The sequence below is a fragment of the Chitinophaga pinensis genome (genome assembly GCF_007896845.1).
In the GTDB taxonomy this organism is placed as follows: Bacteria; Bacteroidota; Bacteroidia; order Chitinophagales; family Chitinophagaceae; genus Chitinophaga; species Chitinophaga pinensis_C.
The window spans coordinates 115,344-173,014 of record NZ_VOHS01000011.1; the positions used below are offsets into that span (position 1 = coordinate 115,344).

A 57,671-nucleotide genomic window follows, 5' to 3' on the forward strand; every position below is an offset into this window, starting at 1 on the left:
CAGCAGGCTATCGTCATTTGCTCATGCATCAGCTAATAAGGGATCTTATTAATTAATACAAATAGTTCAGTGCTACGATATCATTTGCGTTGAAGGTGCGGTTACCACCATTAGAGCAGGCCAGCATCCAGGAGTTAGCGCTGTTGCCGCTTGGTGTACCCGGAATCAGGATAGCACCTACACCAGCTGAGCCCTCATTTGAAGCACTACCGCCACAGCTCAGCGCACGGTTGAAATAATCGGTATGACGGAAGCCGATACAGTGACCAATTTCATGCTGAATAACAGAACCTACATACAGCACATTCGGATTGCTGCCATATGCTGCGGAGTTGGTATTCATGAGAATGGAGTTGTACGGATTACCGGAGCTGGTAGGGAAACCGGCAGAACCGAGTGTAATAAAGCCACCACTTGGACCCTGATTAAAACCAGAGATCGTGATGTTGGCAGTGCCGCTGGTAATACGTCTGAAAGTGAGGGTCAGTCCCAGTCTGTTGTAACGTGCAATAGCGGTATCTGTACCGGCTACGAAAGCGCTACCGAGGCTGGATGCAACTCTTACAGTGATTTGACGTGGGAGGCCGGTTACCACATAATTTGTGCGATATTGCTCTTCTTTGGCAGTGGTCAGAAAAGGACTGTTTGCTTTAGTGTTCAGGTCAGCATCACTCAGCAGGATATCTCCTTCCACGAGATACTTCCCATCGAATTTGCGGACGTCAGCAGTGCTGAAACCAAGTGCACTGATCTTATCCAATGTGGCCTGTGATACACCGGATTGATTCACGGATGCAGATGGTGTGGTGTCCTTTTTACAGGAAACAATGCAGACAGCGGCTCCCGCCAGCAGGCATACGAGTGCTGTTAATGTGTGTTTACGCATACATTTTAAGATTTGGGTTCTGATAAAATGAAGATATTATTAGCTGATCAGCTGATGACAGATGTTGTGAGGACTGCGTATGTTGTGGGACGTCTCTGTATGACAGCTGGTGACAGACAGTACAGTTTCTCCCTGCTGATCGAGCAGGCAAACGCAGATAAGTTATTCCTACGGAATAATAACATTGTTCATCAGTAGATATAGCTAACCTGACAGATAATTACTTAACTCATGCTTTGGTTTTTTGTCATTGCAAGACACGCAGATACGAGCGGTTTATCGCGTCATTGCCGGATTTTCAATTAATAAATAATTCTGGTTAACTCCGGGTGTTCCGGAAGTAGATTTTCTGGTGACTTAGTGCTCGTTTGTTTAGATTTCAGTTGCTCGACGTTGAATTTACAACATTCCATGATTCTCAGAAAATAAAAGTCAGGGGTAAAAAAAGAACAGAGAATGACGCAGAGAGGTGCTTAGAGGTTTATGCAGAATGAGGTGAATAAAGTCGAAATGAGAGATAGGATGGACAAATTATCAGAGTTGCAGGCAGGGGCGGTTTCAGATGGTGTCGCGGACTGGTGCCCGTTAAGTACATGATTGAGCATTGGGAATGGGCTGTGGGTTGGGGCTTTGGTGTGCTTTAGTTGTATGCAGGGGACGGGCTGAGGTCCGCTTTACCATCTGAAAGCCTTCGCTTCATTCCTGCGTTTCTTTTGGCTTTTGGGTGGTGGTGAGTTATAGGCAGGGGGATACACGGCGGTTTCAGATGGTGTCGCGGACTGGTGCCCGTTAAGTGCATGATTGAGCATTGGGAATGGGCTGTGGGTTGGGGCTTTGGTGTGCTTTAGTTGTATGCAGAGGACGGGCTAAGGTCCGCTTTACCATCTGAAAGCCTTTGCTTTATTCCTGCGTTTCTTTTGGCTTTTGGGGTGGTGATGAGTTATAGGGTGTATAGGATGTAAGGATGCACTTTGAACGTAATTGTTAATTCATGATTTTTAATTATAAAAAGAAAGAGCGTACCTCGCGGCACGCTCTTTCTTTTTATAAAGTAATTTGAATACTTCAGATTACAGGTGAATTGCTTCGCCGTAAGCCACTTCTATAGCGTCTTTTACAGATTCGCTCATAGTTGGGTGCGGGTGAATTGAATCCAGTACTTCCTGATAAGTAGTTTCCAGTTTACGTGCAGTTACTGTCTGCGCGATGATCTCTGTAACGTTTGCACCGATCATGTGGGTACCTAACCACTCGCCGTATTTAGCATCGAAGATCACTTTTACGAAACCTTCAGTAGCGCCAGCAGCAGTTGCTTTACCAGAAGCAGAGAATGGGAATTTACCTACTTTCACTTCGTAACCAGCTTCTTTTGCTGCTTTCTCAGTGTAACCTACAGAAGCGATTTCAGGTGCACAGTAAGTACAACCTGGGATGTTCATGTAGTCGATAGGCTCAGGTTTGTGCGCGTATTTCTTCTCGTTGTAACCAATTGCTTCCACGCAAATGATACCTTCTTTAGAAGCAACGTGTGCGAGTGCCTGACCCGGAACCATGTCACCGATAGCGAAAACGCCCGGTACATTTGTCTGGTAGTATTTATCAACCAGTACTTTACCTTTATCAGTTTTGATACCCAGTGCTTCGAGGCCCAGGTTTTCGATATTAGCAGCGATACCTACAGCGCTCAGTACAACGTCAGCTTCGAGGAATATTTCACCCGTTGCAGTTTTTACTTTTGCTTTCACGCCTTCACCGTTTGCTTCAACAGCTTCAACGGATGCATTGGTCATCACTTCGATACCTTTCTTCTTGTAGATTTTCTCCAGTTCTTTAGAGATATCTTCGTCTTCAACCGGAACGATACGCGGCATGAACTCAACGATGGTCACTTTAGTGCCCAGAGTTGCGTAGAAATAAGCGAATTCAACACCGATTGCGCCGGAACCTACAACGATCATGGATTTAGGCTGTTTTGGCAGTACCATTGCTTCACGGTAGCCAATTACCATCTTACCATCTATTTTAAGGTTTGGCAGTTCACGGGAACGAGCACCGGTTGCCAGGATAATGTATTTCGCATCATGTACAGCAGCCTTACCATCCTTATCAGTTACTTCTACCTGAGTTTTGGATTTCAGCTTACCGTTACCTACCAGTACGTCAATCTTGTTTTTCTTCATCAGGAACTGAACGCCCTTACTCATCTTGTCAGCCACGCCACGACTACGTTTAATTACGGCATCAAAGTCAGCGGTACTTTCGCCTGCGTTAATTCCATAATTTTTGGCGTGCTGTATATATTCCATCACCTGTGCGGACTTCAATAATGCTTTCGTGGGAATACAGCCCCAGTTCAAACAAATACCGCCCAGGCTCTCTCTTTCAACTATTGCCGTCTTAAATCCCAGCTGAGAAGCACGGATAGCAGCCACATATCCACCAGGGCCACTACCAATTACGATTACGTCGTATGCCATATTGCTTAATTTTAATTTAAACTTGCCAAAGGTAACAATAAAATGTAAAAAGCCCGGCCAAAAATAGCCAGGCTTTTCTCGTCTTCGGTCGCGAAGACCCATCAATATTTTAGCGGAGGTCAACTACCTCTACACCCGGGTATTTTTTAGGATCGAAGCTAAAGGTAGCGTCGGTCACGCTTCCGTTTGGTGTGAAGTTGGTGATCTCATATGTATAATGATTACCGTTTTTCTCGTAAACCTTCATCTTTGCGATGTTCTGGCCTTTCTTATCGATAGAAACGATCACTTTGAATACATTCTTTGATTTGTCTGTAGGCGTCATTTCGATGTTCTGGAGCACTTTGCCTTTTTCAGTAGTTTCTCCATCGAGGCGGTACAGATAATCTTTATCGTAGAAGTTCGTGAACAGTTTAGCCGGAGACAGGGAGGTGCTATTGGGATCTACATTATTGATTGTTACCTCGTTAGCATCTTTTGTGTATGTCCAGGTCGTTTTGTTGTCACTGATCAGTTCCTGACCATCCAGATTCACTTTATATTTCGCTCCTTTCAGGTAAACAGTACCTTTTTTGGAGTCAGTTACGCTATTATTGGCGCCTTCAACTTTCAAAACAAAGTTAGCGACTACCGATTTCAACTGGGAAAATTTCTTGCTCACCCCGTCGAGTATTGCCTTTGCCTTAGGATCGTTTTTACCGAGACTACCCACTGGCGTCTTCGTCTGTGCCATGCCATTCACTACAATTCCGCCCGTCAACATGGCCAGTAATAAAATTCTCTTCATTTTTCGTAAGTTTTGTTTCTTGCTGTTAGTTTGACAAATGTTGTGCCGATAGGTTTATTTCTAAAGTTAATATAAAGCCAAAAGTACGACTATCAGCCGAGATCGTTCAGAATCTCCTCTAAGTCAGCCTCTGTCTTCACATTCACCTCCCTCGCCTTACTACCAAGATTCGGTCCGACGATACCTGCTGCTTCCAGCTGATCCATCAGGCGGCCTGCACGGTTGTAACCCAGTTTCATACGGCGTTGAAGTAATGAAGTAGACCCCTGTTGGTTCTGTACGATCACGCGGGCAGCCTCTTCGAAGAGCGGATCTCTGTCCTGCAGACTGATCTCTTTTCCCTCCATATCCTTATCATCCACATATTCAGGCAACAGGTACGCTTCCGGATAAGAGCGCTGTTCCCCGATATATTCTGCCACTCTTTCCACTTCCGGTGTATCCACAAAAGCACACTGCAGACGTACCAGTTCACCGTTGAACGACACGAGCATGTCACCCTGACCGATCAGCTGCTCGGCGCCACCGGTATCCAGAATGGTACGCGAGTCGATCTTGGAAGATACCTTAAATGCGATACGTGCCGGGAAGTTGGCTTTGATCGTACCGGTAATGATATTTACAGAAGGACGCTGTGTCGCAATGATCAGGTGGATACCTACCGCACGGGCCAGCTGTGCCAGACGGGCGATCGGCATTTCCACTTCTTTACCGGCTGTCATGATCAGATCGGCGAACTCGTCCACCACCAATACGACAAACGGCAGATAGCGGTGTCCACGCTGTGGATTCAGTCTGCGTTGAACGAATTTGTTATTGTATTCCTTGATATTACGGGTACCCGCTTCTTTCAGCAGGTCGTAACGAAGGTCCATCTCAATACAGAGAGCATTGAGGGTATGGATCACTTTTTTGGTATCTGTAATAATGGCATCCTCTTCTCCCGGCAGTTTGGCGAGGAAGTGTTTTTCAATCAGTTTATACAGGGAGAGCTCCACTTTCTTTGGATCGACCAGTACAAACTTCAGCTGGGAAGGATGCTTTTTATAGAGCAGAGATACTAATAATGTATTGATACCCACAGATTTACCCTGACCGGTAGCCCCTGCCATCAGCAAGTGTGGCATTTTGGCCAGATCGGCTATAAAGTTCTCGTTATCAATCTTTTTACCAATAGCGATCGGCAGTTCCATGGTACTTTGCTGGAACTTCTCAGAAGCGATCAGGTTTCTGAGTGATACCAGACTTTTCTTCACGTTTGGCACTTCAATACCAATAGTACCTTTACCCGGGATGGGCGCAATGATACGGATACCCAATGCTGACAAGCTGAGGGCGATATCATCTTCCAGGTTTTTGATACGGGAGATACGCACCCCGGCAGCCGGTACGATTTCGTAGAGGGTTACGGTCGGACCTACAGTCGCGCTGATCTTCTGAATAGCGATATCATAGTTTTTCAGGGTGTTGATGATCTGGTCTTTATTTCTGTCCAGTTCTCCGGCATCCTGTACGATCTTCTCGGTATTGTGGCTATCCAGCAATTCCAGAGAAGGGTATTTATAGTCACGCAGGTCAAGGGTTGGCTCGTAAGGATCCTGTTGAACAGGAGGTCTTTTCGGCGCCTCTTCTGCTTCATCTTCATTTTCTTCTACGGGAGGTTTGATTTCCCACGCAACATCTTCTGTATTTGGCTTCTTGTTACGACGTGCATTTGTCTGCTCGACGGTTTCTTCGATATACAGCAGTGGTCCCGGATCTTCCTCTTCTTCCGGTTCTTCTTCGATCTCATCTTCCACTTCTTCCGGTATGTGTGTATGTGCCGGCGGAATCAGGGTAATAGAAGCGCTGCCCCGTTCAATGAGCTGCATTTCCGGCAGTTCATCTTCTTCATCAGGCGGTGGGATAACTGCTACATTTGAATCTTTGAGTGTATTTCTGGTTCTTTCTTTCTCCTTTTCTTTTTCTTTCTGTCTGGTGTTATTAGCGGCTGCATTATTCGCCATCGGCGTCACTGCTATTACAGCAGGTTCCGGCGTAGCGGCTGGTGCAACAGCTGGTTTAGGTTTCGCTTTGAACTGTTTTTCCAGCCATTTGAAATCAAGATTGTATTTCCAGATCAGCCATGACAATCCGGCTACCAATAACAACAAGGCAGCTCCTGCCCTTCCAAGGAAGCCTATCATCCAGTGGTTTACGGTATCACCCATTGCGCCTCCCCATGGGAAGTCGGAAAAGGAAGATACGAAGGCAGCTGTTGTACTGATGAACAGTAAGCCGAAAAGGATGTATTTAAAATTTCGCCACACGCGGAATACCCTGCGTCCTACAACAAAGTTGACACCGAGGATAAAGAACAGGTAGCAAAACAGGTAGGATGCGATACCAAAACCTTTATAGAAGAACCAATGAGAGACGAAGGCCCCTAACCTTCCGAGGAGGTTTTCCACCCTTACGCTATCCATATCCATCAGCAGGATGCTGGCGGAATAGCGAAATACCTTATCCTGGTCTTCTTCCCAGGTAAAGAGATAAGATGTGAATGCGATAAAACAGTAGAGCGATAACAACAAGCAGATCACCCCCAAAACTTTATGGGTTCTCTCGTCCTTGACTAATTCTTTTACTTTTACCTCTGCTTCTTTGTCCTGCTTTAGTACGTTGGGGTCACTGCTTCGAGGTTTCTTACTCTCCGGTTTTTCTGTTTTCAGTTTATTTTTAGACATACGTTATAGCCGTCCCAAAATTACGGACGCTTAATCATATTTAAGAAATTAATTCTTGGTTAGGAATTAGCATACAGCCGCCGTTAGTACAACAACTGTACCCATCTTGTGATAAACTCCAATACGGCAGGGTTTATTGTCTCGTCGATGGTGGCATATTCTTCCGTGCTACAGGTATTACAACGCTGAAAAAGGTGATTAAGTCCGGCGAATGTCCGTATAGTAACAAATTGATTACCACCTTTTATCAGGCCGCTTTCGATGCCTTTCAAGTTGGAGGTAGCTTCATTGAAGATGTCTTCTGAGCCATTAATAGCGAGCACGGGACATTTTATTTTAGAGAGGTAAGCAGCGGGATCATATTGGAGCAGGGATAAAGCTTCTGCTTTTGTGTCCACGGCATAGGTAGTTTCTATAAAGTGTTGTCTGCCAACAGTATTAGAACTATCTCCAAAATGGTTATAGATAGCGGTCAGTTCTGCGAAGGCTTTACGTTGTCTTTCGGCGGGATCATTGGTCAGGGCGAGCACATTCAGATAGCGTTGATAGCTACTGACATATCCTTCCACATAAGCTTCTTTTTCACCGTATGCGAGGGCTGTCTGTACAAGGCGGCGGTTATATGCTTCACGACCATCCAGTCCGGGAGAGGCCATATTGATAATGAATGCGATATTAGAATCTGCGGCTGCCACGATTTGTGCAACAGCACCTCCTTCCGCATAACCGAGTAATCCGATAGCGGCGGTATCTGCGAGTTTGTTTTTACGCAACCATGCAACGGCGGCCTTTGCATCTTCTGCAAAATTGAAAATACCGGAAGAGTCGTAGTTGCCGGTGCTCTCTCCTACTCCCCGGTCATCGAGGCGAAGCGTTGCGATACCATGTTTTACCAGATAATCTGTCAGTACGGCAAATGGACGGTGATCCAGCACTTCGTTGTTACGGTTTTGTTGTCCGGCGCCGGAGATCAGAATAATCACCGGGAACGGGCCGTTTACACCCGGATGGCTGAAGGTACCGGAGAGCAGTACTTTATCTACCGGATTGACAAATTTTACTTCTTCTGCATCATAAACGGTATTGACAGCAGGATCCTGAAAACGGGTAACGGTCAGGTCTTTGACGTCATCGCGGGAGAAGTTGAGCGCGGTTTTATTGCCGACCTGTTCGAAAGCGCCTTCGAAGCGGCTTCTGATACTATTCCAGTTACCGCTGTATTTAAGACTGATCTTATTGATGGTAAAATTCAGGTATCCGCCTTTGTACCAGACGGTGTCCAGTGCAATATCATCCGCAGCGATATCGGGACTTTTGAGCACACCTTTCAACTGATAACCGACACCACGGGACAACTGAAGCTGCAAACGTTGTTTCTGACCCTGTGGAGTGGTGAAAACGCCGTACCAGTTGCCATTCATGTCCTGTGCTGTCACTGTTCCTGTAATAAAAAGGCAAATGATAATCAGATATCTGAGCATGGTTTGAGCTTTGTGTTTTTGATGATCCGGTATGCAGCAATTATCGTGCTGTCAAGTGTATAGCGGATGTTAAAATTACAGGGGCTAAGCCATTGTGGCCAGCCCCTGGATAGTGTCGTTTATTACTGAATGTTGTGTAGTTGTGTCAACAAGCTTATTTCTTCAGTAAAGCCAGTATGAGACAAACCCAACCGGCGATAAAGAAGAGGCCACCGATAGGCGTCACGATACCGATTTTGCTGAGACCTACGGTTTCCGTGGCTTTCAGCATGGTCAGGATGTACAGTGAACCGGAGAACAGGATGACGCCAATGAAGAAGCAACGGCCTGCCCATTCGAGCAAACCTGCGGCTGCCGGTGACAGGTGTATAAACAGGATACCTACTACCAGCAGGGCGAAGGTATGATAGAACTGATAAGTAACGCCTGTCTGAAATGTGCTGACTGTTTCCGGAGGTACAAGCTCTTTCAGCTTATGTGCGCCGAATGCGCCCAATGTTACGGCCAGCGCGCCTAATACCGAAGCGATGATGAGAAATCCCTTATGCATTGATAGATTGATGTTTGTTATGTGATAATAGTATTGCCTGTTTGTGGTACTTGTTACAGCGTTGGTTTCATTGCTGAAAGCAGCGCGATATTAGTATTTTCCATACAGAGGGACTATGACATTAGTCAGGATATCCGGTAAGCGCAATTTAATGGGACTACTGGAAATGACGGTTGTGGTATTTTGAAACTACATGGTATCCTGTGATGCCGGTCCCGGCTATACTGTTATGTAATTGCACCCGCTTATCCGCAGTAATCTGTTGCCTTTTCTGTGCGCAGTGCCGCAGCTTCAGGAGTGCTACGGATGTGCATAGCCAAGACTTTGCAGAGAAACTGATCAGACCTGTATACTACTTTCACTTATGCCTTGATATCAGCCAGTTTTTGTGTGAAAGAGTCGAGGTTGATTGTTTCGGATTCAGCGATGGTGATCTGTGCCTGTTCGTAGAACGGAATACGTTCTGCGAGTTTCTTTTCAACGAAAGCGAGCAGTTCATCATCGTCGAGATCCTGAATCAGGGGACGTTTGGACTTTTTGCGTTTGAGGCGTTCCACGATCAGGGATAATTTGGGATTGAGCCAGATGGTAGCGCCATTTTCGTTCATGATGTCCATATTATCCTGAAAGCAGGGAGCTCCGCCGCCACAGGAAATTACGAAGCTTTCATTGCGGGATAATTCTTTCAGCCAGTAGTTTTCCTGCTGACGAAAATAGTCTTCTCCTTTAGTCGCAAAGATATCGCTGATGGACATTGCTTCTGATTCGACGATCACATCATCCAGATCATAGAAGGGCAGTGACAGGTGTTCTGCCAGCTGTTTTCCCCAGTAAGTTTTGCCGGCGCCCATAAAGCCGAGTAAGAAGATTTTCAAAATACCAGTTTTTAAACATTAATGTCCTGAAGCTGTGTTCTCTGTTATGGCGGGAACTGTGAGATCCTCGGCGTCGTTTGTCCAGGTCAGACACAGTTCATCTTCCATGAGATATTGCAAATATAACCGTGCATTTTTATCCACTTTGTTAAAATTGCACGTAATAAAGCCTGTTGGTTGAAAAATAAAGGGGGCAAGTTGCATATTTTCTTTAAAATCAACTCCTCCCAGTCCATACCACTTATAAACGGCCTCTTTAGCGCTCCAGCAGACGGTCTTATGGGGCAAGGCGTTCACAGGATCAATAAAAGCACGCTCTTCCGGCGACAGGAACTTGTGGGAGACTGCTTCTATCTTGGGTTTTACATCTTCAATATCAATACCTACAGCGCCGTTACTGCTGACGATGGCAGCGATATTATCCCCGCAATGGGAGATGGAAAAATGCAGACTGTTGCATTCCAGGTAGGGTTTACGGCTCTGCATAATCTGTATGCTTGAGAGCGGAAAGCCCGGGAATAATTCCTGGAGCAGATAGCGGCCTGCAAAGTGCTGCAATCGCTTATGCGGATGATGTATGGCCGGAGAGATATTCACCTTCTCCCGGAAAAAAGCCTCATCCTCTTCTATTCTCCACACCCCCAGCCGGCAGCCGGGGTTTATTTGTATGGTACGTATTAATGGCATATCTTGCCAAATTAATGCAAAAAGCTGAATGCAGAATGCATTATACTAACTACTCATTAAGACAACAAAATTAATTACACCCGATCTATGATCCTGTCAGACAAAAGGATATTGGAGGAAATTGAAAAAGGCACCATCGTTATTTCGCCTTATGACCGGAAATATCTCGGCACCAACTCTTACGACGTACATCTGGGCAAATACCTGGCAACTTACAAGGACAGAATACTGGATGCCCGTGCACACAACGAGATCGAGCATTTCGAAATACCGGAAGAAGGGTATGTGCTGCAACCCGGTACGCTTTATCTTGGTGTGACCCTCGAATACACCGAAACCCACGCCCATGTACCATTTCTGGAAGGTAAATCCAGCACCGGCCGTCTTGGTATCGACATTCACGCTACTGCCGGTAAAGGTGATGTAGGCTTCTGTAATACCTGGACACTGGAGATTTCCTGTGCACAGCCGGTACGTGTGTATGCAGGCATGCCGATCGGACAGCTGATCTACTTTGTGGTAGAAGGCGATGTAGAAACCTTCTACAATAAGAAAGGTAACGCCAAATATAATGGCCGCACGATCAAGCCGGTTGAGAGTATGATGTGGAAAAATCAATTCTAAGACAATACTGTTAATATAGTATCAGAAAATAATTAAGAAAGGCCTCACGGAGCATCCGTGGGGCCTTTTATTTTTCATCTTATCATTGAATACTAAGCACTTGTAAAACCATCTGATATTACTGTAAGTGTTTTCATACTTTATACCCGACGTATACCGGGCGTATATACGACGCATCTATGCTTCATCTCTGTCGGAAATCCCTTCCCTGCTAATACTTTTTTATCTTCCCGGAAATGTAAAAGGGCCGTCCGCCTGATGCGGAACGGCCCTTTTAAAGGTAAAATTACCCGGCGCTTGCAACCGGAGTATAGTCCCCCTGATTATTTCAATGAATTGATCCAGTTGGCTATTTTCAGACCATCGGCACGAGGTACCTGTGGCATTGGCGGCATTTCTGTCGCATAGTCAGGCCAGTTCTGTGGCTTAGGATTAGCCAGCAGTTTCAGGATCTGTTCAGCAGAATATTTACGTTTTGCTACATCTGCGAAAGCAGGACCTACCTGACGTTTGCTCGCATTGTGACAAGCTACGCAGGTATATTTTGCCAGCAGTGGTTTCACTTCTTCGTAAGTAGGCGCTTTAGCAGGAGCAGCGGCAGTAGCTGTTTTTGCAGCAGCAGCGGTTCCTTTTGCAGCGTCTTTAGCGGCAGTTTTAGCTTTATCAGCTGCAGCTGCGGCAGCTACTTTCGCAGAATTGAAAGTGCTTGCCTGGCTTAAAGGCAGTTTATCGCCGTCAGGGAAGTTGTGAATAGTATAATAACCGGTTGGGTGAACCAGTGAATAAGAATTGTCTTTTTCACGTACACCTTCGAGGGTGATATTATGCACATAATCTTTACGCAGACTGTCTACGATGATTCTTGCCTTTAATCCGTCCTCAGATACTTTCACACCTTTCACCGGACATTTTGCAATATTCACCATAGGGCTACCGTATACGGAATGGTATTTATAGGTAAAGCTTTCTACGGAATAAGAAGCCAGATCTTCTGCTGATTTCTTATTTACCGGTAAGGTAAATTCGATCTCAAAACCATCCGGCATTGCCTTGATCGTTTTCATTTCGAAAGGCATTTTCTCGTTCCATACCAGCCGTTGCAGACCTTCGTTTGCTTCACCGGCAGAACCCCAACCACGGTTGGTTTCACCTACGAATAAAGTAGAACCGTCTTTAGACCATGCCATACGCAGTACACCAGACTGGAAACCGTTACGCAGATCAAAAGATACGCCCTGATACTCACCTTTTACTTTTTCCATCACAACACGCATGATCTTACTCTGACCCTGATCACCTACCAGCAGCTGGCCGGCGAAAGGACCGAAAGAACCTTCGGGGATCTGTACGATTTCAGAGTTAGAGATACCCTGAATACCGTGTGGCAGTACAACAGCCGGCAGGCGCAGTTCAGGGATATTCTTCTTCACATCCATCAGAGTTACGAATGGAGCGGTAGTGCTGTTTTCAGGTTTGGTGTAGTTACCATTTGCGTCTTTAGGACGACCTTCATCCACAAAAGAGTAGAACTTCTCGGTGGTCAGCTTCACCGGAGAGTTAGGCTGATTAGTCCAGCGTAAACCAGCAGGGTGACCGATGAAATCACCTTGTTTTACCTGCCATACACCACCGGAACCGAACCAGTCACCCTGGTTATCGGTATAGAATAATTCACCGTTGATCATACCCAGACCACAAGGAGAACGGAAACCTGTTGCATAAGGTTCCATATGACCATCAGGGAAGATATGCATCATCCAGCCTCTCCATGGAACGCGGCTTTCACCTCTCCACCATTCCTGATTACCGAAAGCTACGTTGCCGGATACGAAGAAGGAGCCATCAGGCGCCAGTTTCGGGCCAAAGCTGTACTCATGGTAGTGACCAGACAGTGGCCATGCAAATACGGTTTCGTATACATCTGCCTTACCATCCATGTTGGTATCTTCCAGTTTGGTCAGTTCACCACGTTGTGCGCAGTAGAAAGCACCATCTTTCCATACCAGACCGAGGATCTCGTGCAGACCGCTGGCGAACTTACGGAAGTAAGGCTTGCGGCTGGTCGGATTTTCCACGATATATACTTCACCACGGCGGGTAGATACACCTAAGTTACCGTTAGGTAATACAGTCAGACCACCCACTTCCAGCAGGGTACCTTCCGGAGAAGATACTTTCATGATCTTATAAAAGTCTTCTTCTTTAGGCGTTTCCTGGGCACGTACCCCGGAAGTAACACCCGTTGCCGCAGCTATCAGCAGCGAATACAGGGTGGTCTTTTTTATGATTGCCTTATAAATGTTTTTCATTGTAATAGTCGAAAGGAATTAGAAAAGGATGGAATAACTCAGTTTACTGCGAACAGGGATGATGAGTTCTTTTACGCCTGCACCGTCACGGATCACAGGTTTCTCACCACCTGCATCTTCAAGCTGCAGGTAATACGATTTACCATCTATTACATACAAATCTTTAGAAGGATTGTCGATCGCAGCACCTTCTGCCAGTTTAGCGTACAGTCCTTCAACAGGAGCAGCTACTGACAATTCGCGGTGGATACCACGTCCTTCAGCTACTACACGTACCACATCAGATACGGAAGTACCGTATACCTGATAGCGGAATGTAGGCAGGTCGTTATCATCCAGTACATATCCTTTAGGACGGAAACCGGAACCGGTTGTATCTGTCAGCCATGCAGCCTGTGGAGAAGCCAGTTTGCTCAGTGTGAAGTAAGATTTACCAAGGAACTGTACAGCACCACGCGGACGGGAGCAGCCATTACCTCTTTCATGCCACATTGGGGTAGCATCGAGGAATTCACCACGCCATACCTGCGCGATCATACCTTTATCCAGGTCGTAAGTGTAATGTACTTTTTCAGGAGAGCCTACAGATATCGCGTGAACGATACGGTAGTTATCTTTTACATCCATGAAGCTGCGCAGTAAAGTATTTACCGGTGCATCTACCAGAATTGGATCTACCCCTCTGTCTCTTTCATTTACCGGACGGGAAACGTCAGGTTTGTTGATCACGATATTGCGGAATGCAACGGCGCCATGATCGCCCTGCAGGCGTAAAGGACCAGTTGCTTTTTCATCGCCGCCACCGATAGCACCGCGGGTTGGGCCCATCAGTTCTACGTTTTCCTGAATGGTTACACCATTCAGTTCCACCAGCAGCATACGCGCATTTGCAATCTTTTTGCCTGCAGCGTCAAAACGTGGAGCAATAAAGGAGATCTTTATGTGCTGCCATGTACCCGGGGCTTTGCTGGCATTTACGCGTGGCGCATGACCATCATAACCCTGCAGACCGTTTGGACGGCTATCGTCCCAGCGCTCATAGATACCACCGTTATCGCCTGCTTTAGGCGCTTTGGTACCCCAGCTGTCCAGCAACTGGATCTCATATCTGCCCTGCAGATAAATACCAGAGTTTGAACCGGGCGCCATCATGTAGTCCAGTTCAATATCTGCATCGCCAAATTCGGCGCTGGAGAAAAGGTCTTTTCCCGGATGTTTTTTATCCGGCATGTTGAATAATACGCCTGTACCAGCTACAGGGTCCAGTACGTGTGGATTGTCCAGTTTTGCGGAGGCATCACTGGTGATACTCCAGCTCTGGCCGGGCTCGCGGAAAGCGGATAGGTCCTGCAATGGCAGTTTGCCTGTCTGCGCAGCAGCAGAATGGGCCACAGTCATACCCACACCACAGAGACACAGGATACCCATCAGAGACCGGCTTGCATGATTCTTCGATCTAAGTAACATAACGTTATAATAAATTAAGTCAAAAGAGGAATAATAGAATGTTGAGACCTTTTGACGAGGCGCTAATATAGAGATAGTTTGTCGCGAACACAAACCAAATGCTAAGAAAATGGGATGAACGGAAATATTTTATGGCTGAAATCTTTAACGGATTGTTAACTCTTTTCATATCTTCGCGCATTCGAAAGGCGCTGTTCCTCCCAGGCGCTTCCAAAATCACACAACTTTATGCACAAAATCTTTACATCAGCCCTTTGTCTGTTAACGCTTGGCGTCTCTGCACAGCAATACAACGGGACCGTTTATGACCGGGAGAGAAACCCCTTACAGGATGTCACTATTTACAATCAGCGTACCGGTACCCATACGCATACCAATGAAGTGGGCGTATTCCGTTTGAAAGACGCACAAACAGGCGACTCTTTAAAAGTGTCGCGGATGGCTTTCAAGACACAAATGATCGTTTTAAAAGATGTGAACCAGCGTATTATCCTTGCGCCATCAGACCTGCAACTGAATGAGGTAGCCATCACTACTTCACTGAAACACCTGAACATCATTTCAGACATCGATCTGAAAACCAATCCCGTAAAATCGTCACAGGAGCTGCTGCGCAAAGTACCGGGCCTCTTTATCGGGCAGCATGCCGGTGGTGGTAAAGCAGAACAGATCTTCCTGCGTGGCTTCGATATTGACCACGGCACTGACATCAATATCAGTGTAGATGGTATGCCTGTGAATATGGTCAGTCATGCACATGGTCAGGGTTATGCGGATCTGCACTTCCTGATACCTGAGACAATCGAGAACATCGACTTTGACAAAGGACCTTACCACGCGGATAAAGGCAACCTCGCAACAGCAGGTTATGTCGCTTTCAAAACAAGGGAAAGACTGGATAACAGCAGCATCACCGTAGAAGGTGGTAAGTTCAATACCTATCGCACGATGGGCATGTTCAACCTTGTCAATGACAACAAACAGTCCGCCTATGTGGCAGCTGATTACCAGATGACCGACGGCTATTTCATTTCTCCGCAAAACTTCAACCGTATTAATCTGATCGGGAAATACACTGCTTATCTTGATAACAATGATAAAGTATCTGTGGCAGTGTCTCACTTCAACAGTAAATGGGATGCCAGCGGACAGATTCCACAACGTGCGGTAGATGCGGGTATCATCACCCGTTTCGGCGCAATTGACAATACAGAAGGTGGTCATACCGGACGCACCAATGTGAATCTGCAATATCTGAAGCATCTGGATGCAAATACGTTTATTAAGAATACCGCCTTCTACAGCCGTTATAATTTTGAACTGTATTCTAATTTCACCTTCTTCCTCGAAGATCCTGTGAATGGTGATCAGATCAGACAAAAAGAAAACAGAAGTATTTTCGGATTTGAGTCTGAACTGAATAAAACCCTGTATGCCGGTGAAAACACGATCGAACTAAAAGCTGCAGTAGGCTTACGTAATGATGACGTCAATGATATTGAACTGTCGCATACTGTGAACAGAAAAACGACGCTGGAGCAATTGAAACTGGGAGATGTGAATGAGACGAATCTGTACGCTTATGTAAGCGCGGACTATAAACTGGGAAAATGGTTGATTAATCCGGCAGTGCGTGTCGATCATTTCAAGTTTGATTATGTGGATAAACTGGCGGCAACATATGCCACACAGTCACAGGGAAAGTCTATTGTGAGTCCGAAACTGAATTTCCTGTTTAATCCGAATGATAAGATCCAATACTTCCTGAAATTAGGAAAGGGATTCCATAGTAATGATACCCGTGTAGTAGTTGAACAGAAAGGTTTATCCACATTGCCGGCTGCCTATGGTGCAGATCTGGGTATGATCTGGAAACCGGTCTCTAAACTGGTGGTGAATACGGCGGTATGGTACCTGTATCTGCAACAGGAGTTTGTATATGTAGGAGATGCGGGTATCGTAGAACCAAGCGGTAAAACCAGCCGCAAGGGAATTGATGTGGGCGCACGTTATCAGCTGGGTAAATGGATCTTTATCAATGGTGACTTCACTTATACACATGGTCGCGCGACGGAAGAAGCAAAAGGCGAGGATCGCATTCCTTTAGCACCGGTTGTGACAGCTGCAGGCGGTGTTAGTCTGCATCACCCTTCAGGTATCAATGCCGGCATTAACACCCGTTATCTGGGACATCGTCCGGCGAATGAAGATAACAGCATCGTGGCGAAAGGCTATTGTATAACAGATGCGAATGTGAGTTATCAGTATAAACAGATTACGATTGGCGTGATTACGGAGAATATCTTTAACACCGCATGGAATGAGACGCAGTTTGCAACGGAAAGCAGATTGAAGGATGAAGCGGCGCCCGTGACAGAGATACATTTTACACCGGGTACACCATTTAACATCAGAGCTACGCTGAGTTATAAATTTTAGTCCGTGAAGGAATGATAATATAAAGAAGGGCGGTTCGTAAGAATCGCCTTTTCTATTAAGACGCTTCCAATATCAGTTAAAAGAAGCACGAAAGTCCTGTGGCGAGACTTTTGTCTTTGCCTTGAATAATTTACTGAAAGAAGCCAGGTGTTCAAACCCCAGTTCATATGCAATCTCGCTTACAGAAAGGTTTGTTGTGGATAACTTCTGTTTGGCGACTTCAATCAATTTATTGTGCAGGTGCTGTTGTGTATTTTGTCCGGTCAATGACTTCAACAAACTACTAAGATATCCGGGAGAGATATTCAGTTGTTCCGCAATATATCTGACAGAAGGCAGGCCATCATTAGTAATCGCAGGACTATTGAAATACTTATTCAGAAGATCTTCAAGTCTGGAGAGCATCTGATGACTGGCAATTCTTCGTGTCATGAACTGACGCTGGTAAAAACGTTCTGCATAGATCAGCAATAATTCCAGCTGAGCAATGATCACACCATGACTTAAGCGGTCCATGTTGCCATTGTATTCATTTTTGATATGTTGTACAATATCGTTAATGAGCGTCTCTTCTTTACCGGAGAGGAATAGCGCTTCATTGACGGCATAATCAAAGTAATCATACTGTCTGATTTCTTTGCCAATTGTGTATTCCAGAGAAGATCGGGATGGAAAGCCAGTATCCATCCCGTAGTTTGTGAAAGTTTTCTGTCTTCAGTTTCCAACCTGAGCACCTGTCCGGGTGATGTAAAAAACAGTACCCCATCATCAAAGTCATATGACTGTTGGCCGTAATTTACCTTATACGGAAAGTTCCGCTTCAATGATATTGAATAAAAATCATTGATCAATGAGAAACTGCTGTTGGGAACATACAACAAATCTTTCACATCGATCAGGCTGATCAGAGGGTTCTCCGGTTGAGGCAATCCTCTAAACTGGTGAAATTCGGAGATGCTCTTAAAATGATACGGCTGGATCTTAGACATGATTCATTATTTTTTAAGCGGAAAATAGGCTGCTCCTTGCAGGTCTTCCAGCAAAGTAACATGCTGCGGTTGCCAACCAAAGAATGCGCGTGTTTGCTGTGACGAGGCAGGGCAATTTAATCCAATGAAATGGGAAAACCATCCGAAGTATTCAACCGTTGCCTCCGGTGATTTCCCTTCTGTGGGTAGATTTAATCCTTTTCCGACAGCACCTGCTATATCTTTAAAAAAGAGCCCTTCTTCTGCCATTGCATGTAATCTTATGCCGGCAGGAAATTCCTTCTCTATTGCCAATCTATACAAGCGCGCAACATCCAGTACATGCGTTGCCGGCCAACGGTTGAGTCCTTCTCCTTTATAGGCAACATGACCTTTTTCTTTTGAAAGCCTGATCAGGATGGGTACAAATCCATGGTCTCCTTCTCCATGCACGGTGGTAGGCAAGCGTACAACGGCTACTTTTACTCCTTTAGCGATCAGTGCATCTGCAGCGAATTCAGACGCTATTCTTGGATTAGGACTGTTGGAAAAAGGCATATCTTCTTCTGTCAGGAGTCTGTCAACCGAAGAGAGCACACCAATAGCTGAGGTAATGATAAGTGGTTTCTTCGTTCCTATTAACACGCTTCCCATTGCTTCAATTGCCTTACTATCAAGTTCACAGTTTTCTGCAAATTTTGAATAGTCATGGTTGAAACCTGTGTGAATCACTGCATCAACTGAAGCGACAGCTTTTCTTAGACCTTCCAGGTCTGTCAGGTCTCCATGGTATACTTCAGCCTCCAAAGACAGGATAACTTTTGCTGCTGTTGCTGATCGGGCCAATCCCAGTACCTGATGGCCGGCGTTGATTAATTCTTTTACGACTGCGGATCCTACGAATCCGGAGGCGCCTGTTACAAATACACGCATAATGATTACTATTTTGATACATCAAAGTTGGGATAGATCTGCGTGGGTCATTTAACCGTTTCCACTATTAATTTAGCCGAAACAACTATTATGGATAGATACCGATGCGGTGTGTGCGGACAAGATCCGGCGTAGTGGTTGTAGCGTTGGTCAGCTTCAGGGTGATTTTCTTTGAAGGCAATTGCGGCATATGGCAGTCGATACAATTGTCTTTTAACATCACCCCTGCTGGTGCTTTCACGGTGCAGCTATCATGTGTGCCATGACAATTAAGACAACGTTGTGAGAATGTTGCCATGTTGTGTCTTTCATTAATGTGTACATTATGACAGGAGCTGCAATCAAGTTGTGCAGACATTTTAAAACATTTGCTGGCTGTCAGCAGACCATATTGATTACCGTGTACATCGAGTCCGCCGGCAGTATCTACGTCGTAATTGGGTACTGAAAAGTCATCCAGTTTTTGTCCGGCGACAAATGAAAAAGCGGGTTGCAATTGTTTCCTTAATCCGGAGTGACATAAGGCACAGGCATCAAGGCGTTGTTGTCTTGACATCTGTTTTGTGCTGATAATACTATTGGGCGTCTTCTCATCCGGGTGTTGTGTATGAAAGGCGACATGTGCGGCAGCAGGGCCATGGCATCTTTCACAGTCTATGCCATAGATGATGGATTTCTTATTGAAACTTGTGCTGCCATCTTTCTTTACCTGCGCTTCAGCGTAGGTGGCGTGGCATTCCAGACAGGCGGCGGGAACTGGTCTGTCAAAACGGATATAATTCAGCGGATAGCCCGGACTATTACACCAGTCATTGGCAGGCGCATAGTAAGAGACCGGCAGTTGATACAGGTGATTTTTATCCCAATAAAGATAAGTCTGTCCTTTTCTTCCCGAACCGATGACTACACCGAAGGCACGTTGTTCAGTGGGAATACCATTCATATAAGCCGTCTGCAGGAAAACATCTTTTTCTTGTCCAGCACCAGTACCATCCACTGATTATATACGAACTCGTTTTTGCCGGGTGCAAAGGTTCCCTTTATATGTGCGTCATCAGGTAAGGCAGAGCTGAGGTAGTGTGCCGTATGACGTGTATCATTGAAGATATCATGATGGCAGGATTTACAGGCTTCAGAACCTGCAAATGCAGGCATTTTCTGTGCCGGAACAGCTGGAAGCCATGCTGTGCAGATGATACTGCCGATGCCGATGAAAGAAAGTATCAGCAGGAATATCAGACCTTTCATTGTTACCGTATATGATAGATAACAATAAAAAGGCCGGTAAAGTTATACCGGCCCTTGTTTATTTTTAGCGTACATGGTACACTACTTCATGTGCTTCTGTGAGATCAGGAATTTCGAGTTTTCCTATCAGCTTATGCATCACAGGGGTGGGCACAATGGCCTCTCTCCCACCGTTCTGCCGGAATAGCTCTTTATAAGGTACCTCTACATATGCAACGGTGACGTGTGCGTCGTATTGCAGACAAAGTGCGATCAGCTGTTCCCGCATCTGATGTGTGGTGTTTGTGGCATTCCATACAAAAGAGCGTTTGTTACGCAGATGTACCCTTGCCTGTTCTTTGGCGGCCTGTACGACGGTGCCGTTACCGCTTTTGTCCGTTGGACTGATCTTCATTTTTACACGGATATCATCCAGCGAGACGATCTCCCAATCTGGTTGTTTAAAGTGTTTCTTTACATAAGTGTCCTTACCAGCTCCCGGAAGGCCACTCATGATCACCACTTTCACAGCCGGCGGATGGTATGGCACATAGCCCGGCGCACCATCTCCTTTACGCAGATAGTGCATACGTGCATCAGCATTTTCAAAAGGCCAGGCGGTACCCCAGCATTGGTGTTCTTTGCAATATTCTTCAAAGCAATCGATACGGTATAACATTTCCTCTTTATCAGCTGCAATACGCCCTAGCATATCAGCGCGGGCCAGCAATGCGAGATGAGCGGTATTTACCTGTAGCGATGCATGAATAATGGTATGCAAGGGATCTCTTCTTTCCAGTAGCCATAAGGGCAGACTATGCAATTTTACCAGTCTGGCAATCTGCTCCCGGATATGAAAAGGAGTTTCAATTTCACGATACAAGATCTGTCTTGCCGTGCCTTCTCCTTTACGTGCATGACCCGCCGAAGTGATATGTCCGTCGGGCTCAATAACGGTAGTGCTGCGTTTCTCTACATCGTGCAACAATGCAGCTGCCCAGAGTATTTCCTGATCCTGTGCAGACAAGGCCTTATACGCGGTCTGTTCCTGCAATGCAGCCAGTACCATCTGTGTATGTATAGCCACATTGCCTTCAGCATGGTGTACGGGATCCTGAGGAACGTCCTGCATATCACGGATCCAGTCGTAACGTTCTTCCAGATATGCCCATGATTTATTATCGGTGATGGTCCACATAGTTACCTCCTTCATAATTAAGGGCTGCTCTGTGCCAGTTGCGCGTCCAGTGCGCATCTGTTTTCACGTGCCCTTTTCTGACATATTTAAATACATTTTCTGCGAATGCGGACACAGGGAATCCTGCGGCATTACGCGTAACAATTCCTTCCATTGTAGCCGGTGCACCAGTGGCGGCATCATGTGCATCGAAGCTGCCGGTGCCTTTTACGATTGTAAGGATCTCATTTTCGAAGTCTGCTTTATGTTGCGGCGTTGTCAGTGTTTTGATCAACGGTACGGTGGGCAGGTCAAGCATGGCTGCATAAAAGCAGGTTTCTTCCCAGCTGAGCCAGTGTCCATTTTCTCTGACAGCAAATACATAGAAATGATGATCCAGTTGACTGTAAGCGATCGAGTGTACTGCATACAGGTTTTCCAAAAATATTTCCAGATGACCGAGGTCATTTTTATCAGTTGCCAGTAACGGCGCAGACTTTCTGTCCACGGAGATGTAGTAGGCGCTACATGTGAGCGTGCAAATACACCATAGCGGGACAGGCAATTATTTTCGCCGTCCAGTTTTTCCGTGTGTATCAGCTGAGGGATGGCTGTAATGTGTTGCCAGTAATCATGCTGAATACGATCGTCGCTGGTAGTACCCGGCGAGAACGGAAAATGATAGGTACGGCCATATTTCTCAGAAATAGCCATATCGGGGTGGTTTTAATAAGCAAAAGATTCACAGGCCAGTCCTGCAGGACGCAGGTGGCGGATTCAAGGTTTAATATGCCTGTGATATTACATGACGCAAGGTTTGTCTGTTTTTATTAATCAGACGCGAAGGTAAGTATTTTCCTTAAATTACGTTTATGAGAAACTCACTATTCTTCAGTTTGCTGGTTGTAAGTATACCAGCGATGATGTCATGTGGAGGTTCTTCCTCCCACCAGTCTTCTAAAGACAGTACGGCCACAGATACCCTGGCTTTATCAGCAGATTCCATTTTGAATATCGTGGAAGAACATACATTCCAGTATTTCTGGGATGGTGCCGAACCGGCCAGTGGTATGGCAAGAGAACGTTATCATGTAGATGGTAAGTATCCGGAGAATGATATGAATGTAGTGACATCGGGCGGTAGTGGCTTTGGTGTGATGGCTTTACTGGCCGGTATTGAAAGAGGATATATCAGCAGAGAGCAGGGGCTGGAGCGGCTGACAAAAATCGTTTCTTTTCTGGAAAAGGCGGATAGATTTCATGGTGCGTGGCCACACTGGTTATATGGAGAAACGGGTAAGGTGAAGCCGTTCGGGCAAAAAGACAATGGCGGAGATCTTGTAGAGACTTCTTTTATGATACAGGGTTTGCTTTGTGTGAGACAATATTTCGCCAATGGAAACGATGCCGAAAAAGCTCTGGCGGCAAAGATCGATCAGTTGTGGAAAGCGGTAGAGTGGAGCTGGTACAGGAATGGCAAGAACGTGCTGTACTGGCACTGGTCGCCTGAATATCAGTGGCAGATGAATTTCCCGGTGACAGGTTATAATGAATGTCTGATCATGTATATACTGGCCGCCTCCTCTCCTACACATGGTATTCCGGCGGAAGTATATCATGAAGGATGGGCAAAAGATGGCGCTATCAAAGACAGCATCAACGCCTATGGGCATACGTTGAAGTTGTCGCATAATTTTGCCAGAGAGTACGGCGGACCATTATTCTGGTCGCACTACTCTTATCTCGGACTGGATCCGCACGGATTAAAAGACCGGTATGCCGATTATTGGGAAAACAATCTCAATCATGTGCTGATCAACCGGGAGTGGTGTATTCAGAATCCAAAGCATTATAAGGGCTATGGTCCTGATAGCTGGGGATTGACTGCCAGTTATTCCGTGAAAGGATATGCGGCACATGCGCCCGGTGCAAACAATGACCTGGGGGTTATATCTCCGACGGCAGCATTGTCTTCAATGCCTTATACGCCGGAGTATTCCCAACAGGCCATGGTACACTGGTATAATGATATGCGGACTAAGATCTTTGGAAAATATGGCTTCTATGATGCCTTCAGTGAAACGGAGAACTGGTATCCACAGCAGTATCTGGCAATAGATCAGGGACCTGTCGTTGTGATGATAGAAAATTATCGGAGTGGTTTGCTGTGGAAGCTGTTTATGAGTTGTCCTGAAGTACAGGCTGGTTTGAAGAAACTTGATTTCCAGAGCCCTTACCTGCATTAAATCCTGATAAAACCCGATCACGCAGTTTCAGGAAAGGCTTTTCCACTATTATATTCAGGAGGAATGCGGTGGACACGCATGTCAGGATACAGATCACCAGTGACAGGTTGCTATCGGCTTGTATACCCATCTTTTCTACAGCCATCTGTGTGAGGTGGATAATACCTTTATGAGAAAGGTAAATACCATATGATAACATGGCTAATGTAGCGGTGAAAGCCAGTTTGCTTTTATACAGGAAACTGCTTTCACTGACTGCACCTGCCACCATACAACCATATCCCAGAGCGATCAGAGGGAAGCCGAAAATGGAGGCCCCAAAACTCATCGGATCTTCACAAAGGAACCATGCTCCGACGAGTAATATTAATCCGGTCAGCAGCAGTTTATTTCCCAGAGAAGTAATCTTTTGTTTTACAGCAGGCAGGAAGGCAAATAAGGCTGCTATTGCCACACCCGTGAGCAAGCCATCGAGACGGGTAAAGGTGGGATAGTACATCCACATATACCATGTTATCCATGAACCATCCTGTTCGAGCACGGGTGCTACGAATGTGTACCATGAGAACAGGCGGATAGCAAATCCTCCGACAAAGATCAATCCTATCAGCCATGGCCCTGCTTTCAGTGCTTTCCAACGCACCAGCATAATGAGCAATAAGGGTAAGATAAAATAAAACTGTTCTTCGATGCAAAGCGACCATGCGTGTGAGAATGTGCCTCTATCCTTCAGGTGCAACCCGATATTCTGCGTAAAGGTGAGGTACTTCCAGAGGGGAGCCATGGCTTCTTTTTCGCGGAATACCGGCAGGAATACATACAATGCCAGTACGGTCAGATAAGCAGGAATGATCCTGAAAAAACGTTTTAGAAAAAACTCTCTGAAGGAGATGGCTTCATTACGGTTGATCTGTGCAAACAGTTGCGAGGAAATAAGGTAACCACTGAGTACAAAGAACAGATCAACACCTGTCCATCCGAAGCCACCGATGGTATCTATCCAATCGGGGTGTCTGAAAATGCGGTAATGGTACAGAAATACGAAGGCGATTGCGAAGGCGCGCAAATGGTCTAATCCGGCAAAATGTTTACCAGAGGCGGATACTTGTGACATTAAAATGGGTGGCTGCGGATTTTGGGCGGCAGGGTTATAAAATTACACAGTTCTACACATCTTTGAAACATCCCTTTATGAATGGTTATAAAAGCGTGGAATGCGGTCAATGTTCAGTAGGAATGTTGAGGACGTTAACGGCATGTATTTTGTTTCTGTTATATCGTATCTAAACCATGCAACATGAAACGGAAAAGACTATTTACTGTCGTAGTGGGATTGTTGTTGGTTGGGGCAAGTTGTGTTCCACCCCATCATGCTCCTCCGCGCCCGCCAAAACCACCGAGACCACCAAAGCCGCCGCATGGCGCTGTTCAATTTAATATTCCGGACACCACGTTCCAGAGAGCCGTTATGGCCTGAGCCGTGGTGTCCGGCTTTTTTTATTTTTTCTTCTTCAATCCCTGTTTCTGCAATTGTCTTAAAACGGCTTCCAGTTTTACCGGATCGTTTACATAGGGAGACAGGTCATACAATTCTACTTTCCTGAAATCAACGGGATGGCTTTCGCTCTGCAGGGAGATAGAGCCTTCTTTCAGAGGGCGGCCGGCTGCCACCAGTATGCTATCTGCATACTCCACATTACCACCACCGGTTTGCGGTTTATTATACACGATTACGGTATCATTAAACACGAAATGTTTAATCACGGAATCTCCCAGTACCAATGCACCTGCTCTTACCCACTGTTCGCCATGATAAGTTTTTGATGTAGAAGAGATACAATGTTCGGTGATAAGTTTACCGTTCATGACTACGTTTGTGCCGGGCGTACAGAGGTTGGAGGTAGAGCGGGGATCCGTTCCATTACCACCCAGCAATTGCTCTTCCAGTGAGATCGGGAAATCCTGATTTTTTCCCATGCTGGCAGCAGATTGACCATGCAGCATGATCCCACTGTTGCGCAGGGCCCATCCCGGGCCACCGGCTACCTGTTCGCCTACAAAGCGGTATTCCGCTACCACCACATAGGCCGAATAGTTCTTATTATAAAAGATATGACCGTATTGCTCATCAAAGTTCGTGTATTGGTCATAACGTACTTTCAGCAGTCCGTCTTCCACACGAAAGGTGTTTCCAAAGTTATCATTCAGGTCATGGCCTTTAATCTTGATATCCCATCCTGTCAGGTCTTTTCCATTGAAAAGCTGTACCCAACCTTTATCCGCTTTTTTTTGCGCCATTCCTGAGAGTGAGAGCAGCAGCAGCCCGCACGTGAATAGTTTTTTCATACGTCAGTTTATTTATCGCCTTAAGATAGGGAGTAAAATGCAAATATTACAGAACCACTCCGCTCAGTTAGCTGTTATTATCCTGAGTTGTGCAGTGTAACTAGTTGGCATGTAATTAGGATTACTCACTCCAAAGCATATTTATGAGATTATTTACTACACTGCTATTACTCACGGGCTTTATGGCAAAGGCGCAGACGGAGGACTGGCAACAGCCGTTAAAGGCAGAGATCAGGCAGCTGGAGGCTACCGGTGACTTCAACACCTGGCAACAGGGTGCGGAGAAGCTGGGTAAGCTTGCATCGGCACATCCGGAGGAATGGCTGTTACAGTATTACACCGGCTGGGCGTATACGCAATCGTCTTTCCGGGCACCGAAGGGACAGGCTGATCCGAGTACGGAGAAAGCGGAGCCTTTTGTGAAAAAAGCACTGGATCTCCAACCTGACAATACAGAAACGCTGACACTGATGGCTTACTGGTTATCAGCCCGCATCAATGCCAACAATTCCAGAGGCATATCACTGGGCGGAGACAGCCGTAATTATTCTGATAAGGCCATTGCGGCCGACAGTGCCAATCCCCGGGCTTATCTGATGAAAGCCCTTATCATTTATCATACCCCTGCCCTGTTTGGCGGTGGCAAAAAGAAGGCAGCCCCAGTTGTGGAAGAAGCAGGACAACGTTTTGCCGTTTTTAAGCCAAAAGACGAGCTTTCTCCAAGATGGGGGGAAGAGATCTTTCATGAGCTGGAAGAGCGGATGAAGGGTAAGGAGAATGAGAAAGAGAATAAGTAATGTATGAATGAGACAGGCATATTGGAGATCAGATTATTAGGATGGGCAATTTTATACGCAGTTTCCACAATCGCATAGCATTATAAACAACTGATTTTCAAATCATTTCTATTTAAGCAAGATTTTCGCTTTATCTGATTTACAAAAACCCATTGTTTATGAGTACATACAGAAGTTTAAACGGACACGGCGAGCCCCGCGCTACATGGCTCTATGAGCAGTCGAATGTCCTGAATGTAAGCAAGCAGGGGCGTATTGCATCTATTGTCGGCGGCGCCATGCTGACGACTTCAGGTATTAACAATGTTACGAAACATCCTATCAGGAGTCTGCTGAGACTGATAGCCGGTGGTTATCTGCTTTACAGGGGTATGTCGGGGAACTGTCCGATATCTGCCTATGCCGGCAGAAGAATGAGTGATAGACACAATAGCACCGTCAATGTACGGGCTAAATTTATTGTAGATAAACCAAGAGATGAGGTGTATAATTTCTGGCGCAGGCTGGAAAACCTACCTCATTTCATGCGTCATCTGGCGTCTATTACTGAGCATGACGATTATCATTCTCACTGGATCGTGAAAGGTCCCGGCGGCATAGGTACGCTGGAATGGGATGCTGAGATTATCAAAGATGAAGAAGGCGCGCTCATCGGCTGGCGTTCCGCACCGGGCTCTAATATTGCCACAGCGGGTAAAGTTACTTTCTCAGATGCATTGGGTGGTGGTACTGAAATAGAGGTTGTGATCGCGTATCGTCCACCGGCAGGATATGTCGGTACCGGACTCGCATGGTTACTGAACAGTGCATTCCACAGGATGGTGGAAAAAGATGTGATGCGTTTCAAACATTATGTAGAAACCGGAGAAATAACAGCCTGACTGGCCTGATATTTGAAAAAATCAAGTACAAGTATTTGTTACACCTTAAAAATTATTTTTTATGAGCACTGCGAAAATTTTATGTGGAGCATTGGCTGGTGTTGCGGCAGGATTGGCTATCGGATTATTAACTGCTCCTGATAGCGGTGAGGAAACAAGAAGAAAGATCAGAAAATCCGCCCATCAGTTACAGGGCCGCGTGAAGAAAATATTAGGCAGAGGTGCAGATGGATTAACGGAGTTGAAATATATTTTCGAACACGAAGTAACGGGTCTGAAAGATGACGTGAAAGAGCGGATCCTGACATTACTGGATGAGTCGATTGAATCCTTCAAGAGCTTCAAGAAAGATGCGAAGGAAGCTGTATGAAATAATTGACAACGGATGACCAGCAATAAAAGGAAAGAGGCGGTACAGCTATAGCTGCTACCGCCTCTTTTTATTGGGTTAGTGCGTATCTGATTTATGATTTTTCTTCCAGCAGAACGTTTACGAGGCTGTTGAAATCTTTCTTGAAAGTTTCATAATGTTCGCCTGTACCCGGACCGGAGAAGCCTGTATGTACTTCTCTTACATTTCCTTTCTTATCGATAAAGATGGTAGTCGGAAAACCTTTGATCTTTGTGATCTGCGGAATCGTCTTTTCTGTTCTTTCCGGATCGCTGACAGTTACACCAGTGATCAGTACCGGATAGTTCACATCAAATCTTTTCAGGAAACCCTGCAGGGCCTTCTGTGATTTTGCGAAATCAGTTGTACGTTCGTAGGCCAGACCGATCACTTCTACTCCACGCGCTTTATTCTCTTTATACCATTCTGACAGGAAACCGGTTTCGTCCATACAGTTTGGACACCATGAGCCCATGATCGTAATCACCACTACTTTATTTTCGAAGCGCTTATCGCTGAAACTGACCTTTTTACCATTGATGTCAGGGAAAGAGAAAGTCGGGCGTCCACTTCCCGGTTTTGCACCAGCGAGTGAAGTTTCATCCGGCAGTGCTGCCTTGTCATCTTTTACAGCGGTCCATTCTTCTTTTCCATCACCAATACCAGCATAAAACACACCATTTTCCAGAGTGTTGTCTTTTACCTGTGCGGTGAAATAGTAAGCATGAGAACCGTCAAAAGTGGAGAGTTTCAGGGTATCACCGTCTACAATACCTTCCAGAAAGCGGTAGTCTCCGGTTGAAGTCAGAAAAGTACCATGTACGATATTGCCCTGTTGCCTGAATTCACCTACTGCAAAGGAAGAATCGCTTTTTCCCGGAGAAGTGAACCATGTAGACCAACGACCTGTTACATTGCCTTTTGCAGGTGTATGTTGTTCAAAGCGTTGTTTTACGTTGTGAGCGGCGGTGAATGGGATGCTTACGTCTTTGTCAGCAAGGTGACGTATCCAGTTACCCTGCAGCTGTCCTTCTTTCGTGAAAGAGGCTCTGAACTCAGAATCAAAGAAAGGCATCTTAATAAATACGGAATCGCCCTGTATCTTCACATCATCCACCACCAGGCGGTCGTTTGCGTTCAGTACGTAGATAAGTTTTTTGCGGGCGCTATCCTTTACTTCGAAGTTAAAAACGATATCTGCTCCGTCTTTTCTATGCAGACTGGCTTGCCAGACGCCTGGCTCCAGATCCCATTTTTCCAGTTGTGTGCCGAAGATAAATGCCGGAAGGCATAACAAAAGCCAAATTTTCTTCATATTAAAGTTTACGTCAATTGTGGTATTCATCAAATATCCTACAATATTAGTAGAGTATAGTAAAACTAACAAAACTTATTTTATTAATCTTTCTACCAGTTCGATCCTGCGGCCATCAGGATCCTTTACCACAGCGGCATATCCCCATTCGGTACTGGCGGGTGCCTGTACGGTTTCTACCCCCAGTTCTTCCAGTCGCTGAAGGGTATCATTCAGATTTTCCACAGTAAATCCCAGTCGGGTGGTGGTATCGGGTTCGGTTGTGCCTTTTGGCAAAGGATAGATTTCAAAGGTCAGTCCGTCCAGCGAGCATGCGTAATGATAAGGTCCGTTGCCGTGGCGGTGTGCGTCGAATGTAATGCCTAATGTGCTGTAGAATCTGACCTGTTCTTCCTGTCTGCTGGTCTTAATAACTACCAGGTTTAATTGTATCATAATTCCTAAACTTCCTTAAAGTGCCTTCCTAAAGTAAAAAACATAATTAGTAAATGCAAACTGTGCCCACATAGATTTACCTTTGAGATGGCGGATAAAGCGGATTTTGACATAGTTATCAAGCCTTTAAAGCAAGGACATGAAAAAATACAAGTTAGCCTTTTCTATTATTGGCAGCATATCTCCACAGATAGCGGCCAAAACTTTCCTTCATTTTTTCAGCAAACCGCCTAAGCGAACCTTCCGTTCTCACCATCTCAATCTCAGACAAGCGGCAACAGAAACTAATACCGCACTGACGGCCTATGCATTCAGCAAACAACAGATCAATGTGAAAACATATACCTGGGGCAACAGTGGACGGAAAATCCTGTTGTTGCACGGCTGGGGAGGCAGTGCGCTGGATTTCGGGCATATTGTCAACACTCTGGTGGAAAACGGGTATCAGGTCATTTCGTTCGATCAACCTGCACATGGGTTCTCCACAGGCAAAAACAGTAATCTGATCCAGTGGATGCATGTGATCAGGGCTTTTCTGGAACTACATCCTGATATTTATGGTATTATCGGACATTCATTCGGCGGTCTGGCAGCAACCCTGACGCTGGCCAGAGAACAGGTACACATGCCTAAGCTCATCATCATTGCGGCCTCTATTTCAGCGCCGGCCATCTTTGATGATGCTTATGAGCAAATGGGACTGGATAAGAAGGTGAGAAAGGCCATTCCTGATATTGTACAAAAGACGCTACAGGATGATATCTCTACCATGGATATGCACCAGCAATTCTCTGCTGTGAAAACAGACGGTATGCTGTTCATCTATGATGAAAATGATGAGATCATTTCGCCTGAGCAGTCCCGGTATTTCCTGACAAAACATCCTGATGTAGAAGGATTTAAGATAAAAGGTGAAGGACATTACAGGATCATCAGGGATCCGCGGGTATTGGAAAAGATCATTGACTACCTGCATCAATAGTCAGGGATCCTTTTAAAAGATATAAAACTTTGTCTTTCTCTTGCCTATGTGGCCGTACTGCTCAACTACGGAGACGACACTTTAGTGCCACCAGATGATCTGACAGACACACACTGGTTTAGTATAAAAGGTGACTTTAACCGCGATAAACGGGCTTCCTGATTACCGCTGAAAGTTTTTTTAATATTTCTGTCACGTTTTGATTTTCCACCTTGTCATATTACCGTACAAGATCTTAATCACATAAAAAACGTACTGATATGACACAGAGAATCTCTATTCAGGAAATACCCGCAGCACTGATGACTTCATTAGGAAAGATCGGCGCTTATCTGAAAACCTGTAATATTGACCAGAAATTATTATCACTCCTGTACTACAGGGCTTCCCAGATCAATGGTTGCGCCTGTTGTCTGGATATTCACCATAAAGAATCCATCCATTATGGTGATACACAGGTACGCCTGCATGGAGTGATTGCATGGAGGGAATCTCCTTATTATGATGCAAAAGAACGTGCAGCACTGGCATTCACAGAAGCACTGACCAATGCCAATCAACAGGATATCGATGATACTATCTTCGATGATCTGACAGCACATTTCACGACTGAAGAGATTACAGAACTGACCATGGCCATTGCAACTGTTAATACGTGGAACAGGCTGAACAAGACCTTCAGAACGACACCCGGTCATTACAAAGTTGGCCAGTACGCTTAAGCAAACTGTTTATTTTCAGCAACGATCACACGTTATATTATGTTGAAAGATTATCAATACACACTGTTTCCATACGCATACAATATTCTTGGGTCTGTAGAGGATGCAAAAGACACCATACAGGATGTGTTATCCAATTATGTTGCTGCAAACAGAGAAGACATCGGGAATGAAAAAGCGTATCTGGTACGCAGTGTTATTAACCAGTCGATCAATGCAAAGAACAAGCGTAAAACTGTCAATTACGAAGACGTATGGTTACCGGAACCGGTAGCTACGGAAGAGGCGGACAAAGCGCTGCATCTGCAGGATATCGGTTCCTACACAATGCTTATACTGATGGAAGAACTCAACCCAAAAGAAAGGGCTGTCTTTATACTGAAAGAAGGTTTTGGGTATTCCCATGATGAGATAGCAGAAGTGCTTTCCGCTTCGGTAGAGCAATCCCGTAAACTGCTCAGTCGTGCAAAGGCAAAACTGGATCAGCGCAGACAGGGCGCCCCGATGAATAACAAGACTGTCTCGGCCGCCTTACTCGATCAGTACCTGCACGCTATCCGTAAAGGAGATACGCAAAGACTGGAAAATATGCTGTCGCAGGATATCGTATTCTATGCAGATGGTGGTAAGAACCTGCATGTAGCCCGGAAGATCTGTACCGGTCTGCAGGATGTATCCGAACTGCTTGTATTCACTTACAATAAATACCAGCGGGAATTTGAATTTGAGTTTACCATGATCAATCACCAGCCTGCCCTGCTCTTTTATCTGGGTGAAAAGCTGTATGGTTGTCAGGTGTTCACTATTTCTCCGGAGGATAGTAAAATTCTGCAGATATCCACCGTATTGGATCCGGACAAGTTAAAAAATATAGGGAAGTAAAGCCCGCTATTCTTCTGCCATGATTAAAACAATACAGGGTGTCCGCTATATGGTGGACACCCTGTATGTATAAAACTTCCGGGGAAGCATTGATCAATATCTTGCGCCGAAAAGCATACTACCGATACGTACCATTGTACTGCCTTCTTCGAGAGCAATGGTATAGTCTCCGCTCATACCTACGGATAATTCAGTGAGCGCGTCCGTATCCGGGAAAAAGCGTTGTTTCATATTTTGCTGCAATTCGTGCAGGTGGCGGAACTCATTACGCACCTGCTGCATGTCATCTGTATTTGTTGCCATGCCCATCAGACCTGCAATCTGAATATTCGCGAAGCGTATTTCCTGCTGTTTATAAGCTTCCAGCAGTTCCAGCAACTCCTTTTCATCCAGACCAAATTTCGTTTCTTCTGTGGCGATATGCACCTGCAGCAGACAACGGATCGTACGGTTATGTTTAGCCGCCTGTTTACTGATCTCTTCCAGTAGTTTCAGACTGTCTACCGCATGTACCATACTGACGAAAGGTGCGATGTATTTTACTTTATTGGATTGCAGATGTCCGATGAAATGCCATTCGATATCAGCAGGCAACAAAGGCTGTTTTTCCTGCAATTCCTGCACGTAGTTCTCTCCGAAGATACGCTGACCGGCATCATACAGTGCCTGTATATCTGAGGCTGGTTTAATCTTGGAAACGGCTACGAGCTTCGCATTATAAGGCTTGAGCTGTTCGTTTATTTTCTGAAAAGCGGGTAAATTGACTGACATAGTGCAAAAGTATCGCAATCAGAAGCGAATTGCAAATAAGCCGGTACGGGAGGTCGCTGATAAAAAGACGGAGCAGATTCAATTGTAAGGGAGTAGGTGGTAAATACTTTATACAAGTATATAGCAGGGGGAGCTAAGTAGCCAGTATATGTAAAAAACATCCCGGGAAACGATATCCCGGGACGTAAAGATTGTTCTGGTGTAAGTGACTAACCTAAAATAGCTCTGCCGATTACGATACGCTGTACTTCGCTGGTACCTTCATAGATCTGTGTGATCTTGGCGTCACGCATGAGGCGTTCCACATGGTACTCTTTCACATAACCATAACCACCATGTACCTGTACCGCTTCTGTGGTTACCCACATAGCCGTTTCGGATGAAAATACTTTTGCCATAGAACCGCTGAGTGTATAGTCCAGATGCAGGTCTTTCTCTCTGGCTGCTTTCAGACATAATAATCTGGAAGCTTCTATACGGGTGGCCATATCAGCCAGTTTGAACTGAATGGCCTGATGCTGACTGATCTCTTTGCCGAAGGCTTTTCTTTCCTTCGCATATTTAACGGCCAGTTCATAGGCGCCGCTGGCGATGCCCAATGCCTGTGAAGCAATACCGATACGGCCGCCTGCCAGTGTTTTCATGGCGAATTTGAAGCCGAAACCGTCCTCTCCTATCCTATTCTCTTTTGGCACTTTTACATCCTGGAACATGATACTATGTGTATCACTACCGCGGATACCCATTTTGTTTTCTTTAGCGCCGACTACCACACCCGGAGAATTCTTCTCGACGATCAGGGCATTGATGCCTTTACTGCCTTTTTCAACATGGGTCTGTGCGATCACTAAATAGACACTGGCACTGTTACCGTTGGTGATCCAGTTTTTGGTACCATTTACCAGATAATGGTCTCCTTTATCTTCTGCTTTGGTACGTTGAGATGTCGCATCAGAACCGGCTTCCGGTTCACTTAACAGGAATGCGCCGGTGATCTCACCTTTTGCAAGGGGAACAAGGTATTTCTGTTTCTGTTCTTCGGTACCGTAGGTTTCCAGTCCCCAGCAAACGAGGGAGTTGTTTACACTCATACATACGGAGGTGGAGGCATCTATTTTGGAGATCTCTTCCATGGCCAGCACATAGGAGACGGTATCCAGTCCGGCGCCACCATATTTCGGGTCTACCATCATGCCAAGGAAGCCCAGTTCACCAAGTTTTTTGATCTGTTCTGCGGGGTAGATCTGTTTTTCGTCACGCTCTATTACGCCGGGGAGTAATTCATTTACGGCGAAATCACGGGCCGCCTTTTGTATCATGAGGTGTTCTTCAGTAAGTTGAAAATCCATGGAATCGTGTTTTACGTGTTTTACGGGTTTTATGACTTATCAGTTTTTCAAAGCTATTTTTTAATACCCATGTAAAAAAATGGGGGCTTTAAAATTCATTGTTATCCATCATTCTATGCAAAACATTAAAGATTATTTGAAGATACAGCGTCCTTATTGCAATTGTTTTATCTTTTACCGCAAGTGGATATACGCCTCGACAATAGGCTGCGATAACCGTTCTGTTAAAATCGTGTAGCTTGTAGCAGGATAACTTTCTTTTATGAAAAATATCAAGATCATTGAGGTGAAATCGGAGATTGGGGCTGGTACCCGCGGGGCCAGTCTGGGAGTGGAAGCCATCAAAATAGCTGCACTGGATTTTATGAGTAATTTCTTTGTGCACTTCCCTACCGAAGCAATAGAAACAGAAAACAAGCTGCTGTTTGAACCGATTGAATCTCCCTATGCCAAACGTATCAAAGGTACCCTGACCTTATATGAAAGGATCAGCAAAAGCATTTGCGAGACGGTAAAAACAAACTGGTTTCCCGTGGTACTATCGGGCGACCATAGTACTGCCGGCGCCACCATCGCCGGACTGAAAATGGCCCGTCCCAAAGCAAAACTGGGCGCTATCTGGATCGATGCCCATGCCGACCTGCACACCCCTTTTACAACACCTTCCGGTAATATGCACGGTATGCCTGTTGCCATTTCCATTGCAGAAGACAATCTGGAATGTAAAGTGCATGATGTGGATGCCAATACGATCAAAACCTGGGATGCCCTGAAGAATCTTGGCGGTATCGCCCCGAAGATCTTACCCGAAGACATTGTTTTCATCTCCCTCCGGGATTATGAAAAAGAAGAAGAGCACCTGATCAAGTCTTACGGCATGAAAGTGATCTCCACCAATGAGGTACGCCGTAAAGGTCCTGAACAGATTGCCCGTTCTGTATTCCGTTATCTCAGTGACTGCGAATATATTTATGTTTCTTTTGATGTGGACAGTCTGGATTCCTCTATCTCCAAAGGAACCGGTACCCCGGTGACCAATGGCCTGCGGGAGCGTGAGGTGGAAGACCTGATCTCCAAATTCATGCAGCACCGGAAAGTCTGCTGTTTTGAGATCACAGAAGTGAATCCTACCCTTGACAAAGAGAATTTAATGGCGGAAATCGCCTTTAACATACTACAGCGCAGCGTCAATGTGCTGTTACTGAACTAAGCCTGCTTACATAAAAAAGACCTGTTTCAGGGGAACGGTATGTTCTTACTGAAACAGGTCTTTTTGCGTATTGCTGACGAATAAGAGGTGGACTTGATCCGGATATGAGGTGGACTTGATCCGCCTTTAATCAGGGATTATTCTTCATTTTTATCAGATTAGCGACTAATCCGGTCCACCCTGTCTGATGGGCAGCCCCCAGTCCTTTTCCTGTATCTCCATGGAAATATTCATGGAATTGTATCAGGTCATTGAAATAAGGGTCTGTTTGTAACTTTTCATTGGCTCCGAACACCGCTCTTCTGCCATTTTCATCTTTCAGGAATATTTTCAGTAATCTTTCTGCCAGTTTGGTACCTACTTCCTTCAGAGAATAGTAGTTACCGCTGCGGGTCGGATATTCGATTCTGAAATCGTCCGAATAGAAATAATGGAATTTGCGCAGACTTTCTATCATCAGAAAGTTCATCTGCATCCATACCGGTCCTCTCCAGTTGGAGTTGCCTCCGTAGGTATAGCTGTCACTTTCGCCCGGGAGGTAGTTTACCCGCAGTTCCACACCGTCTTTACAGAACACAAAAGGATCATGCTCATATTGTTTTGAGAGGGAGCGTACGCCGTATTCACTCAGGAATTCTGTTTCATCCAGCATTCTGCTGAGCAGTCTTTTCATACGATGACCGCGGAGAAGGCTGAGCAGGTGTTTATTACCCTGACCTTCCTCATTCCAGCGGGATACCAGCTGTGCGAGATCAGGTCTGTGGCGCAGGAACCACGACATACGTTTTTCGAAAGCCGGGTTGTTCTTCAGGGTTTCAGTAGAAATCACCTCTACGGCGAACAGTGGTATCAGTCCGACCATACTTCTGAGCCGGAGTCGTTCCACCTTATTATCAGCGGTACGGATCTGGTCATAATAGAACTCGTCTTTGTCATCCCACAGGCCGTTTTCCACATCCCCCATACTGGCCATGGCGCCTGCGATGTAAAGGAAGTGTTCAAAGAATTTGGTAGCCATGCCTGTATACACCTTGTTATAGCTGGCCAGTTCCAAAGCAATATGCAGCATATTGAGGGCATAAATGGCCATCCAGCTGGTTGCGTCAGCCTGTTCCTGCCTGATACCACTGGGAAGCGGCATACTACGGTCAAAAGCGCCGACATTATCCAGTCCGAGGAAACCTCCTTCAAAGATGTTGCTGCCACTGCTGTCCTTCCTGTTGACCCACCATGTGAAGTTGATCATCAGTTTATGAAAGACCGTTTCGAGGAATTCGTAATCTTTCCGTCCGGTGATAGCCGCATCCTGTTTAAAGACCCTGTAAGTCGCCCCGGCATGTACGGGTGGGTTGACATCCCCGAACGCCCATTCATAGGCCGGAAATTCCCCGGAGGGGTTCATATACCATTCCTCTGTGAGGAGGCGTAATTGCTGTTTGGCGAAATCCGGATCTACCATGGCCAGAGTCACGCAGTGAAATGCGAGGTCCCAGGCAGCGTACCAGGGGAATTCCCATTTATCCGGTACGGAAATGATGTCTTCGTTATTGAGCTGTTTCCAGTTCTTATTACGTCCGTTGAGTCTTTCCTGCGGCGGAGGCGGCCCGGCAGGGTCACCGTCCATCCACTGTTGTACCTTATAGGAGTAGAATTGTTTATTCCACAACATACCGGCCAGCGCCTGACGCTGTACCATTTTTTCATCTTCGCTTTTGATGCCTGTCTGAAGATCGTTATAGAATTCGTCTGCTTCTGCGAGGCGGGTCTGGAAAATGCTGTCAAAATCGGCAAAAGGGGTGTCTGACTTTTTGTTGGTCAGCCGCAGGCGTACGGTAGCCAGACTTTTTGCCGGTACAAAAAAGTTATAATGTACGGCGGCTTTGGTGCCTTTCTTTTCCGGATTGATGGTATTGGCATCGTGCAGCAGGTAGTCATTAATCCCATCTTTCGGATAGAGGGTATTGCTGTCTACATTATACAGGCGACGGTTATTGGTCTCATTTTCACAGTATAATATATTTCCATCCCCTTCCTGATACAGATATTGGATATCGACTTTCTCGTGTGCAATGCGTACTGCATTATCCCCTTCAGCCCACATTGCAGGTTTATAGGGATGCCTGCCCCATACCCACGTATTTCTGAACCATACGGTGGGCAGCAGGTGCAGGTCAGCGGCTTCATGCCCTCTGTTATGAGCGGTGATGCTGATCAGGATATCATCCGGACCGGCTTTTGCATATTCGATGGAGACGTCAAAATATTTGTCGTCGTTGAAGATACCGGTATCGAGCAGTTCAAATTCTTCTTCCTGTTTGCTTCTGCGGGCATTTTCATCAATGAGGCGCTGATAAGGATATTCCCGCTGGGGATACTTATACAGCATTTTCATGTAAGAGTGTGTGGGTGTGGCGTCGAGGTAATAGTATAATTCTTTTACGTCTTCACCATGATTGCCCTGCGCATTGGTAAGGCCAAAGAAGCGCTCTTTGAGGATGGGGTCTTTCCCGTTCCAGAGTCCGAGCGAGAAACACAACAACTGCTTTTCATCAGATATACCTGCGATGCCGTCTTCACCCCATCTCCATGCTTTACTACGGGCCATATCGTGTGTGGTATAGTCCCATGAATTACCGTCAGCGCTATAATCTTCCCTGACAGTTCCCCATTGACGATCACTCACATAAGAGCCCCATTTCTTCCATCCATTCTGCTGTAATCTCTGTTGTTCCTTGTTCATAGTTTATCTGATCTTGAAATAAGCAATTAGCCAGCCGACTACTTCACTGTAGCTGCGGATGCCTTTTTCCTGATTATTCGCTTTAAGATACTGATCATAGATCATGGCGGTATAATCATCCACAGGACTGCGGTATTGGTCATAGAAGTCCCTTATCTGCCGCATATCGGCCCTGATGCCTGGCACAGCCTTACGCCAGAGTTCCCCTGCGCGGGTGGTATCCTGCCGGCGCAATTGTCTGACGCTATACATAAACATCTCAAAGTTAGCCGCATATCTGAAATGTACATCGGGCGAATTCCCTGCCACAAGATAGCCAACAAAGTTTGCTTCTTCTTCCGGAGCGTACCCCAGCTGGTGTGCCACTTCATGACAAATGGTGAATGGCTGCAGGAATCCGGGGGTGGTGACATTGACATGCGCTTCACCGGTGAAGGGGTTCAGATAACCTCCGACCCCCATATAGTTGATCCAGTGACCGTATAAAGAAGGTTTGATACAGGGGCTTTTATAGCGGAGTCCGGGCCATTTTTCCACCGCTGCCTCATAGGCTTTTACTGCCTGACTGAACATGGCGGCACTGTCAGTACCGGGGTGGGTGGCATGGACAGTATCCCCGAGCGCGATTTTATATTGATTTACCTGTTGCAACAATGTATCGGTCAGCCGGTATAGCTGATCTGTATTATACTCATTGACTTCGAGGGAGAGGTCGCTTTCGAGGGAATTCCGGTCGTAGTTATATCCCCAGAACAGCATAAATATCAGATAGACAGATAATAATGCCTGAATACCCTGCAGAAACTGGATTCCTAAAAGCTTCCATTGCTTTTTTAAAATTTTATAACATATCTTTAACAGATAAATGACCGAAGTAATAATCCAGGCGGCATAAATTACGTCGCCGATACTGAAAGGAACTTTCCCCAGTACCTTCCGGAGTAGTAAACTGATCCAAACGTATAACCTATGAAAGTAAAACTCAGCAAACCTATGGCTGAAAGCGAACAGAGCGTGCAACAACAAGATGCAAATCACGGTGATCAGTATACGTATACCAATGCCCTTTACCTTTATTTTAAAATCCATATCAACCTGCTAAAGAATGACCGATGAAATATTAATGGGTGAGCTGACATCTGCACTTTCCTGTCAGTCGGGAATGAAAATACACATTAATTACGCAGAAAAACTACCCGGAGGAGATATAAATGAAGTTTTTAAGCTGAATACGGACAATGGTCTGCTATTCCTTAAGATGAATGACGCGCATAACTATCCTGACATGTTTGAACGGGAGTTTATGGGACTGGAGACATTATCCGCGACAAACACCCTGTCTGTACCACGTCCACTGGCTACGGGCCGTTCGGGTGGTAAAGTCTTTCTGGTAACGGAATTTATGGAGAAAGGCCGTATCAATCCTGACTTCTGGGAGAACTTCGGCGCCAATCTGTCACGTATGCATCGGCATACGCAGCAACATTTCGGTTTACCGCAGGCTAACTATATAGGCAATATCAAACAATATAATACACCTTACAGCAGCTGGTCTGTTTTCTATGCATTCAATCGGCTGCAACCACTGACGAGGGAAGCATATGATCGTCAGGTGATCGATAAACAAATGGTGACGCAGATGGAGACATTGTGGAAGCATCTGCCACAGATCTTCCCGGATGAGCAGCCTTCCTTGTTACATGGAGATTTCTGGTCGGGTAACTATATGGTAGGGAGTGATGGCAGGGCCTGCGTATATGATCCTGCGGTGTATTATGGCAATCGTGAGATGGATCTGGCAACTGCGAGACTGTTTGGTGGATTTGACACCCGTTTCTTCTTCAGTTATCAGACGATGTATCCGCTGGCAGAAGGCTGGCAGCAACGTATCGGTATCTGTCAGCTGTATCCTTTATTAGTGCATTTGCTGTTATTCGGCGGAAGCTATTATAATAGTGTGAAGGACATTTTAGATAATTTCAATTAAGAATTAAACATTGGGAGGCATGTTGGTCCGATAAAAAATACATCTGAATCATATGCTGATCATAGAAGATAATAAGAAGGGCGTCCAACCAATGTTGGACGCCCTTTATTATTATGAGAAAAAATCGATCAGTCAATATGCCAGGACTACTTATTAAACCCTCTTACGGCACTATTTACTCACTTCTTCATTCTTAATTTCCAGCTGGCTACTGCATATGCTTCATCCGTTCGTACTCCTGTTCTATAATGGGATAGAACTTGTCGAGGTCGCGTGAGATGCCTGCAAATACGGCTTCTACTTCTTCAGGTGGCGTAGCGATATTACTGTTCAGCGTATTTTCCAGCTGCTGCATTTTGCTGGTGATCCAGGTAAGGCCCACCATAGCGAAGTTAGGTTTCAGTTTATGCACCTGAAATTTGAGTTGTTCCCAGTCACGGTCTTCCACCAGCTTTCTGATCTTCACAACTTCCTCCAGGATCGTTTTTAGAAAGATCTCAAAGAGGTCGGCGGCGTAAGATATATTGTTCTCGTATAAAGTATTCAGGTACTTTACATCCAGCTCGTTATGGAACTCAAATCCGGAAATGTTTGTAGGCTCTTCCATTATTAATTCTGTTTCGTCATCATTCAGATATTTATTCAATACCTGCAATAATTGGTCTGGTGTATAAGGTTTCGTTAAAATATCTGTGATCCCTGCTTGTCTGGCCTGCGTAAAAGTGCTTTCCATGGCCAGGGCGGTTGTTGCAACGAGCGGCGTGGCTACGTTGGGTTTAGCTTCGTCCTGTCTGATCTGTATGGCCAGTTCGAGGCCATTGAGACCGGGAATACGAATATCGAGTAAAATCAGGTCATATAAACGCGAATCCAGAAAATAGAGTGCATCCGGCCCATTGGTCGCCAGCTGGTGCTGAATATTATATTTTTCCAGCAGACTGATAATATACCGGAGATTCATGGGATTATCCTCAATCACCAGTACTTTGGCTGCTGAAAAGTTGGGTTGCCTTTTCATATGTCCTGACCTTGTATTAGAAACAAAAGGTTTGCGGGTATCAATAAAGGGCAGTGTAAAGGAAAAACAGGTGCTGAAGCCGTCGGCTTCTTCGACAACGATGCTGCCGCCCTGTAGTTCGACCAACTGTTTGGATATGGCTAATCCCAATCCTGTGCCACCATAATTTTCCCGGATCTCCTGTTCTGCCTGTTTATAGTTCTGAAAGATGAGTTCCAGTTTATCTTTCTGGATGCCGATACCGGTATCGCATACCTGAAAGGTCACCCAACACTTATCTTCCTGCCAGGAATCCAGTTTCACGTTAATGGCTATTGCACCTTCGCGTGTGAATTTCTCTGCATTACCTAACAAGTTCATTAGTATTTGGTTCAGCAACATGTCATCTCCTACCAGCCAGGTTTTCAGTTGTGGATCGATGGAGGCGGAAATACTGACCGGTCGCTGACCTATTTTCAGTTCGAAGGTATGGCGGAGGGACTGGACCAGTTCGGTTAGATTAAACTCGCGCTGGTTGACCTGTAATTCGCCGGCTTCGATCTTTGAAAGGTCCAGAATATCAGAAATCAGGCCCATGAGGATGCCTGAAGAGTGTTTTAGTATATTAATATAATCCCGTTGTTTAGGATCAAGATTCGTTTCTTCCAGCAGGTGAGTCATACCAACGATGACGTTCAGAGGTGTCCGGATTTCATGGCTCATACTGGCCAGAAATTCCTTCTGGGCACCTCTGGCCTCTTCTGCCTGTCTACGGGCGAGATCCAGCTGGGAACGGGGCATTTTATGGCGGGAAACGTCCACAATCTGCCAGACGCTGCCCATAAAACGCCGTTTTTCTATTAAAGGATTGTAGCTGACTTCATATATGCGTCCATCCCGGAGAATGATCTCCCAGCCGAAATAAGGCTTCTTTTTCAGACGGAGGTCTCTCATTTTTTGCTCAAAGTCATCCACATGTTCGACCATACGGCTGAAATATCGGATAATAGCGGTATAGGACATGCCGAAGATGTGCGTGGCCTCCGGACCGGCATTTTGTTCGAAGACGGAATTTACCCAGATAACCCGGTGATTGCCATCGGTTACGAGTACACCTGCATTACTATTTTGCAGTAATACACTGATAGGAAGTGAAAATATAGCGAGATTGTCCGCAGATAAACTACGGGCTGTGGGATGTTTTCTCGTACCTTTGATCCGGGCTTTGGCCATTCTTTATAGGACTGGTTGGAAGTTGGCGCGTAAGTTGGCGCTCCTGTACATAATTTTATACAGTATACAATATATAATATTATGTTGGGAATCACAAAATTAGGAAATTTTTGCAATTGGAAATATTTGGTTACCTTTGCATCCCTCTAAAAGTGAGGATTTTATTATGAAAGCACTCCGTCAATTTGATATTGCCTTTGTGGGACTGAAGCCCGGAGAGCATACATTTGAGTACCAAATTACGGATAGTTTCTTTGAAAACTACGGCCCGCAGGATTTCAGCAATTGCAAGGCAACTGTAAAGTTGCTCTTAGACAAGAAAAATAATTTTTTCCTGTTGAAGTTTGAGATCGGCGGAACTGTTACTGTGAATTGCGATCGTTGCGGACAGCCATTCGATTTACAACTATGGGATGATTTTGAACATGTTGTAAAATTGGCGAACAATCCGGATGAGCTAAATGAGGAGGATGATACAGATGTTTCTTTTATATCTTTAACGGAATCACATCTGAACGTGGCTGACTGGATCTATGAGTTTATTAATCTCAGCATCCCTATGCAGCGTATTCACCCGGCAGACAGTACAGGACAAAGCGGTTGTGACCCAAAGATCCTTGATATGCTGGACCAGATGAACCGGCAGGCAAACGAAAAGGAAAATCCGATCTGGAAAGGTCTGGATAAATTTCGTGACAACTAAACATTCAGTGTACGTCGAAGGCGGAGATTGATACTAACTTTATTAAACTTAAACACGGACAATTAAAACTTAAATAAGATGCCAAATCCGAAACGCAGACATTCTCAGCAAAGATCAGCTAAGAGAAGGACGCATTACAAGGCCTTTGCGGATACTTTAAGCACTGATAGCGCAACTGGTGAAGTGCACCTGAGACATCGTGCTCACTGGGTAGAGAACAAACTGTACTACAGAGGAAAAGTAGTATTGGAAAAACAAAGCAGCACTAAATAATTTTACTATTTTTACCCCGACCAAACAGACAAACCTAAACGTTCATGAGAATCGGGCTTGATATGATGGGTGGCGACTTCGCCCCTCTCGAAGCAGTAAAAGGAGTAAAATTATTTTTCGACACTGTTGCTACTGATGCGCATCTGGTGATGATCGGTGATGAGGAAGCTCTGGCGCCCTTATTAGCAGATGCACAGTTAGACCAATCAAAATATTCAGTTGTTCATTCATCTCAGGTAATTGGGATGAATGAACATCCTACCAAGGCGCTGAAGGAAAAACCGCAGTCCTCTATTGGCATCGGCTTCCATCTCTTACAGAAAGGAAAGATCGATGCATTTATCAGTGCCGGTAACACCGGCGCTATGATGGTTGGTACATTCTACTCCATCAAAGCAATAGAAGGTGTACAACGGCCAACTATATCCACTCCCGTTCCAAGGGAAGATGGATCCTTCGGGCTTCTGCTGGATGTTGGTATCAACGCTGATTGTAAACCAGAGAATCTGGTACAGTTTGCTGTCCTTGGCTCCCTTTATTCCAAACACATCCTGGGAATCAACAATCCAACCGTGGGTCTGTTGAATATCGGTGAAGAAGAAGGAAAAGGAAATCTCCTGGCTCAGGCAACTTACCCCTTACTCAAGGAACATCCGCAACTGAACTTCGTCGGCAATGTGGAAGGACGCGACGTCCTCACCAACAAAGCAGATGTGATTGTGTGTGAAGGTTTTACCGGCAACGTAGTGCTGAAAATGGCTGAATCATTTCACGATATCGCTTTAAGACGCAATATCAAAGATGATTACATACAGAAGTTTAACTTCGAAGGCTATGGTGGTACCCCTGTACTGGGTGTGTCACAACCGGTAATCATCGGTCATGGTATCTCTCAGGCTACCGCCTTTAAGAACATGATCTCACTGGCTCAACAGATGATCCAAACAAAGCTGCTGGATAAAATCCGCGAAAGTTTTGTGAAATAGTTTACATCCTATCGAAAATGAAAGGTATTGATACCGTCTCTTCTTTGAGACGGTATTTTTTTTCAATTAAGATCAGGAATCAGCATACAGCGGAGACAGATAGACAATCATAAAGTCCAAGGGCACCTCCATTCATGGAAGTGCCCTTGGACTTTATGATATAAGCATTAATAAATCAATACTTTAGTTTACAGAAGATCATTACAGTAATTCCCGGCTGGACTTTACACCTTTTCCAGCGGGAGCCGTACATAGAACGTCGTTCCTACCGTCAACTGTGTCTCAAACCAGATCTCTCCCCTCGCCTGCTCTACGATGTTTTTACACATCGCCAGTCCCAGACCGGTACCAGAGTTTTTGGTGGTAAAATTCGGTACAAAGATCTTTGGCTGTATTTCCGGCGGAATACCTTCCCCATTGTCTTCCACACTCACAACTACCCAACCTTCCTCGTGCTCCGTCATCGCGATCGTTACATTTCCATCCCGGCCTTCCGGCAACGCCTGTACTGCGTTTTGCAGGAGATTGGTAAACAGGCGGTTCATCTGCGTTTTATCAGCAAAAACATAAAAGGCCTTTCCGGGTGGTGGGAAATGCATATTGAAATTGTCGTGGATCTGGTAAAGATCCTTCAGCGAGTGCAGTACCTCATTCAGTAATAATACCTCACTGTTTGCCTCGTCAATACGCGAGAACGCTGAGAAATCAGAGGCAATATTAGCAAGGTGCTCTATCTGCTCCACCAGCGTATGTGCCACGTTTTTAGACAGCTGTTTTACATTTGGCGCATCATTATCGATCGCACGTTGCAGATATTGTATACTGAGCTTCATGGGCGTCAGCGGATTCTTGATCTCATGGGCGACCTGTCTGGCCATTTCTCTCCATGCGCCCTCCCTTTCACTCTTTGCCAGTCGGGCGGCACTGACTTCCAGTTTACGTACCATCTTATTGTATTCCCTCACCAATGCCCCGATCTCGTCGTCCTTTTCCCATTCAATCTCGTCATTCTGCCCGAGGTTCACATGCCGCAGCTTTTCTGTTACCAGAGAGAAGGACTTCGTAATAGAGTTCGTGATCAGCAATGCCAGCAAACCAGCGATCAGGAAGATAAAGGCATTGAAGTTAATCAGCGCGACGAGGAAGTTTGAGATCTGCTGATTCAGTTCCGTCTGCGTAGCGAAATAAGGCACATTCAGATAGGCAAAGATCTCTCCGGTACTGCTCCGCAAGGGTTTATAGCCGGAAAGATATTTCATGCCACCAATCTTCTCTTTCTGTATCCACTGTATCTTAGGTTCACGATATAACTGTAAAAAGGCATCCGGGTTGATCTTCCGGGATAACAGCCCTTTCTCCGTGATCAGAGGCTGTGTGGTGACCTGCAGATTGCCATCCCGGTCATAGATATTGATATCCAGCGCCCGCTCGTCTGCTATTTCTGCCATCTCGGCTGTCAGACCAGCCTGGAATATCGGATCGTACAGATCTTCAAGGTCATCGAACATGCGCTGATTTTCAAAAACCTTTTCCACATCTCGGGACACTTCATTGATCGTACGGCTCAGTCGCTCCTTATTCTCTCTTTCTGAACGGTCGATAAAGAAGAGGATCGTTGTCAACCCCAAAATGATGAAGGCAAATACGACGATAAATATGATCGTACCATGCACTTTTTTACGGATACTGATGTTAACGAGTGTCTTCAGATTACCGATACGCATCCGCGCTTTAACCATCAGATCCAGTACCCTGTAAATAGCGATGATCAGCAGGAAAAGACAGAACATCCATGCAAAAAGCGTGATGAACTCCACAAAACTTCTGCTTTCTTTCACCACTATCACAACCTTGTCTTTCGAGGCCTTATAGATCAGGCGGGAAAAGCCTTTATGATAATCCAGTGTGATCTCATCTTTGGGTATATCTGAGGCGTATAATTTGACAGGGAACGCATAATCGTTGTTATTACTCACCAGTTCTCCCTGATCATAAATCGCGTAGGAATAAGCTGTGGAGGATTCTTTCTCCGGATCGTAAATATCTCCATCTACCAGCAGTTCCGGATACAGACGCTGGGTATTGACCACTGCGGGTGTCAGTTCGTAGATGAGATAACCGGCGGGTGTATTATTTCTGTAGAAATCTTTACGGCCGATATAGCTGTAGTCGTTATAACTGCGTTCATTGTAGTACAATTCATTTCCGATCAGTTCTGAGCCCATCAGCATGCGCCGGCTGAGTGTCGGAAATGAAGACGTATCACCACCATACAGTGGCTCGAAGTACTCATTAAAGGGATAAAAATTGACGTTAAATCTGGCCAGATAGCCTTTGAAATATTTCTGTTTCAGTTCGTCGAGAATGCCTCTCTGTGCGGTTCTGCCTGCACCACTTTGCTGAAAGAACGTTTGTAAAAGCTCGTCTTCTTCCATCTGGCGTGTCACATCGGTGAGCAGCATTTCAACGTAAGGATCTTTCTGTTTGGATAACTCCACGGCCATACGTTCCCGCAGACTGACTTCCTTTTTGTCGTTGTAGTATACAAGCACTGCAGAAGTAGTGATGGTAAGCAGGAAGAGCCAGAAGAGGAATGGTACTGTGGCAAGACTGTTCTCAAACCGATAGGATAATGCATCCAGCAGGACCACATAAATGATCAGCCAGATAACCATGGCTACTGAGTAGTAGATATCCGGATTCTGTAGACGGAAAGCGAGCCAGACGATACCGACAATGCCCAGAAACAGGTATTTGGTGCGGTGGCGGAAATTAGTCAGTTCATTCAGCAGGTAGTTGATGATCTGTGAAAAAAACAGGAAGCTGAATGAAATAAAACCGAGTATGATAAAGCCGATAATGCTGTATTCGTTCAGACTAAAGGGGTTTGCCACATCAAATGAGATCCTGGAGTCAATTACAAGACTCTGTATGAGCTGGGAAAGGAACTCTCCCACCAGATACATGATGAAGCTGGCAAGAATGATCACGACACGTTGCTGACCGCGGTTGGTCACCCGTGGTGCTTTGATGGTTTTTACATGTTCACGGAAGAACAACAATAACCAGAAACCAAGCAGTACGTTGAGTAAGAGGTCACCCAGTGAGCGGAACACTTCATCCTTTGCATAGATCAGTGGCGTGAATATGTTGAGTGTACGCAGGTTAAAAGGAAATGGGTAGAGATAACTCAGCGTACGACAGACAATAATGATCGTAAACAGGAAAAAGAAGCCATATAAGGGATTCTTTTGTCTGGCCAGTGTAGTGGCAAAAAGATTAACGAATATCAATACACAGATACAGCCGAGTACACGCAGTATAACACTGAGCAGATTAGGCGGTCCGGTATCCAGTGTACGGTCGTAATAGAGATAGAAAAGTATGAGGTTTTGTCCGTTTAATACGGGGATGCCCGGTGGTTTCAAATGGATGGTATATTCCATCCCGAGGGCCGGTTTATCAAAGAAATGATCAACGAGGTAGTTGTTACTGAGGCTATATTCCATCATGACGGGGATAGCCGCCATCAGGTAACGTTCATGTCCGGCCTGTTGCTGCGGAACTTTTTTGCAGATCACCTCATAATAGCCGTTCTTCAGTTTGAGGAAGCGGATACCGGGTTGCAGGGGAGCCTGCCATTCTTCCGGCAATACGAGGTTGGTGCTCCAGTATACCAGCCAGCGGCTGGCAGTACTGCTATCATATGCAAAGACATAGAATCCCTGTTTAGAGAGCAGTTTTTCTTCTTTCTCATCATGATCACGTGCGAAAATATGCGCTATCAGTGTGCTATCTGTGGACAGTTCCTGAAAGGCCATTTCCCTTTCCCTGATACTCTTCTCCAGACTGCGTTTTACCCCCTGCGGAGAGGAATAGTAAGACCAGTAATTGCTGAAAAGGAAAGAAAAAGTGAATAACCAGGCAGCGATAATCAGGAGATAGCCGTGACGGATGAAAAAAATCCTTATTTCTTTGATATCCAGCAAGTTCTTTATTTTTCTGATTTTTTCACTTCGTTCCAGAGCGCATCCATCTCTGTGAGAGACATTTCATCGAGGGCTTTCCCTTGCGCTGTGGCCATCTGTTCCATCTGCTGAAAACGGCGGATGAATTTCTTGTTGGTACGTTCCAATGCATTTTCTGCATCTACTTTCAGGAAACGGGAGTAATTGACGAGGGAGAACATGACATCTCCGAATTCGTCTTCCATCCTGTCCGGCTGTCCCAGCTGTACAACCTCATGGAGTTCGTCCATTTCCTCTTTCAGTTTGTCCCATACCTGTTCGGCGTCATCCCACTCAAATCCTACTTTCTGGGCTTTGGACTGGAGGCGCATGGCTTTTACCAATGCCGGCAGTGATACGGGTACACCGCTGAGAACGGAGGTTTTACCTTCTTTGAGCTTCAGCTTTTCCCAGTTTTGTTTCACCTCTTCTTCCGTTTCCACTTTCACATCGCCATATATGTGCGGGTGACGGTAAATCAGTTTTTCGCAGATGCCGTTGATGACGTCATCTATGGTAAATTGCTGTTGTTCCTTACCGATTTTGGCGTAGAATACGATGTGCAGCAGCAGGTCGCCCAGTTCTTCTTTGATTGATTTCCAGTCCTGGTCTGTGATTGCGTCTGTCAGTTCGTACAATTCTTCGATAGTCTGCTGGCGGAGCGTCTGAATGGTCTGCTTCCTGTCCCAAGGGCATTTTTCGCGCAGATCATCCATGATTTCCAGCAGGCGGTTAAAGGCCGAATTATTTTCCATCTGTCAAATATAAAGAATTCCCGGAGGGAGAAGCCTGTATGGGATTTATGTTAATTTCTTTTTGTTGACAGATAGGGCATTTTAGTTACATTTGCCGCCGGTTTTGGTTAACCGGAAAACGATTAATTTTTAGTTCATGAATAGCAAACACATTGCGCTAATTTCAGCGGAGCTGAACATCTCAGCGCGACAAGCGGAGAACACCATGAATTTGCTGGCGGAAGGGTCCACCGTTCCGTTCATCAGCCGCTACCGTAAAGAAGTAACCGGTAGTCTGGATGAGGTACAGATCGGAAAGATCGAGGACCTGCAAAAACGCTACAAGGAAGTGGATGAACGCCGCGCTTTCATCATCAAAACCATTACAGATCAGGAGAAAATGACGCCTGAACTGTTGGGTAAAATTGAAGGCACCTGGGCACTCACCGAACTGGAAGATATTTATCTGCCTTATAAACCGAAACGTAAGACCAGAGGTACACAGGCCATTGAGAAAGGTCTGGAGCCACTGGCCAAACTGCTCTTCGAACAGCAGGAAGCTGCTCCGCTCACCGCTGCGGAAGGATTCCTGAATGAGCAGGTAGCTTCTACCGACGAGGCACTGAAAGGCGCCCGTGATATCATGGCAGAGTGGATCAATGAAAATGCAGAGGTACGTGACAAACTGCGTAAACTCTTCACCCATACTTCCGTACTGACATCCAAAGTGATAGAAGGAAAAGAGGAAGAAGGTGCCAAATACAAAGACTATTTTGATTTCAGCGAAGAAATCCATGCGATCCCTTCTCACAGGGCGCTGGCGATCCTCCGTGGAGAATCTGAAGGTTTCCTGTATGCAACGATCAACCCGGCGGAAGAAGATGCTGCTGAGATCATCAACAAACAATTCGTAACTGGTAATAACGAAAGCAGCAAACAGGTAGAAAAAGCAGCAGCTGATTCTTACAAACGTCTGCTTCGCCCATCACTGGAAAACGAGTTCCGTGCACTGACCAAAGAAAAATCAGATGCCGAGGCGATCGAAGTATTCGCAGAAAACCTGCGTCAGTTATTGCTGGCAGCTCCACTGGGACCAAAAGCAGTCATCGCAATTGACCCAGGTTACAGAACAGGTTGTAAAGTAGTAGCACTGGACAATCAGGGTAACATGCTGGATCACGACGTTATTTTCCCTCTGGAAAAGAACTACAAGAGAGATGATGCAGAAGCCCTGCTGAAAAAATGGGCTGACAAATATGACACTGCTGCTATTGCCGTGGGTAATGGTACTGCAGGTCGTGAAACTGAGGAATTTGTAAAGAAACTGGATTTCGGTAAAAAAGTGAACGTGTTCATGGTAAATGAAAGCGGCGCTTCCGTTTACTCGGCTTCCGAAGTGGCGAGAGAAGAATTCCCTGACTACGATGTAACCGTTCGTGGTGCAGTATCTATCGGCCGCAGGCTGATCGATCCACTGGCTGAGCTGGTGAAAATCGATCCTAAAGCGATCGGTGTAGGTCAGTACCAGCACGATGTAAACCAATCCAGTCTGAAACAGAGTCTGGACAGAGTAGTAGTAAGCTGTGTGAACAATGTGGGTGTAAACCTGAATACAGCTTCCAAACACCTGTTGGCATATGTATCCGGTCTGGGACCTTCTCTGGCGGAGAACATCGTGAAATACCGCAAAGAAAACGGTGCATTTAAAAACCGTACACAGCTGAAGAAAGTAACCCGTCTGGGTGATAAAGCCTTCGAACAATGTGCGGGCTTCTTACGTATCGAAAATGGTGACAATCCGCTGGACAATTCAGCTGTTCACCCTGAGCGTTATTCTCTGATCGAAAACATGGCCACCAAACAGTCCTGTACTGTGCAGGACCTGATGGCGAAAGAGGAGCTGCGTAAGAAGATCAATCCGAAAGAATATGTAAGCGAAGAGGTAGGTCTGCTGACACTGGAAGACATCCTGAAAGAGCTGGACAAACCAAGCCGTGACCCTCGTGACGAGATCGCTATCTTTGAATATGCTGAAGGTATTCACAAAATGGAAGACCTGAAAGTAGGTATGACACTGCCGGGTGTGGTGACTAACATTACCAACTTCGGTGCTTTTGTGGATATCGGCGTAAAACAGGATGGTCTGGTACATATTTCTCATCTGAGCAACCGTTTTATCAGCAACCCTAATGAGGCGGTAAAACTGAACCAGAAAGTAACGGTAACCGTACTGGAGGTAGATCCTTCCCGTAAGCGTATTTCATTGTCTATGAAAGACAATGAAGCGCCACAGGCAGGCGGCGGACAGCGCAGAGAAAGAAGAGAGGGTGGTAACAACAGCAACAGCGGTAACAGCAACAGGAATACCAAACAGAGCGCACCTGCGCCACTGAATGATTTCCAGGCTAAACTGGCTGAGCTGAAGAAGAAGTTCAACTAAACGTCTGAAGCAATAATATAAAAAAAGCTGTCCGCCGAAGGCGCGACAGCTTTTTTTATGCCGGTAAGGCAATATGTTATCAATTCATGGAAGGAAATTTCAATTTCCAGCGTCTCAGTTTTTCCGGGAAGGTGGAATCACTTCTTTCGCTAAAGAGTTTCACGACGCCGTTTACGGCAATACCGACATAAACGACATCGCGGCGCATATCTACTGCCAGTGCTGCTTCGTCTGCACCACAATAGTGGCGGCGACAGCCCTGATTGTACAGTACTTCATTTTCCAGTTCAACAGGCGGAGTTACATCAAAGCGTTCAGCAAAGATGGGATCCTGTTTTTCTTTTTCCAGCAGCGCCTTAATACGGGACTTTAGCGGCTCTTTCTGCAGCATGCCTGTCTCAGCAATATATTTCCCCTCAAACTGTTCAAATGAATGCCATGAAGCGACCTGAGTGGGTTCAATAGTGTCTGCGATGGTCATCATGGTGTCTGTGGTGGGTGGAGGAGTACCTCCTTTTTGCTGGCTGTCTTTATTGGCAGCCGGTTCTTTGCATCCTAGAATACAGGCAGCTACAACATATACTGCTGCCAGATGTTTGTTCATGGTCATGGTCTCAATTACGAATTGCGACTGCGCATTACGAAGCAACTTCCTTCGCATGATCCGGCTCGTAATACGCAGCTTATTTTCCTTTAAAAACAGGTGTTCTCTTATCAACAAAAGCCTGCATGCCCTCTTTCTGATCTTCAGAGGCAAACAGCAGATAAAAGTTTTTACGTTCAAAATGTAGTCCTTCTTCGAGGGAGCTATCAAATGCTTTCAGTACAGATTCTTTAGCCATTTTCACTGCCAGCGGACTAAGAGCAGCTACTTCTGTTGCCAGCCGGATGGCTTCATTCAGGAAAAGTTCCACCGGTACTACCCGGTTAATGAGACCTGCACGTGCAGCTTCTTCTGCAGTGATAAAGCGGCCTGTCAATACCATTTCCATGGCCAGTGCTTTACCTACGGCGCGTGTCAGGCGTTGTGTACCTCCTGCGCCAGGCATAACGCCTATTTTTATTTCCGGCTGTCCGAATCGCGCTGTTTCGCTGGCTACTATCATGTCGCATAGCATGACCAGCTCACATCCCCCTCCCAGCGCGAAGCCGCTTACTGCCGCAATCAACGGCTTTTTAGTTTTTTTTATTGTGTCCCAGGTGCTGAATTGGTCAATGTTGTACATATCCATGGCAGTTTTCCCTGCCATCTGTTTAATATCGGCGCCTGCGGCGAATGCTTTTTCATTACCGCTGATGACGATTGCACGCACATTGTCATCCGCATCCAACATTTTTAATGCATCCCTGAGCTCCATCATCAGTTCAAGGTTCAGTGCATTGAGTTCTTTTGGGCGGTTTAACTGTATGTGAGCCACATAGGGGGCTACCTGCTGGTGTATGATTATAAATTGTGGTTGCATTCCCTAATTTACGTATTTAATAGCGTCAGCGTTGCCATAAATCCGATAAAAACGATCAGCAATGTCACCAGATAGGTCATCGTCAGCAAAAAGCCTTTCAGCACCGATTTTCCCCACGACTGACCATAGGTGTTTTTCAACGCAATGATCAGATATGCAAATATAACCAACAGCCCTATACTCGTAACGGCCTCTGTATGAAACAGACGATCCAGTGCTGCACAGAACAGGTAAAAGATGAAGAAAAAAACGTGGATGTGGATAGAGAAAATGGCATGATCGGCATAGAACCATTTCTTTTTGTCGTACATCCATCGGAGATAGAGTGCAAAGAGTGGCAGCAGTACAAACATCATTTTAGGATAATTGTGGTGGAATAACTCCTCCTGTGCCTCTTCCGCATGTTTGCTTTCTTCATCACTTCCTGTAACACCATTGGCTGCACTAAAATAATATCTGGCCATTTTACGTTCTAAGAGACCGTCCCTGTACTCATCGGGTAATGTTTCCTGAAAGGAGTCGTATTTTTCTCTGGATTCAAAGGTGTAAAGCCTTCTGAACCAGTTCTCTGTAGAGAGGTCGCCGGTTTTTAAAGAATCCGGCAGACTGGCAAAAGACTCCCGGGCTGTCTTCCGGTTGGCGTCCAGTTGCGCTTTTGTTTCGTGGTCAATTTTTACCTTATCTTCTTTCGGCGTCAGCGCGAAATATAACAGGAAGAACAGAAAAGAGGAAAAAATATACAACTTAATGGGCTGTACAAATTTTACACGCTTACCTGCCGTATATTCTCTGGTAATGTGTCCGGGGCGGGTGAATAAATACTTGAAAGTCAATATAGTTTTGGAATCATAATGAACGATATCGGCCGCAAATTCCTTTACCAGATGACCAAAAGTTTCATGGGGTATGATATTTTCCTGTCCGCAGTTCGTACAATACCTGCCGGGTACATCCGTCCCGCAATTCAGACAGTTCGTTTCTATTCTGAGTGGCTGTGTTTTCAAAGCGGTTGACTGGTTGATAGGTGGTTGATAGGTTATAGAAGGTAAATATAAAAATTATCTTTACAGAAATGAACTGCCGAATGTTCCTGAATCATTATTTTTGTATCTAATATGTACACGAGAAGAACCATTTTTTTGCTTGTTATGGCATTTTTTGGGTTAAACTTGTCTGTTTCCGCCCAATTTTATTATCAGGACATTGTTAATACTGCCCGTACCGAGGCAAATATGGCCCTGTTAAAGGAGAATAAGATAGTAGCCCAGGTAGTGCAGAGTTTTGATGAGGATCGCAACAGCGACAATGATTTCCGGTGTACGCGGGAGCTATCACCTAACTTTCGCCAGATCCGCTCTGTAACCGTATCCCGGTCAACCGGCTACTCAGCAATGACCTCCTATTTCAATACGAAAGGGAAGCTGACCAAAACAGTGGACAGTACCAGAAGTATCATTACCACCGTGATCTATATGCGTAATACCAATGACACAAGTGGTAAGATACAGGAAGTATACCTGACCTCATACGAGCCTAAGACCAAGTATAAATTCACAGAGACGCGCCGTTATCAATATGATCAACAGGGTCGTTTATCTCAAATGATTCATTTTCACGGAGATAGAATAGAAGACTCTACAACGGTCTCCTTTACGCTGGACTCTCTCGGACAGGTATCAGAAGAGATTGAAACCGGCAAAGGCGCCAAAGGCCGCCGTATTTACTACAAATACAATGATCAGGGCCTTTTGAGCGATATCGTGCGTTACTCTCCTACCCGTAAAAAGATGCTGCCCGATTATATCTTCGATTATGACGCTAAAAACCGTCTTGGGGCGATGACCACAGTGAACGGAGAAACGGCCACCTACACCATCTGGAGATATACTTATGATGAAAAGGGCCTGCCTATACAGGAAGAGTGTTACGGAAAGAAAAAAGAACTATTGGGAACAGTCCGGTATAAATACCGTAAATACTAAATAAAAACGGCCGCATCGTATCATGATGCGGCCGTTTTTATTTAGTATTGTAATATCTGACCTGACAATTGGTACAATAAAAGGTACGGCGTTTTGTGGTACCTATATAGGCTTTATGGAAAGGAATATCGCAGCGCGGACAGATCTTCTTCGTATGCGCCAGCCAATGTTCCTTTAGTTTGTACTCTTTTTTCCAGTGCAGGAAATCGAAGCTATAATTCACTACCTCTTTTATCAGCTCACGTCTCTTCTTAAGCGGCAGGTCGCCTATTTTAGTCTCGGGGTGTACCCTGATACGGAAAAGGACCTCATTTTTGATAATATTACCGGAACCGGCAAAAATATCCTGATTCAGCAGGGCATCGGCCACCAGCATGTCAGGTATTTCCTTCAGCTTAGCCATCGCTTTTCTGGCATCCCAGGCCTCGTTCATGATATCCCCGCTCCAGTCATAGACTTCATCCAGTGGTTCCTCAATGATCCTGACTGCACAGGTATAGAAATTCAGTTCGCCTTTGGCGAATTGCAGATGTAACGTAGGATTACTGTTCTTTTGCTCATTGATCCTGTAAGTGCCAAACATCAACAGATGAATCCGTACAGTAAACCCTTTAAAACAGATCAGGAAGTGTTTGCCCCAGCTTTTAAAGGCGGTGATTTTTTTATTGCGGAGTCTTTCAAGGTCAATTTTAGCATATCCGCTCACATCAATGACCTCTTTTCCGGTAAAAGACCGGACTTCCTCTTTTAGTATAACAATGGATGGACCTTCTGGCATATGATACTGTTAATACTGAAACAGTATACAAGATCTGCGCCAGCGGATCAATCAGGCATTTCCCTGCTGCAGCGCATACAGATCAAAATGATCATAAAGAGCGGCCAGTCTTTCCAGATGTGCGGTATTATGGGTATCAAAGTTCTCTTTCTGTACCACAAGGATATAGCCACCATCTGCCCGTTTTTCTATCACTTCGAATGGCGCCTGTTTTATCTTCTCCTCTCCCACTGCTTTTACCTGTGCTTCATTCCAATAGTTGAACCAATAGATAGCAGGTGGAATTTCCAGCGGATTAAACAATTCCGGCGAGATAACACGGCCTATACGGGCGGTCAGCTGATCGGGTGTTTCCAATACTATTTCCGGCGTGGAGATCTCTTCATCTATTTCTACTTCACCATAAAAAGAAGCAAAAGAAATCAGTGTTTCAAGATCTGTATCATATACGGCAGCATAGGTCGCCTGATAGGCGTCTATGGCAGCTATAAAGAAGGCATGGAAGGTCTCGTAAGAGAAGTGCCCCTGTGGTTGCAATAATGGTCTGCCACCATTAAAGGTGAATGCGGCAGTATCTTCATGTGTATATTCAAACGGATCCGTATGTACGAGTGAGAACAAAGGGTGTTCTTTATCGGTGAACAGGATCACGTCTTTATCATAATCGCCTTTATTCCAGTATTGCTCCAGATCGGCAAAAGCCTTTTCCAGCGCAGCGGGGGATATATATTCATTATAAACATTCCCGTCATAGACGTATTGCAAGCGGGTGGCTTCACTATGATCATTACAAGTCTGTACAAGGTCAAGAAAACGTGGCAGAGATGCTGCTTCTTTCCGGCGGAACAGTTGTAGTGTGCTTACGTGTAAAGACATTGGGCTACGGGGTTGTTTCTTGTAAATCTAACCAAAAAGTGCATACAAAAAAGAGCGTACAGAAAACTTAACATAGGCATCCGGGGACGCATATATAGCATTGTAAACAGTCTGCTATCTGTGATGAAAAAACGGGGCTGTCTGTACTGTGCTGATAGTACTTATCCTATAGTTAACTTACGTTAGTGCTACGTTTTTATCGTAGCATTAACGTAAGTTGACTATAGTCAGACTATACATTAACCAATAGTTGACCGGATATAGCACAAAAGTGAAGAATGTGTAAAAAGGTGTTTTTTTTAAGCGTCCATTAAGGGGAAAATCGCCATACATTACTGGCTATAATACCAGCTTTTCATGTAACCTGATCAGTGCCTGTGGCAGGTCATTACAGAAGCCCGGGTGTACCTTTCCTGCCTGTACGACCGTGCTGCGTGTGGCCGTCAGCCAGCGGAAGCGGGAAGCCAGATCCAGTTGTCCGATCGGACCAGCCTCTTTGCCACCTTTACAAATGTACTCAAAAGCATTGAGG

At 45.5% G+C, this 57,671-nt stretch carries 50 protein-coding genes (1 of these 50 only partly in view); 17 read left to right on the top strand and 33 right to left on the bottom strand.

Going from position 1 to position 57,671, the window contains the following annotated elements; all coding sequences use genetic code 11:
* Positions 1-52: 52 nt before the first annotated feature.
* Positions 53-886 carry a M57 family metalloprotease gene (locus FEF09_RS13575; protein ID WP_146305620.1) on the bottom strand — a complete coding sequence of 278 codons (834 nt, stop codon included), beginning with the start codon at positions 884-886 and terminating at the stop codon, positions 53-55.
* Between the two features lie 27 nt (positions 887-913).
* Here FEF09_RS13575 and FEF09_RS30735 point away from each other — a divergent pair, with 27 nt between their 5' ends.
* Entirely contained in the window at positions 914-1,084 is a 171-nt protein-coding gene (locus FEF09_RS30735) for a hypothetical protein (RefSeq protein WP_186774334.1), read from the top strand.
* Positions 1,085-1,956: 872 nt separating this feature from the next.
* Here the strand turns inward: FEF09_RS30735 and lpdA are convergent.
* From lpdA to FEF09_RS13610, 7 genes are all read right to left on the bottom strand, one after another.
* On the bottom strand, positions 1,957-3,363 hold the full coding sequence (gene lpdA / locus FEF09_RS13580) for a dihydrolipoyl dehydrogenase (protein WP_146305621.1): 1,407 nt from the start codon (positions 3,361-3,363) through the stop codon (positions 1,957-1,959).
* A 109-nt stretch (positions 3,364-3,472) separates the two neighbouring features.
* Positions 3,473-4,150 carry a LolA family protein gene (locus tag FEF09_RS13585; protein WP_146305622.1) on the bottom strand — a complete coding sequence of 226 codons (678 nt, stop codon included), beginning with the start codon at positions 4,148-4,150 and terminating at the stop codon, positions 3,473-3,475.
* Positions 4,151-4,242: 92 nt separating this feature from the next.
* On the bottom strand, positions 4,243-6,876 hold the full coding sequence (locus FEF09_RS13590; RefSeq protein WP_146305623.1) for an FtsK/SpoIIIE family DNA translocase: 2,634 nt from the start codon (positions 6,874-6,876) through the stop codon (positions 4,243-4,245).
* Positions 6,877-6,959: 83 nt separating this feature from the next.
* The gene (locus FEF09_RS13595; protein ID WP_146305624.1) at positions 6,960-8,357 is read right to left on the bottom strand and encodes an alpha/beta hydrolase family protein; all 1,398 of its coding nucleotides are present in this window, start codon (positions 8,355-8,357) and stop codon (positions 6,960-6,962) included.
* Positions 8,358-8,511: 154 nt separating this feature from the next.
* Entirely contained in the window at positions 8,512-8,907 is a 396-nt protein-coding gene (locus tag FEF09_RS13600) for a DUF423 domain-containing protein (RefSeq protein ID WP_146305625.1), read from the bottom strand.
* 362 nt (positions 8,908-9,269) lie between these two features.
* Entirely contained in the window at positions 9,270-9,782 is a 513-nt protein-coding gene (locus FEF09_RS13605) for a shikimate kinase (protein WP_146305626.1), read from the bottom strand.
* 18 nt (positions 9,783-9,800) lie between these two features.
* On the bottom strand, positions 9,801-10,469 hold the full coding sequence (locus FEF09_RS13610; RefSeq protein WP_146305627.1) for a 4'-phosphopantetheinyl transferase family protein: 669 nt from the start codon (positions 10,467-10,469) through the stop codon (positions 9,801-9,803).
* 87 nt (positions 10,470-10,556) lie between these two features.
* Here FEF09_RS13610 and dcd point away from each other — a divergent pair, with 87 nt between their 5' ends.
* Entirely contained in the window at positions 10,557-11,093 is a 537-nt protein-coding gene (dcd, locus tag FEF09_RS13615) for a dCTP deaminase (protein ID WP_146305628.1), read from the top strand.
* A 323-nt stretch (positions 11,094-11,416) separates the two neighbouring features.
* On the opposite strand, the gene FEF09_RS13620 is transcribed toward dcd, so the two are convergent.
* Together FEF09_RS13620 and FEF09_RS13625 are read right to left on the bottom strand one after the other, a co-directional pair.
* Positions 11,417-13,402 carry a c-type cytochrome gene (locus tag FEF09_RS13620; protein ID WP_146305629.1) on the bottom strand — a complete coding sequence of 662 codons (1,986 nt, stop codon included), beginning with the start codon at positions 13,400-13,402 and terminating at the stop codon, positions 11,417-11,419.
* Positions 13,403-13,420: 18 nt separating this feature from the next.
* Positions 13,421-14,869 (bottom strand): DUF1080 domain-containing protein, encoded by a 1,449-nt coding sequence (locus tag FEF09_RS13625; RefSeq protein ID WP_146305630.1) that lies wholly within the window; start codon positions 14,867-14,869, stop codon positions 13,421-13,423.
* Positions 14,870-15,097: 228 nt separating this feature from the next.
* On the opposite strand from FEF09_RS13625, the gene FEF09_RS13630 reads away from it, so the two are divergent.
* Positions 15,098-17,308 (top strand): TonB-dependent receptor, encoded by a 2,211-nt coding sequence (locus FEF09_RS13630; RefSeq protein WP_146305631.1) that lies wholly within the window; start codon positions 15,098-15,100, stop codon positions 17,306-17,308.
* A 72-nt stretch (positions 17,309-17,380) separates the two neighbouring features.
* On the opposite strand, the gene FEF09_RS13635 is transcribed toward FEF09_RS13630, so the two are convergent.
* From FEF09_RS13635 to FEF09_RS13660, 6 genes are all read right to left on the bottom strand, one after another.
* Positions 17,381-17,995: a helix-turn-helix transcriptional regulator gene (locus FEF09_RS13635; RefSeq protein ID WP_315898163.1), complete on the bottom strand. Its 615-nt coding sequence runs from the start codon at positions 17,993-17,995 to the stop codon at positions 17,381-17,383.
* 308 nt (positions 17,996-18,303) lie between these two features.
* The gene (locus tag FEF09_RS13640) at positions 18,304-19,209 is read right to left on the bottom strand and encodes an SDR family oxidoreductase (protein WP_146305632.1); all 906 of its coding nucleotides are present in this window, start codon (positions 19,207-19,209) and stop codon (positions 18,304-18,306) included.
* An 88-nt stretch (positions 19,210-19,297) separates the two neighbouring features.
* Positions 19,298-20,152: a multiheme c-type cytochrome gene (locus FEF09_RS13645; RefSeq protein ID WP_146305633.1), complete on the bottom strand. Its 855-nt coding sequence runs from the start codon at positions 20,150-20,152 to the stop codon at positions 19,298-19,300.
* Positions 20,149-20,457, bottom strand: coding sequence for a hypothetical protein (locus tag FEF09_RS13650; protein WP_146305634.1), 309 nt, complete (start codon positions 20,455-20,457; stop codon positions 20,149-20,151). The genes FEF09_RS13645 and FEF09_RS13650 overlap by 4 nt, the downstream gene beginning before the upstream one ends.
* A 64-nt stretch (positions 20,458-20,521) precedes the next feature.
* On the bottom strand, positions 20,522-21,649 hold the full coding sequence (locus FEF09_RS13655; protein WP_261387474.1) for an AAA family ATPase: 1,128 nt from the start codon (positions 21,647-21,649) through the stop codon (positions 20,522-20,524).
* The gene (locus tag FEF09_RS13660; protein WP_222596965.1) at positions 21,615-22,121 is read right to left on the bottom strand and encodes an RNA ligase family protein; all 507 of its coding nucleotides are present in this window, start codon (positions 22,119-22,121) and stop codon (positions 21,615-21,617) included. The genes FEF09_RS13655 and FEF09_RS13660 overlap by 35 nt, the downstream gene beginning before the upstream one ends.
* Positions 22,122-22,485: 364 nt before the next feature.
* On the opposite strand from FEF09_RS13660, the gene FEF09_RS13665 reads away from it, so the two are divergent.
* A complete protein-coding gene (locus tag FEF09_RS13665; protein WP_186774335.1) occupies positions 22,486-23,859 on the top strand; it encodes a glucoamylase family protein in 1,374 nt (457 codons plus the stop codon).
* On the opposite strand, the gene FEF09_RS13670 is transcribed toward FEF09_RS13665, so the two are convergent.
* Positions 23,792-24,973: an acyltransferase family protein gene (locus tag FEF09_RS13670; RefSeq protein WP_146305635.1), complete on the bottom strand. Its 1,182-nt coding sequence runs from the start codon at positions 24,971-24,973 to the stop codon at positions 23,792-23,794. The two genes, FEF09_RS13665 and FEF09_RS13670, sit on opposite strands and share 68 nt — an antisense overlap.
* A 383-nt stretch (positions 24,974-25,356) precedes the next feature.
* Complete coding sequence (locus tag FEF09_RS13675; protein WP_146305636.1) at positions 25,357-26,205, bottom strand: DUF1080 domain-containing protein; 849 nt, start codon at positions 26,203-26,205, stop codon at positions 25,357-25,359.
* A gap of 143 nt (positions 26,206-26,348) precedes the next feature.
* On the opposite strand from FEF09_RS13675, the gene FEF09_RS13680 reads away from it, so the two are divergent.
* The 3 genes from FEF09_RS13680 (at position 26,349) to FEF09_RS13690 (ending at position 28,253) form a co-directional block, all read left to right on the top strand.
* The gene (locus FEF09_RS13680) at positions 26,349-27,002 is read left to right on the top strand and encodes a hypothetical protein (RefSeq protein ID WP_146305637.1); all 654 of its coding nucleotides are present in this window, start codon (positions 26,349-26,351) and stop codon (positions 27,000-27,002) included.
* A gap of 158 nt (positions 27,003-27,160) precedes the next feature.
* The gene (locus FEF09_RS13685) at positions 27,161-27,883 is read left to right on the top strand and encodes an SRPBCC family protein (RefSeq protein ID WP_146305638.1); all 723 of its coding nucleotides are present in this window, start codon (positions 27,161-27,163) and stop codon (positions 27,881-27,883) included.
* A gap of 61 nt (positions 27,884-27,944) precedes the next feature.
* Positions 27,945-28,253 carry a YtxH domain-containing protein gene (locus FEF09_RS13690; RefSeq protein WP_146305639.1) on the top strand — a complete coding sequence of 103 codons (309 nt, stop codon included), beginning with the start codon at positions 27,945-27,947 and terminating at the stop codon, positions 28,251-28,253.
* A 94-nt stretch (positions 28,254-28,347) separates the two neighbouring features.
* On the opposite strand, the gene FEF09_RS13695 is transcribed toward FEF09_RS13690, so the two are convergent.
* Entirely contained in the window at positions 28,348-29,589 is a 1,242-nt protein-coding gene (locus tag FEF09_RS13695) for a TlpA disulfide reductase family protein (RefSeq protein WP_261387475.1), read from the bottom strand.
* Between the two features lie 75 nt (positions 29,590-29,664).
* Positions 29,665-30,024 carry a VOC family protein gene (locus FEF09_RS13700; protein ID WP_146305641.1) on the bottom strand — a complete coding sequence of 120 codons (360 nt, stop codon included), beginning with the start codon at positions 30,022-30,024 and terminating at the stop codon, positions 29,665-29,667.
* 139 nt (positions 30,025-30,163) lie between these two features.
* Here FEF09_RS13700 and FEF09_RS13705 point away from each other — a divergent pair, with 139 nt between their 5' ends.
* The 3 genes from FEF09_RS13705 (at position 30,164) to FEF09_RS13715 (ending at position 32,610) form a co-directional block, all read left to right on the top strand.
* Positions 30,164-31,006: an alpha/beta fold hydrolase gene (locus FEF09_RS13705; RefSeq protein WP_146305642.1), complete on the top strand. Its 843-nt coding sequence runs from the start codon at positions 30,164-30,166 to the stop codon at positions 31,004-31,006.
* A 260-nt stretch (positions 31,007-31,266) separates the two neighbouring features.
* Entirely contained in the window at positions 31,267-31,728 is a 462-nt protein-coding gene (locus tag FEF09_RS13710) for a carboxymuconolactone decarboxylase family protein (RefSeq protein WP_146305643.1), read from the top strand.
* A 39-nt stretch (positions 31,729-31,767) separates the two neighbouring features.
* Positions 31,768-32,610, top strand: a complete 843-nt coding sequence (locus FEF09_RS13715) for a sigma-70 family RNA polymerase sigma factor (RefSeq protein WP_146305644.1) — start codon at positions 31,768-31,770, stop codon at positions 32,608-32,610.
* Positions 32,611-32,703: 93 nt separating this feature from the next.
* Here FEF09_RS13715 and FEF09_RS13720 read toward each other — a convergent pair whose 3' ends face one another.
* Together FEF09_RS13720 and FEF09_RS13725 are read right to left on the bottom strand one after the other, a co-directional pair.
* On the bottom strand, positions 32,704-33,381 hold the full coding sequence (locus tag FEF09_RS13720) for a YggS family pyridoxal phosphate-dependent enzyme (protein WP_146305645.1): 678 nt from the start codon (positions 33,379-33,381) through the stop codon (positions 32,704-32,706).
* A gap of 209 nt (positions 33,382-33,590) precedes the next feature.
* A complete protein-coding gene (locus tag FEF09_RS13725) occupies positions 33,591-34,730 on the bottom strand; it encodes an acyl-CoA dehydrogenase (RefSeq protein WP_146305646.1) in 1,140 nt (379 codons plus the stop codon).
* Positions 34,731-34,992: 262 nt separating this feature from the next.
* Between FEF09_RS13725 and FEF09_RS13730 the strand changes: the two genes are divergently transcribed.
* Positions 34,993-35,940: an arginase gene (locus FEF09_RS13730; RefSeq protein ID WP_146305647.1), complete on the top strand. Its 948-nt coding sequence runs from the start codon at positions 34,993-34,995 to the stop codon at positions 35,938-35,940.
* A 130-nt stretch (positions 35,941-36,070) separates the two neighbouring features.
* Here FEF09_RS13730 and FEF09_RS13735 read toward each other — a convergent pair whose 3' ends face one another.
* A complete protein-coding gene (locus tag FEF09_RS13735) occupies positions 36,071-38,680 on the bottom strand; it encodes an MGH1-like glycoside hydrolase domain-containing protein (protein WP_146305648.1) in 2,610 nt (869 codons plus the stop codon).
* A 3-nt stretch (positions 38,681-38,683) separates the two neighbouring features.
* Positions 38,684-39,769, bottom strand: coding sequence for a DUF3810 domain-containing protein (locus tag FEF09_RS13740; RefSeq protein WP_146305649.1), 1,086 nt, complete (start codon positions 39,767-39,769; stop codon positions 38,684-38,686).
* Positions 39,770-39,785: 16 nt separating this feature from the next.
* On the opposite strand from FEF09_RS13740, the gene FEF09_RS13745 reads away from it, so the two are divergent.
* Positions 39,786-40,667: a fructosamine kinase family protein gene (locus FEF09_RS13745; protein WP_146305650.1), complete on the top strand. Its 882-nt coding sequence runs from the start codon at positions 39,786-39,788 to the stop codon at positions 40,665-40,667.
* Between the two features lie 208 nt (positions 40,668-40,875).
* On the opposite strand, the gene FEF09_RS13750 is transcribed toward FEF09_RS13745, so the two are convergent.
* Positions 40,876-42,897: an ATP-binding protein gene (locus FEF09_RS13750; protein ID WP_146305651.1), complete on the bottom strand. Its 2,022-nt coding sequence runs from the start codon at positions 42,895-42,897 to the stop codon at positions 40,876-40,878.
* 166 nt (positions 42,898-43,063) lie between these two features.
* On the opposite strand from FEF09_RS13750, the gene FEF09_RS13755 reads away from it, so the two are divergent.
* From FEF09_RS13755 to plsX, 3 genes are all read left to right on the top strand, one after another.
* Positions 43,064-43,600 carry a YceD family protein gene (locus tag FEF09_RS13755; protein WP_146305652.1) on the top strand — a complete coding sequence of 179 codons (537 nt, stop codon included), beginning with the start codon at positions 43,064-43,066 and terminating at the stop codon, positions 43,598-43,600.
* Positions 43,601-43,678: 78 nt separating this feature from the next.
* The gene (gene rpmF / locus FEF09_RS13760) at positions 43,679-43,873 is read left to right on the top strand and encodes a 50S ribosomal protein L32 (protein WP_012793868.1); all 195 of its coding nucleotides are present in this window, start codon (positions 43,679-43,681) and stop codon (positions 43,871-43,873) included.
* A 44-nt stretch (positions 43,874-43,917) separates the two neighbouring features.
* Positions 43,918-44,859: a phosphate acyltransferase PlsX gene (gene plsX / locus FEF09_RS13765; RefSeq protein WP_146305653.1), complete on the top strand. Its 942-nt coding sequence runs from the start codon at positions 43,918-43,920 to the stop codon at positions 44,857-44,859.
* 224 nt (positions 44,860-45,083) lie between these two features.
* Here the strand turns inward: plsX and FEF09_RS13770 are convergent, their stop codons facing one another.
* Both FEF09_RS13770 and mazG read right to left on the bottom strand, forming a co-directional pair.
* Entirely contained in the window at positions 45,084-48,848 is a 3,765-nt protein-coding gene (locus tag FEF09_RS13770; protein ID WP_146305654.1) for a sensor histidine kinase, read from the bottom strand.
* A 5-nt stretch (positions 48,849-48,853) separates the two neighbouring features.
* Positions 48,854-49,621 carry a nucleoside triphosphate pyrophosphohydrolase gene (mazG, locus tag FEF09_RS13775; protein ID WP_146305655.1) on the bottom strand — a complete coding sequence of 256 codons (768 nt, stop codon included), beginning with the start codon at positions 49,619-49,621 and terminating at the stop codon, positions 48,854-48,856.
* 136 nt (positions 49,622-49,757) lie between these two features.
* Here mazG and FEF09_RS13780 point away from each other — a divergent pair, with 136 nt between their 5' ends.
* Positions 49,758-52,040: a Tex family protein gene (locus FEF09_RS13780; protein WP_146305656.1), complete on the top strand. Its 2,283-nt coding sequence runs from the start codon at positions 49,758-49,760 to the stop codon at positions 52,038-52,040.
* Between the two features lie 79 nt (positions 52,041-52,119).
* On the opposite strand, the gene FEF09_RS13785 is transcribed toward FEF09_RS13780, so the two are convergent.
* From FEF09_RS13785 to FEF09_RS13795, 3 genes are read right to left on the bottom strand one after another with little or no spacing between them, the layout of a single operon-like run.
* Positions 52,120-52,701 (bottom strand): hypothetical protein, encoded by a 582-nt coding sequence (locus tag FEF09_RS13785; RefSeq protein ID WP_146305657.1) that lies wholly within the window; start codon positions 52,699-52,701, stop codon positions 52,120-52,122.
* Between the two features lie 22 nt (positions 52,702-52,723).
* A complete protein-coding gene (locus FEF09_RS13790) occupies positions 52,724-53,503 on the bottom strand; it encodes an enoyl-CoA hydratase-related protein (protein WP_146305658.1) in 780 nt (259 codons plus the stop codon).
* Between the two features lie 8 nt (positions 53,504-53,511).
* Positions 53,512-54,507: a DUF3667 domain-containing protein gene (locus FEF09_RS13795; RefSeq protein ID WP_186774336.1), complete on the bottom strand. Its 996-nt coding sequence runs from the start codon at positions 54,505-54,507 to the stop codon at positions 53,512-53,514.
* 228 nt (positions 54,508-54,735) lie between these two features.
* On the opposite strand from FEF09_RS13795, the gene FEF09_RS13800 reads away from it, so the two are divergent.
* Positions 54,736-55,485: a hypothetical protein gene (locus FEF09_RS13800; protein ID WP_222596966.1), complete on the top strand. Its 750-nt coding sequence runs from the start codon at positions 54,736-54,738 to the stop codon at positions 55,483-55,485.
* 37 nt (positions 55,486-55,522) lie between these two features.
* Here the strand turns inward: FEF09_RS13800 and FEF09_RS13805 are convergent, their stop codons facing one another.
* The 3 genes from FEF09_RS13805 to FEF09_RS13815 form a co-directional block, all read right to left on the bottom strand.
* Complete coding sequence (locus FEF09_RS13805; RefSeq protein ID WP_146305661.1) at positions 55,523-56,263, bottom strand: DNA-formamidopyrimidine glycosylase family protein; 741 nt, start codon at positions 56,261-56,263, stop codon at positions 55,523-55,525.
* Positions 56,264-56,314: 51 nt separating this feature from the next.
* A complete protein-coding gene (locus FEF09_RS13810) occupies positions 56,315-57,139 on the bottom strand; it encodes a DUF5953 family protein (protein WP_146305662.1) in 825 nt (274 codons plus the stop codon).
* Between the two features lie 339 nt (positions 57,140-57,478).
* Positions 57,479-57,671, bottom strand: partial view of a DUF3037 domain-containing protein gene (locus tag FEF09_RS13815; protein ID WP_146305663.1) — the 3' portion only. 191 nt of this gene lie beyond the right edge of the window; the window shows 193 of its 384 coding nt (coding positions 192-384); the start codon falls outside the window, past its right edge; its stop codon occupies positions 57,479-57,481.

What these genes read in the sequence shown, in the direction of transcription:
- FEF09_RS13790 (WP_146305658.1), bottom strand. Translation starts at nt 53,503, where the DNA reads ATGCAACCACAATTTATAATCATACACCAGCAGGTAGCCCCCTATGTG.
- FEF09_RS13735 (WP_146305648.1), bottom strand. Translation starts at nt 38,680, where the DNA reads ATGAACAAGGAACAACAGAGATTACAGCAGAATGGATGGAAGAAATGG.
- FEF09_RS13730 (WP_146305647.1), top strand. Translation starts at nt 34,993, where the DNA reads ATGAAAAATATCAAGATCATTGAGGTGAAATCGGAGATTGGGGCTGGT.
- FEF09_RS13725 (WP_146305646.1), bottom strand. Translation starts at nt 34,730, where the DNA reads ATGGATTTTCAACTTACTGAAGAACACCTCATGATACAAAAGGCGGCC.
- FEF09_RS13635 (WP_315898163.1), bottom strand. Translation starts at nt 17,995, where the DNA reads ATGGATACTGGCTTTCCATCCCGATCTTCTCTGGAATACACAATTGGC.
- FEF09_RS13585 (WP_146305622.1), bottom strand. Translation starts at nt 4,150, where the DNA reads ATGAAGAGAATTTTATTACTGGCCATGTTGACGGGCGGAATTGTAGTG.
- rpmF (WP_012793868.1), top strand. Translation starts at nt 43,679, where the DNA reads ATGCCAAATCCGAAACGCAGACATTCTCAGCAAAGATCAGCTAAGAGA.
- FEF09_RS13755 (WP_146305652.1), top strand. Translation starts at nt 43,064, where the DNA reads ATGAAAGCACTCCGTCAATTTGATATTGCCTTTGTGGGACTGAAGCCC.
- dcd (WP_146305628.1), top strand. Translation starts at nt 10,557, where the DNA reads ATGATCCTGTCAGACAAAAGGATATTGGAGGAAATTGAAAAAGGCACC.
- FEF09_RS13620 (WP_146305629.1), bottom strand. Translation starts at nt 13,402, where the DNA reads ATGAAAAACATTTATAAGGCAATCATAAAAAAGACCACCCTGTATTCG.
- FEF09_RS13610 (WP_146305627.1), bottom strand. Translation starts at nt 10,469, where the DNA reads ATGCCATTAATACGTACCATACAAATAAACCCCGGCTGCCGGCTGGGG.
- FEF09_RS13655 (WP_261387474.1), bottom strand. Translation starts at nt 21,649, where the DNA reads ATGAAGGAGGTAACTATGTGGACCATCACCGATAATAAATCATGGGCA.
- FEF09_RS13740 (WP_146305649.1), bottom strand. Translation starts at nt 39,769, where the DNA reads ATGGATTTTAAAATAAAGGTAAAGGGCATTGGTATACGTATACTGATC.
- FEF09_RS13710 (WP_146305643.1), top strand. Translation starts at nt 31,267, where the DNA reads ATGACACAGAGAATCTCTATTCAGGAAATACCCGCAGCACTGATGACT.
- FEF09_RS13720 (WP_146305645.1), bottom strand. Translation starts at nt 33,381, where the DNA reads ATGTCAGTCAATTTACCCGCTTTTCAGAAAATAAACGAACAGCTCAAG.
- FEF09_RS13700 (WP_146305641.1), bottom strand. Translation starts at nt 30,024, where the DNA reads ATGATACAATTAAACCTGGTAGTTATTAAGACCAGCAGACAGGAAGAA.
- FEF09_RS13715 (WP_146305644.1), top strand. Translation starts at nt 31,768, where the DNA reads ATGTTGAAAGATTATCAATACACACTGTTTCCATACGCATACAATATT.
- FEF09_RS13750 (WP_146305651.1), bottom strand. Translation starts at nt 42,897, where the DNA reads ATGGCCAAAGCCCGGATCAAAGGTACGAGAAAACATCCCACAGCCCGT.
- FEF09_RS13645 (WP_146305633.1), bottom strand. Translation starts at nt 20,152, where the DNA reads ATGAATGGTATTCCCACTGAACAACGTGCCTTCGGTGTAGTCATCGGT.
- FEF09_RS13675 (WP_146305636.1), bottom strand. Translation starts at nt 26,205, where the DNA reads ATGAAAAAACTATTCACGTGCGGGCTGCTGCTGCTCTCACTCTCAGGA.
- FEF09_RS13665 (WP_186774335.1), top strand. Translation starts at nt 22,486, where the DNA reads ATGAGAAACTCACTATTCTTCAGTTTGCTGGTTGTAAGTATACCAGCG.
- mazG (WP_146305655.1), bottom strand. Translation starts at nt 49,621, where the DNA reads ATGGAAAATAATTCGGCCTTTAACCGCCTGCTGGAAATCATGGATGAT.
- FEF09_RS13810 (WP_146305662.1), bottom strand. Translation starts at nt 57,139, where the DNA reads ATGTCTTTACACGTAAGCACACTACAACTGTTCCGCCGGAAAGAAGCA.
- FEF09_RS13630 (WP_146305631.1), top strand. Translation starts at nt 15,098, where the DNA reads ATGCACAAAATCTTTACATCAGCCCTTTGTCTGTTAACGCTTGGCGTC.
- FEF09_RS13590 (WP_146305623.1), bottom strand. Translation starts at nt 6,876, where the DNA reads ATGTCTAAAAATAAACTGAAAACAGAAAAACCGGAGAGTAAGAAACCT.
- FEF09_RS13690 (WP_146305639.1), top strand. Translation starts at nt 27,945, where the DNA reads ATGAGCACTGCGAAAATTTTATGTGGAGCATTGGCTGGTGTTGCGGCA.
- plsX (WP_146305653.1), top strand. Translation starts at nt 43,918, where the DNA reads ATGAGAATCGGGCTTGATATGATGGGTGGCGACTTCGCCCCTCTCGAA.
- FEF09_RS13685 (WP_146305638.1), top strand. Translation starts at nt 27,161, where the DNA reads ATGAGTACATACAGAAGTTTAAACGGACACGGCGAGCCCCGCGCTACA.
- FEF09_RS13680 (WP_146305637.1), top strand. Translation starts at nt 26,349, where the DNA reads ATGAGATTATTTACTACACTGCTATTACTCACGGGCTTTATGGCAAAG.
- FEF09_RS13650 (WP_146305634.1), bottom strand. Translation starts at nt 20,457, where the DNA reads ATGAAAGGTCTGATATTCCTGCTGATACTTTCTTTCATCGGCATCGGC.
- FEF09_RS13780 (WP_146305656.1), top strand. Translation starts at nt 49,758, where the DNA reads ATGAATAGCAAACACATTGCGCTAATTTCAGCGGAGCTGAACATCTCA.
- FEF09_RS13625 (WP_146305630.1), bottom strand. Translation starts at nt 14,869, where the DNA reads ATGTTACTTAGATCGAAGAATCATGCAAGCCGGTCTCTGATGGGTATC.
- FEF09_RS13595 (WP_146305624.1), bottom strand. Translation starts at nt 8,357, where the DNA reads ATGCTCAGATATCTGATTATCATTTGCCTTTTTATTACAGGAACAGTG.
- FEF09_RS13575 (WP_146305620.1), bottom strand. Translation starts at nt 886, where the DNA reads ATGCGTAAACACACATTAACAGCACTCGTATGCCTGCTGGCGGGAGCC.
- FEF09_RS13705 (WP_146305642.1), top strand. Translation starts at nt 30,164, where the DNA reads ATGAAAAAATACAAGTTAGCCTTTTCTATTATTGGCAGCATATCTCCA.
- FEF09_RS13805 (WP_146305661.1), bottom strand. Translation starts at nt 56,263, where the DNA reads ATGCCAGAAGGTCCATCCATTGTTATACTAAAAGAGGAAGTCCGGTCT.
- FEF09_RS13695 (WP_261387475.1), bottom strand. Translation starts at nt 29,589, where the DNA reads ATGAAGAAAATTTGGCTTTTGTTATGCCTTCCGGCATTTATCTTCGGC.
- FEF09_RS13800 (WP_222596966.1), top strand. Translation starts at nt 54,736, where the DNA reads ATGGCCCTGTTAAAGGAGAATAAGATAGTAGCCCAGGTAGTGCAGAGT.
- FEF09_RS30735 (WP_186774334.1), top strand. Translation starts at nt 914, where the DNA reads ATGAAGATATTATTAGCTGATCAGCTGATGACAGATGTTGTGAGGACT.
- FEF09_RS13785 (WP_146305657.1), bottom strand. Translation starts at nt 52,701, where the DNA reads ATGCGAAGGAAGTTGCTTCGTAATGCGCAGTCGCAATTCGTAATTGAG.
- FEF09_RS13745 (WP_146305650.1), top strand. Translation starts at nt 39,786, where the DNA reads ATGACCGATGAAATATTAATGGGTGAGCTGACATCTGCACTTTCCTGT.
- FEF09_RS13670 (WP_146305635.1), bottom strand. Translation starts at nt 24,973, where the DNA reads ATGTCACAAGTATCCGCCTCTGGTAAACATTTTGCCGGATTAGACCAT.
- FEF09_RS13600 (WP_146305625.1), bottom strand. Translation starts at nt 8,907, where the DNA reads ATGCATAAGGGATTTCTCATCATCGCTTCGGTATTAGGCGCGCTGGCC.
- FEF09_RS13640 (WP_146305632.1), bottom strand. Translation starts at nt 19,209, where the DNA reads ATGCGTGTATTTGTAACAGGCGCCTCCGGATTCGTAGGATCCGCAGTC.
- lpdA (WP_146305621.1), bottom strand. Translation starts at nt 3,363, where the DNA reads ATGGCATACGACGTAATCGTAATTGGTAGTGGCCCTGGTGGATATGTG.